Annotated in this window: 55 protein-coding genes, 3 tRNA genes, 1 pseudogene and 1 riboswitch (1 of these 60 only partly in view); of the genes and pseudogenes, 26 read left to right on the forward strand and 33 right to left on the reverse strand. The window is 43.2% G+C overall.

All coding sequences use genetic code 11. From position 1 onward, the window contains the following. The 10 genes from AC30SF_RS08165 to ampD form a co-directional block, all read right to left on the reverse strand. Positions 1-1,158, reverse strand: partial view of a heme lyase CcmF/NrfE family subunit gene (locus AC30SF_RS08165; protein ID WP_295976735.1) — the 5' portion only. 801 nt of this gene lie to the left of the window's left edge; the window shows 1,158 of its 1,959 coding nt (coding positions 1-1,158); its start codon is at positions 1,156-1,158; its stop codon lies off the left edge, out of view. Further along, positions 1,158-1,676: a cytochrome c maturation protein CcmE gene (ccmE, locus tag AC30SF_RS08170; RefSeq protein WP_489608126.1), complete on the reverse strand. Its 519-nt coding sequence runs from the start codon at positions 1,674-1,676 to the stop codon at positions 1,158-1,160. The genes AC30SF_RS08165 and ccmE overlap by 1 nt, the downstream gene beginning before the upstream one ends. After that, positions 1,673-1,879: a heme exporter protein CcmD gene (gene ccmD / locus AC30SF_RS08175; protein ID WP_489608127.1), complete on the reverse strand. Its 207-nt coding sequence runs from the start codon at positions 1,877-1,879 to the stop codon at positions 1,673-1,675. The genes ccmE and ccmD overlap by 4 nt, the downstream gene beginning before the upstream one ends. A 19-nt stretch (positions 1,880-1,898) precedes the next feature. Then, on the reverse strand, positions 1,899-2,636 hold the full coding sequence (locus AC30SF_RS08180; RefSeq protein WP_290521105.1) for a heme ABC transporter permease: 738 nt from the start codon (positions 2,634-2,636) through the stop codon (positions 1,899-1,901). 10 nt (positions 2,637-2,646) lie between these two features. Beyond that, complete coding sequence (gene ccmB / locus AC30SF_RS08185; RefSeq protein ID WP_021615847.1) at positions 2,647-3,312, reverse strand: heme exporter protein CcmB; 666 nt, start codon at positions 3,310-3,312, stop codon at positions 2,647-2,649. A gap of 4 nt (positions 3,313-3,316) precedes the next feature. Next, positions 3,317-3,952: a cytochrome c biogenesis heme-transporting ATPase CcmA gene (gene ccmA, locus AC30SF_RS08190; RefSeq protein WP_033002511.1), complete on the reverse strand. Its 636-nt coding sequence runs from the start codon at positions 3,950-3,952 to the stop codon at positions 3,317-3,319. Positions 3,953-4,144: 192 nt separating this feature from the next. Further along, entirely contained in the window at positions 4,145-5,341 is a 1,197-nt protein-coding gene (locus AC30SF_RS08195) for a Bcr/CflA family multidrug efflux MFS transporter (RefSeq protein ID WP_489608128.1), read from the reverse strand. Between the two features lies 1 nt (position 5,342). Then, positions 5,343-6,047 (reverse strand): 16S rRNA pseudouridine(516) synthase RsuA, encoded by a 705-nt coding sequence (rsuA, locus tag AC30SF_RS08200; RefSeq protein WP_489608129.1) that lies wholly within the window; start codon positions 6,045-6,047, stop codon positions 5,343-5,345. Between the two features lie 174 nt (positions 6,048-6,221). Beyond that, positions 6,222-6,767 (reverse strand): carboxymuconolactone decarboxylase family protein, encoded by a 546-nt coding sequence (locus AC30SF_RS08205; RefSeq protein ID WP_033002478.1) that lies wholly within the window; start codon positions 6,765-6,767, stop codon positions 6,222-6,224. A 600-nt stretch (positions 6,768-7,367) separates the two neighbouring features. Then, complete coding sequence (gene ampD / locus AC30SF_RS08210; protein WP_489608130.1) at positions 7,368-7,922, reverse strand: 1,6-anhydro-N-acetylmuramyl-L-alanine amidase AmpD; 555 nt, start codon at positions 7,920-7,922, stop codon at positions 7,368-7,370. 123 nt (positions 7,923-8,045) lie between these two features. Between ampD and AC30SF_RS08215 the strand changes: the two genes are divergently transcribed. The 8 genes from AC30SF_RS08215 to AC30SF_RS08250 all read left to right on the forward strand — a co-directional run bounded on the left by AC30SF_RS08215 (position 8,046) and on the right by AC30SF_RS08250 (position 14,725). Next, positions 8,046-8,495 (forward strand): pilin, encoded by a 450-nt coding sequence (locus AC30SF_RS08215; RefSeq protein ID WP_489608131.1) that lies wholly within the window; start codon positions 8,046-8,048, stop codon positions 8,493-8,495. Between the two features lie 18 nt (positions 8,496-8,513). Further along, on the forward strand, positions 8,514-9,923 hold the full coding sequence (locus tag AC30SF_RS08220; protein ID WP_489608132.1) for a GspE/PulE family protein: 1,410 nt from the start codon (positions 8,514-8,516) through the stop codon (positions 9,921-9,923). After that, positions 9,916-11,154 carry a type II secretion system F family protein gene (locus tag AC30SF_RS08225; protein ID WP_489608133.1) on the forward strand — a complete coding sequence of 413 codons (1,239 nt, stop codon included), beginning with the start codon at positions 9,916-9,918 and terminating at the stop codon, positions 11,152-11,154. The genes AC30SF_RS08220 and AC30SF_RS08225 overlap by 8 nt, the downstream gene beginning before the upstream one ends. Further along, positions 11,151-11,843 (forward strand): prepilin peptidase, encoded by a 693-nt coding sequence (locus AC30SF_RS08230; protein ID WP_489608134.1) that lies wholly within the window; start codon positions 11,151-11,153, stop codon positions 11,841-11,843. The genes AC30SF_RS08225 and AC30SF_RS08230 overlap by 4 nt, the downstream gene beginning before the upstream one ends. A 52-nt stretch (positions 11,844-11,895) precedes the next feature. Beyond that, the gene (gene coaE / locus AC30SF_RS08235; RefSeq protein WP_489608135.1) at positions 11,896-12,516 is read left to right on the forward strand and encodes a dephospho-CoA kinase; all 621 of its coding nucleotides are present in this window, start codon (positions 11,896-11,898) and stop codon (positions 12,514-12,516) included. After that, a complete protein-coding gene (gene yacG, locus AC30SF_RS08240) occupies positions 12,509-12,721 on the forward strand; it encodes a DNA gyrase inhibitor YacG (protein ID WP_295976744.1) in 213 nt (70 codons plus the stop codon). The genes coaE and yacG overlap by 8 nt, the downstream gene beginning before the upstream one ends. Further along, on the forward strand, positions 12,721-12,984 hold the full coding sequence (locus AC30SF_RS08245) for a GNAT family N-acetyltransferase (RefSeq protein ID WP_489608136.1): 264 nt from the start codon (positions 12,721-12,723) through the stop codon (positions 12,982-12,984). The genes yacG and AC30SF_RS08245 overlap by 1 nt, the downstream gene beginning before the upstream one ends. Positions 12,985-13,131: 147 nt before the next feature. Next, positions 13,132-13,248, forward strand: a riboswitch (glycine riboswitch). 103 nt (positions 13,249-13,351) lie between these two features. Beyond that, positions 13,352-14,725 (forward strand): alanine/glycine:cation symporter family protein, encoded by a 1,374-nt coding sequence (locus AC30SF_RS08250; RefSeq protein WP_376921767.1) that lies wholly within the window; start codon positions 13,352-13,354, stop codon positions 14,723-14,725. A gap of 554 nt (positions 14,726-15,279) precedes the next feature. Here AC30SF_RS08250 and AC30SF_RS08255 read toward each other — a convergent pair. The 5 genes and pseudogenes from AC30SF_RS08255 to nanQ all read right to left on the reverse strand — a co-directional run. Continuing rightward, a pseudogene (locus tag AC30SF_RS08255) lies at positions 15,280-15,438 on the reverse strand (IS200/IS605 family transposase); the annotation flags it as partial. 308 nt (positions 15,439-15,746) lie between these two features. After that, the gene (locus AC30SF_RS08260) at positions 15,747-15,956 is read right to left on the reverse strand and encodes a YnbE family lipoprotein (RefSeq protein WP_021615833.1); all 210 of its coding nucleotides are present in this window, start codon (positions 15,954-15,956) and stop codon (positions 15,747-15,749) included. Next, complete coding sequence (locus tag AC30SF_RS08265) at positions 15,953-18,688, reverse strand: YdbH family protein (RefSeq protein WP_489608137.1); 2,736 nt, start codon at positions 18,686-18,688, stop codon at positions 15,953-15,955. The genes AC30SF_RS08260 and AC30SF_RS08265 overlap by 4 nt, the downstream gene beginning before the upstream one ends. A 1-nt stretch (position 18,689) precedes the next feature. After that, positions 18,690-19,982: a dicarboxylate/amino acid:cation symporter gene (locus AC30SF_RS08270; protein ID WP_489608138.1), complete on the reverse strand. Its 1,293-nt coding sequence runs from the start codon at positions 19,980-19,982 to the stop codon at positions 18,690-18,692. Positions 19,983-20,188: 206 nt separating this feature from the next. Beyond that, the gene (nanQ, locus tag AC30SF_RS08275; protein ID WP_489608139.1) at positions 20,189-20,659 is read right to left on the reverse strand and encodes an N-acetylneuraminate anomerase; all 471 of its coding nucleotides are present in this window, start codon (positions 20,657-20,659) and stop codon (positions 20,189-20,191) included. A 271-nt stretch (positions 20,660-20,930) separates the two neighbouring features. Here nanQ and pnp point away from each other — a divergent pair, with 271 nt between their 5' ends. From pnp to AC30SF_RS08290, 3 genes are all read left to right on the forward strand, one after another. Then, a complete protein-coding gene (pnp, locus tag AC30SF_RS08280; RefSeq protein WP_489608140.1) occupies positions 20,931-23,060 on the forward strand; it encodes a polyribonucleotide nucleotidyltransferase in 2,130 nt (709 codons plus the stop codon). 89 nt (positions 23,061-23,149) lie between these two features. After that, a complete protein-coding gene (gene nlpI / locus AC30SF_RS08285; RefSeq protein ID WP_314170634.1) occupies positions 23,150-24,055 on the forward strand; it encodes a lipoprotein NlpI in 906 nt (301 codons plus the stop codon). A 108-nt stretch (positions 24,056-24,163) separates the two neighbouring features. Then, a complete protein-coding gene (locus AC30SF_RS08290) occupies positions 24,164-25,966 on the forward strand; it encodes a DEAD/DEAH box helicase (RefSeq protein ID WP_489608141.1) in 1,803 nt (600 codons plus the stop codon). 73 nt (positions 25,967-26,039) lie between these two features. Here AC30SF_RS08290 and menB read toward each other — a convergent pair whose 3' ends face one another. The 5 genes from menB to AC30SF_RS08315 form a co-directional block, all read right to left on the reverse strand. Beyond that, positions 26,040-26,897, reverse strand: a complete 858-nt coding sequence (gene menB / locus AC30SF_RS08295; protein ID WP_489608142.1) for a 1,4-dihydroxy-2-naphthoyl-CoA synthase — start codon at positions 26,895-26,897, stop codon at positions 26,040-26,042. Between the two features lie 786 nt (positions 26,898-27,683). Further along, positions 27,684-27,953 (reverse strand): 30S ribosomal protein S15, encoded by a 270-nt coding sequence (rpsO, locus tag AC30SF_RS08300; RefSeq protein WP_021615823.1) that lies wholly within the window; start codon positions 27,951-27,953, stop codon positions 27,684-27,686. 78 nt (positions 27,954-28,031) lie between these two features. Continuing rightward, positions 28,032-28,796: a 2-succinyl-6-hydroxy-2,4-cyclohexadiene-1-carboxylate synthase gene (gene menH, locus AC30SF_RS08305; RefSeq protein WP_489608143.1), complete on the reverse strand. Its 765-nt coding sequence runs from the start codon at positions 28,794-28,796 to the stop codon at positions 28,032-28,034. Positions 28,797-28,847: 51 nt separating this feature from the next. Further along, entirely contained in the window at positions 28,848-30,554 is a 1,707-nt protein-coding gene (gene menD / locus AC30SF_RS08310) for a 2-succinyl-5-enolpyruvyl-6-hydroxy-3-cyclohexene-1-carboxylic-acid synthase (protein ID WP_489608144.1), read from the reverse strand. Then, on the reverse strand, positions 30,545-31,852 hold the full coding sequence (locus AC30SF_RS08315; RefSeq protein WP_489608145.1) for an isochorismate synthase: 1,308 nt from the start codon (positions 31,850-31,852) through the stop codon (positions 30,545-30,547). The genes menD and AC30SF_RS08315 overlap by 10 nt, the downstream gene beginning before the upstream one ends. 117 nt (positions 31,853-31,969) lie before the next feature. Between AC30SF_RS08315 and AC30SF_RS08320 the strand changes: the two genes are divergently transcribed. Next, complete coding sequence (locus AC30SF_RS08320) at positions 31,970-33,184, forward strand: pyridoxal phosphate-dependent aminotransferase (protein WP_489608146.1); 1,215 nt, start codon at positions 31,970-31,972, stop codon at positions 33,182-33,184. A gap of 423 nt (positions 33,185-33,607) precedes the next feature. Here the strand turns inward: AC30SF_RS08320 and AC30SF_RS08325 are convergent, their stop codons facing one another. Continuing rightward, positions 33,608-34,006 carry a DoxX family protein gene (locus tag AC30SF_RS08325; RefSeq protein ID WP_489608147.1) on the reverse strand — a complete coding sequence of 133 codons (399 nt, stop codon included), beginning with the start codon at positions 34,004-34,006 and terminating at the stop codon, positions 33,608-33,610. Between the two features lie 104 nt (positions 34,007-34,110). Continuing rightward, complete coding sequence (locus tag AC30SF_RS08330; protein ID WP_489608148.1) at positions 34,111-35,901, reverse strand: protein-disulfide reductase DsbD; 1,791 nt, start codon at positions 35,899-35,901, stop codon at positions 34,111-34,113. Between the two features lie 151 nt (positions 35,902-36,052). On the opposite strand from AC30SF_RS08330, the gene AC30SF_RS08335 reads away from it, so the two are divergent. From AC30SF_RS08335 to arcA, 4 genes are all read left to right on the forward strand, one after another. Beyond that, the gene (locus tag AC30SF_RS08335) at positions 36,053-36,613 is read left to right on the forward strand and encodes an LOG family protein (RefSeq protein ID WP_489608149.1); all 561 of its coding nucleotides are present in this window, start codon (positions 36,053-36,055) and stop codon (positions 36,611-36,613) included. A gap of 206 nt (positions 36,614-36,819) precedes the next feature. After that, positions 36,820-37,086, forward strand: a complete 267-nt coding sequence (locus tag AC30SF_RS08340; RefSeq protein WP_209364289.1) for a type B 50S ribosomal protein L31 — start codon at positions 36,820-36,822, stop codon at positions 37,084-37,086. Positions 37,087-37,096: 10 nt separating this feature from the next. Continuing rightward, the gene (gene ykgO, locus AC30SF_RS08345) at positions 37,097-37,237 is read left to right on the forward strand and encodes a type B 50S ribosomal protein L36 (protein ID WP_006719061.1); all 141 of its coding nucleotides are present in this window, start codon (positions 37,097-37,099) and stop codon (positions 37,235-37,237) included. Positions 37,238-37,503: 266 nt separating this feature from the next. Then, positions 37,504-38,208: a two-component system response regulator ArcA gene (arcA, locus tag AC30SF_RS08350; RefSeq protein WP_021615813.1), complete on the forward strand. Its 705-nt coding sequence runs from the start codon at positions 37,504-37,506 to the stop codon at positions 38,206-38,208. Positions 38,209-38,239: 31 nt separating this feature from the next. Here the strand turns inward: arcA and AC30SF_RS08355 are convergent, their stop codons facing one another. The 3 genes from AC30SF_RS08355 to epmB form a co-directional block, all read right to left on the reverse strand. Next, positions 38,240-38,620: an MliC family protein gene (locus AC30SF_RS08355; protein WP_209364287.1), complete on the reverse strand. Its 381-nt coding sequence runs from the start codon at positions 38,618-38,620 to the stop codon at positions 38,240-38,242. Between the two features lie 65 nt (positions 38,621-38,685). Then, complete coding sequence (locus tag AC30SF_RS08360) at positions 38,686-39,882, reverse strand: LysM-like peptidoglycan-binding domain-containing protein (RefSeq protein ID WP_489608150.1); 1,197 nt, start codon at positions 39,880-39,882, stop codon at positions 38,686-38,688. Between the two features lie 165 nt (positions 39,883-40,047). Then, positions 40,048-41,067, reverse strand: a complete 1,020-nt coding sequence (gene epmB / locus AC30SF_RS08365; protein WP_489608151.1) for an EF-P beta-lysylation protein EpmB — start codon at positions 41,065-41,067, stop codon at positions 40,048-40,050. A 30-nt stretch (positions 41,068-41,097) separates the two neighbouring features. Here epmB and efp point away from each other — a divergent pair, with 30 nt between their 5' ends. Next, positions 41,098-41,664 carry an elongation factor P gene (gene efp, locus AC30SF_RS08370; RefSeq protein WP_005544066.1) on the forward strand — a complete coding sequence of 189 codons (567 nt, stop codon included), beginning with the start codon at positions 41,098-41,100 and terminating at the stop codon, positions 41,662-41,664. Between the two features lie 194 nt (positions 41,665-41,858). On the opposite strand, the gene AC30SF_RS08375 is transcribed toward efp, so the two are convergent. Continuing rightward, the gene (locus tag AC30SF_RS08375; protein ID WP_290521149.1) at positions 41,859-42,671 is read right to left on the reverse strand and encodes a 5'-nucleotidase, lipoprotein e(P4) family; all 813 of its coding nucleotides are present in this window, start codon (positions 42,669-42,671) and stop codon (positions 41,859-41,861) included. A 111-nt stretch (positions 42,672-42,782) separates the two neighbouring features. Here AC30SF_RS08375 and AC30SF_RS08380 point away from each other — a divergent pair, with 111 nt between their 5' ends. The 5 genes from AC30SF_RS08380 (at position 42,783) to AC30SF_RS08400 (ending at position 46,915) form a co-directional block, all read left to right on the forward strand. After that, a complete protein-coding gene (locus tag AC30SF_RS08380) occupies positions 42,783-44,645 on the forward strand; it encodes a monovalent cation:proton antiporter-2 (CPA2) family protein (RefSeq protein WP_489608152.1) in 1,863 nt (620 codons plus the stop codon). Between the two features lie 172 nt (positions 44,646-44,817). After that, positions 44,818-44,893: transfer RNA gene (locus AC30SF_RS08385), tRNA-Lys, on the forward strand. Between the two features lie 31 nt (positions 44,894-44,924). Then, positions 44,925-45,001, forward strand: a tRNA-Lys gene (locus AC30SF_RS08390). Between the two features lie 199 nt (positions 45,002-45,200). Beyond that, the gene (locus tag AC30SF_RS08395) at positions 45,201-45,731 is read left to right on the forward strand and encodes a DUF1190 domain-containing protein (RefSeq protein ID WP_295976785.1); all 531 of its coding nucleotides are present in this window, start codon (positions 45,201-45,203) and stop codon (positions 45,729-45,731) included. Positions 45,732-45,733: 2 nt separating this feature from the next. Then, positions 45,734-46,915: a glutathionylspermidine synthase family protein gene (locus AC30SF_RS08400; RefSeq protein WP_489608153.1), complete on the forward strand. Its 1,182-nt coding sequence runs from the start codon at positions 45,734-45,736 to the stop codon at positions 46,913-46,915. Positions 46,916-47,087: 172 nt separating this feature from the next. Here AC30SF_RS08400 and AC30SF_RS08405 read toward each other — a convergent pair. Further along, positions 47,088-47,177, reverse strand: a tRNA-Ser gene (locus AC30SF_RS08405). Positions 47,178-47,333: 156 nt separating this feature from the next. Here AC30SF_RS08405 and dauA point away from each other — a divergent pair. Together dauA and AC30SF_RS08415 are read left to right on the forward strand one after the other, a co-directional pair. Beyond that, positions 47,334-49,079: a C4-dicarboxylic acid transporter DauA gene (gene dauA, locus AC30SF_RS08410; protein ID WP_489608154.1), complete on the forward strand. Its 1,746-nt coding sequence runs from the start codon at positions 47,334-47,336 to the stop codon at positions 49,077-49,079. A 32-nt stretch (positions 49,080-49,111) separates the two neighbouring features. Continuing rightward, positions 49,112-49,747: a bifunctional 4-hydroxy-2-oxoglutarate aldolase/2-dehydro-3-deoxy-phosphogluconate aldolase gene (locus AC30SF_RS08415; RefSeq protein WP_489608155.1), complete on the forward strand. Its 636-nt coding sequence runs from the start codon at positions 49,112-49,114 to the stop codon at positions 49,745-49,747. 129 nt (positions 49,748-49,876) lie between these two features. Here the strand turns inward: AC30SF_RS08415 and AC30SF_RS08420 are convergent, their stop codons facing one another. From AC30SF_RS08420 to folB, 3 genes are read right to left on the reverse strand one after another with little or no spacing between them, the layout of a single operon-like run. Then, positions 49,877-50,023, reverse strand: a complete 147-nt coding sequence (locus AC30SF_RS08420) for a hypothetical protein (RefSeq protein WP_198009763.1) — start codon at positions 50,021-50,023, stop codon at positions 49,877-49,879. Beyond that, complete coding sequence (gene mltF, locus AC30SF_RS08425; RefSeq protein WP_489608321.1) at positions 49,992-51,464, reverse strand: membrane-bound lytic murein transglycosylase MltF; 1,473 nt, start codon at positions 51,462-51,464, stop codon at positions 49,992-49,994. Before mltF ends, AC30SF_RS08420 begins: the two co-directional genes overlap by 32 nt. Positions 51,465-51,489: 25 nt before the next feature. Beyond that, entirely contained in the window at positions 51,490-51,843 is a 354-nt protein-coding gene (gene folB / locus AC30SF_RS08430) for a dihydroneopterin aldolase (protein WP_021615802.1), read from the reverse strand. A 99-nt stretch (positions 51,844-51,942) separates the two neighbouring features. Here folB and plsY point away from each other — a divergent pair, with 99 nt between their 5' ends. Beyond that, complete coding sequence (plsY, locus tag AC30SF_RS08435) at positions 51,943-52,539, forward strand: glycerol-3-phosphate 1-O-acyltransferase PlsY (protein WP_209364268.1); 597 nt, start codon at positions 51,943-51,945, stop codon at positions 52,537-52,539. Positions 52,540-52,605: 66 nt separating this feature from the next. After that, the gene (locus tag AC30SF_RS08440) at positions 52,606-53,523 is read left to right on the forward strand and encodes a DMT family transporter (RefSeq protein ID WP_489608156.1); all 918 of its coding nucleotides are present in this window, start codon (positions 52,606-52,608) and stop codon (positions 53,521-53,523) included. Between the two features lie 147 nt (positions 53,524-53,670). Here AC30SF_RS08440 and tuf read toward each other — a convergent pair whose 3' ends face one another. From tuf to rpsG, 3 genes are all read right to left on the reverse strand, one after another. Then, complete coding sequence (tuf, locus tag AC30SF_RS08445; protein WP_109092123.1) at positions 53,671-54,855, reverse strand: elongation factor Tu; 1,185 nt, start codon at positions 54,853-54,855, stop codon at positions 53,671-53,673. Positions 54,856-54,919: 64 nt separating this feature from the next. Then, on the reverse strand, positions 54,920-57,022 hold the full coding sequence (fusA, locus tag AC30SF_RS08450) for an elongation factor G (protein ID WP_314956581.1): 2,103 nt from the start codon (positions 57,020-57,022) through the stop codon (positions 54,920-54,922). 84 nt (positions 57,023-57,106) lie between these two features. Beyond that, positions 57,107-57,577 (reverse strand): 30S ribosomal protein S7, encoded by a 471-nt coding sequence (gene rpsG, locus AC30SF_RS08455; protein ID WP_005555497.1) that lies wholly within the window; start codon positions 57,575-57,577, stop codon positions 57,107-57,109. Positions 57,578-57,671: the final 94 nt, after the last annotated feature.

Here is a 57,671-nt window from a genome sequence, read left to right on the forward strand (position 1 = left end):
AATAGAAATAGAGCCTAAGCCTAACTGTTTGTGTACAAGAGGCAACAATGTTCCCAACAATACGACACAAAGTGCGGTCATTAATAAAATATTATTTAACAACAACAAGCTTTCACGGGAGTAACGCTCTGCATTGTCACGTGAACGAATTTGACTTCCTTTGTAAGCATATAAGGTCAGTGAACCACCAATCACCACGATTAAATAGGCCAACACATATAACCCACGCGTCGGATCAGAGGCAAAGGCGTGAACAGAGACCAAAATGCCAGAACGCACCAAGAACGTGCCAAGCAAACATAAAGAGAAGGCTAAAATCGCCAGCAATACCGTCCATGCTTTAAAGGATCCGCGTTTTTCCGTAACCGCCAAAGAATGCAAGAGTGCTGTACCCGCTAACCACGGCATGAACGAGGCATTTTCTACCGGATCCCAGAACCACCAGCCGCCCCAACCGAGTTCATAATATGCCCACCAAGAACCAAGCACGATACCAAGTGTTAAGAACACCCAAGCTGCCATCGTCCAAGGACGAGACCACCGTGCCCATGCCGTATCTAATTTACCGGTCATTAAAGAGGCAATGGAGAAAGCAAACGCCACAGAAAACCCAACATAGCCCATGTATAATAATGGCGGGTGGAAGATTAAACCGATATCTTGCAATAATGGATTTAACTCTTTGCCGTCCACCGGAAAGTCAGGGAATGTCCGGGTAAATGGATTAGACGTAAACAACACAAAAAGCAGGAAGCCAATACTGATAATCCCCATGATGCCCAGTACACGGGCAACGGCCTCTTGTGGTAAACGTTTACTAAACAAGGCAACCGCGGCACTCCACAAAGATAACAACCAAATCCACAACAGCAAGGAACCTTCATGCGATCCCCAGACTGCAGATAAACGGTAATAAATCGGCAATGTCGTATTCGAGTTGTTAACGACATATTGAACGCTGAAATCATTGATGGCGAATACATAAAATAGCGCGCCAAAAGACACGCTTAAGATGAGAAATAAACCGTACGTCATCGGACGAGCCAATGCCATGAACTGCACATTGCCTTTTTCAGCGCCCCACAGTGGAAAAATCGCTAACAACACCGCGATGGCTAAACTCAACGCAAGCGCATAATTTCCTAATTCTGCAATCATTACCGACCTTCTTGTCCTTTCGCTTGACGATCACGTTCACTCTCGCCTTTCAGATCAGAAATCCCCATAGGTTTATGGACTTTTTGCATTTGTTTTTCCAAATCCGGCGGCACATAGTTTTCATCATGTTTCGCTAATACTTCGCTGGCAACCAATAAGGTTGGCTCTTTTAAGATGCCTTGCGCCACAATACCCTGCCCTTCACGGAATAAATCGGGAAGAATTCCTTCGTATTCAACACTGATAGATGGGCCAATATCATTTAAATCAAACCGCACTTTTAAACTTTTCGGATCACGTTCTACCGTACCGGCCACCACCATGCCGCCGACACGAATACGCTGCCCTACTTCCGGTTTTAAATCGACATCATCATTTTTACCGTAAATTACCTCTGACGGTGTATAGAATAGGTCGATATTTTGGCGCAAGGCATATAACACTAATGTTGTTGCAACCGCCACACCTGCTAACACTAAAATCAGAATAGACAAGCGGGATTTACGTCTTGGATTCATAACGCTTCTCCTTTTTGCTGCATTTTTTGTAAGCGTGCTTCACGTTGTTGTTCATATTTAACGGATTTTAACACCGCACTTTTCCCCATTAGGCTTTGAATCACTAATGCCATAATCAGCAACACACTCAATCCATAAGACAGCCACACATAAAATCCGTAGCCGCCCATGTTAAGTAAATCACTCCAACTTTGAAAGAACATACTCTCTCCCCCCAATAAATTAACTCTTTTCTGCCAATGCCTTAACCCAAGGACGTTTGCTATCCTCTTTTAACAGCTCCGTACGATAACGCACTAAAGTTAGCCAAATAGATAACGTTAGAAAACCAAAGATACATAAAATCAACGGAATCAACATCGGTGTCGCAATGGACGGACGTTCCAATTTCGTAATACTTGCGCCTTGATGCAGGGTATTCCACCATTCCACCGAGAAATGAATAATTGGCAAATTCACGACACCCACGACACATAGCACGCTCGCTGCTTTTGCCCCCACATTACGATCTTGGAAAGCAGAATAAATCGCTAATACGCCTAAATATAAGAAAAATAAAATCAATTCGGCAGTTAAGCGCGCATCCCACACCCACCAAGTTCCCCACATGGGTTTTCCCCAGATCGCCCCGGTAATCAAGGCTAAAAGGGTAAATAATGCACCAATCGGTGCCATCGCAATCATGGCTAACTGCGCTTGTTTAATCTGCCATACTAATGCCACTAATGCCGCCACCGCCATAGAACCATAAACGCCCATAGACCAAATAGCCATCGGTACATGCACGTACATAATACGAAAGCTATTGCCTTGTTGATAATCCGCTGGCGCAAATGCAATCCCCCAAACAATGCCAACCGTTAATAAAAGTGCGGTTAAAATTGCGAAGAAAGGGCTAAATTTGCCACATAAATGATATTGTGTTTCCGGTTTTGCATAAGGATGTAACCATTTCCACATAAATAATCCCCTATTGATCCAAACTGATGCGTAATGCCGCAGCAATAGCGAATGGCGATAATGTCATTACGCCGGCTAAAATGGCACCTAAAATAGCTAATTGTCCGTTATAAGGCAGGCTCAATCCTGCGGCATCCAACACGGAAGCAGAAAAAATAAGCACAGGAATAAATAGCGGTACAACCAACAAACTGAGTAACACACCGCCTTTACGCAAACCGACCGTTAACGCGACACCAATAGCACCAAGACAACTCAATACCGGTGTGCCTAATAATAATGTCAGCACCAACGCCCACCAAATTGGTATTTCCAATGACAACAATAATGCGGCGATAGGTGACAACAAAATCAGCGGCAACCCTGTCAATAACCAATGTGCCAAGACTTTAGCAAGTGCGGTTAAAACCAAAGGTTGCGAGGTGAGCATTAACTGCTCTAAAGAACCATCGATATAATCATCACGAAAGAGGCGTTCAAAGGACAACAAAGCGGATAACAACGCCGCCACCCATGCCACGCCCGGTGCGATGCGTGACAATAATTCCGGATCCGGTCCGATCACCAAAGGGAACAACGTAATTACAATCAGGAAAAACCACAACGGATTAAGAATCTCCGCCTGTTTGCGCATGGCTATTTGTAATTCGCGTTTAATAATATGCCAAAAGATCATGACGTTACTCTGTACACTTAAACTGTTCTAAATTGATTTTTTTCAAATGCGCACTCGGCACTTCCTGATGACTGGTTAAGATCACGATACCGCCATTTTGCGCGTGTTGTTCAAAAAGTGCGGTCAACACCGCCACGCCTTTTTTATCGATCGCATTAAATGGCTCATCTAAAATCCATAACGGTGCTTCTGATAACCACAAACGCGCCAACGCAATGCGTTTTTGCTGCCCGGCTGAAAGCTGTGCCGCGGGAATGTCTTCACGCCCCAGTAGTCCCACTGTTTGCAACACATCCCACAGTATTTCATCACCTTGGCGACAAGAGGTAATTTGTTGATAAAAACGCAAATTCTCCCACGCATTCAATTCCGGTTTAATGCCACTCTGATGTCCTAAATACAACAAATCAGAATGAAAAGCTTCGCGCTGTTTAGCAATTGCGTCAGAATTCCACCGCACTTCGCCTTCTAGAGGAGAGGCAAGCCCGGCAATAATGCGTAACAAACTGGTTTTCCCAATACCGTTGTGCCCTTCAATTTGCACAAAATCACCTGCCTGAATGTGTAAATTCACGCGATGAAAAAGGACTTTATCTCCCCGTTGGCAAGCGAGATTCTCAAGAATTAATTGATTGACCATAACAGATTGTTTCACAGACTTATTTTTGCGGGGCATTCTATCATAAGGAAATAAAATCGCAGGTTAAATCACATAACCATTTAGAGGTAGTTTAACCACTTTTTGACTTAGAACAAATTTCGTTCTTTGTTACAAATACGAATACCTCTCATAATGTGCGAAACCCTTGATATAACTGAGTTAATTCGTGGGTTATTCCCGATGTTTAACCGTTAACGTCACGTAGCAAACGACCGCAATCACAGAACAAAGCACCATGGCGAATAACATTGGCGCCGCCGAATTGGTCGGCAATAAAGACACCAAAGATCCCATGCAGGCGCCAATGCCAAACCGTACGCTCCCGACCATAGAATTCGCCGATCCTGCCGAATTGGGGAATTTTTCTAAAATAGAGGCCATCGCATTAGAGGAAATCAATGGATTTTGTCCCACAAACACGGCTACGCCCAGCGCCATTGACCAAAAACCCAAATCTAATAACGCCACAAGCAACAACCAGATGCCCGCCAAACCTTGTATCCCAAGCCCCAAGCGGAACATGGTCTCCGCCCCCCATTTAGCCACTAAACGCCCATTTAAGAATGAACTAAAGGTCATCACGCCAATGTTCAACATAAAGAAATAACCAAAATTTTCAGGTTTGATGCCATAAATCCCGATATACACAATCGATCCTGCCGTTAAAAACGCAAATAAGCCGGCAAAGGCAAAGGACGTTGAGAACATATAACCCAACACCGGTTTTTGTTTCCATAACGCCATAAAATTACGGGCAATAATATTTAAGCGTAACGGAATCCGATTTTCTTTATGATGCGTTTCCGGCACCACAAAAAAGACCAGCAAAATACTCAATAGTCCCATGAAAGCGGTCACATAAAAAATGGCGTGCCAATGGAAAAAATAGACAATATAACCGCCGACAACCGGTGCGATCAACGGCGCAATCATAAACACCAGCGTAATCGTCGACATCATTTTGGAAAGTGCATTCTTGTCAAACAAATCCCGCAACAATGCGCCTACCAACACCACCGGTGCCGCACCAAAAAAGCCCTGCATAAAACGAAGTGCGGTGAAATTTCCGATAGAATGGATTTGCGTTAAAATCAATGCCGCTATCGCAGAAACCGTTACGCCTAACAAAATAATCGGCTTGCGTCCGAAACTGTCACCGAACGGCCCCCAGAATAATTGCCCCAGCGCCAAACCATAAGCAAAAGCGGTTAGCGTATGTTGCACCTGATCGTTTGTGACCTGTAAATCCTGCGCAATATTCAAAAACGCCGGCAGGTACATATCCACACCCAATGGCGGCAACATGGACAAAATACCCAACGCCACCACAAAAATAAAATTCGTTTTGACTGTTTTATTTGAACTCAAACTAGGATTCTCCACCTAAGTATGCGATTTCTTCCTCTGTTAGAGGACGAAATTCTCCTTCGCCTAAATCATCATCTAGCACCAAATTACCGATTTTCCAACGATGCAACCCGACAACTTTATTCCCTAATGCAGCAAACATCCGCTTTACTTGATGATAACGTCCCTCGCTGATCGTCAAATTGACATTGTAATCATCCAAAATTTCTAACTCAGCCGGTTTGGTCGACTCCTTTTCCCCACGCAATAAAATACCCTCAGCACAAGCCTGCGCATAGTTCGCCTCAACGGGATCTGCCAAGGTCACTAAATAGGTTTTCGGGTAATGGTGTTTCGGTGAGGTAATACGGTGAGACCACTGTCCATCATCCGTCAACAGCACCAAACCTGTGGTATCCACATCCAACCGCCCGGCACTGTGCAAACGGGTAGATAAAGGATAATCAAAAAATTGATAAATCGTCGGATGATCGCCATCTTCATGGGAGCAAATGTAACCTTGTGGTTTGTGCAACATAATGTATTGCCCGTTTTCTACCCACGTCAAGCGCTCACCATCATAATAAATTTCATCATCAGGGCTCACTTTCGCCGCCCCGCTCTTTTCAATTTTACCGTTAATCGTGACCGCACTTTGGCGTAATACTTTTGCCGCCTGTGAACGGGTTAAACCGGTTGTTTCCGCTAAAAACTTATCTAAGCGCATAAAAATTCCTTGTTTATTTTCACCACTATTATAGCTTCAATTTCATTTCAGTGCCTGAGAAAACAAAATAAAAAAGACTAAGCACAATGCAGTACAGTGCTTAGTCTTTAAATAAAAATAAACCGAAGGTTAACGGCAAATCATCCGATTGCCCTCACATTAGCAGGGAGAAAATTACGCAAAGGCTTGTAATTCCGGATTAATTGGCGTATCCGCAAGGTTATTCACATAGTTACACAATGTTGCCAGACTTACCCCTAACACGACATCAATGGCGTTTTCTTGGGTATAACCTGCCGCATAAAATGCTTGTTGTTGCGCGGCTGTGAGTTTTGCTTTTTGTAAAATCACCGCCAAGGTAAAGCGCGCCAGTGCATCAAGCTTATCGTCTTGTTCAATGCGTGCTGTGGCGCGAATTTGATTCACCAGTGTTTCTTCAAGTTTCAACACTTTCAACGCAATTTTAGTATGTCCGGCGACGCAAAAGCCACAACCATTCACCACCGCCGCCGTGATTTGAACCACTTCACGTTCTGCCGCCGTTAAACTATTACGACCATTAATCGCGCCCACTGTGCGATAGGTTTCTAATGCCGTCGGCGCATTGGCTAACACGCCAATCAAATTCGGAATAAAGCCATTGGCATTTTGTACGGCTTTTAACGCCTCTTTCGCGGCTTCCGGCGCGCTTTCAATCGTATGAATAGGAAATGCTGACATAATAAACTCCTTACATAAATCACATAATGTCACCTTTGACATACTACAGGAGAGTGCAAGCATTAAAAAAGAAATAAAGGCTATGCCATAGATTCAAAAGTTATAAAGTGCGGTCAAAAATTCCTTGATTTTTTCACCTTAGTTCGACATTCCGCTTTACATCTTGAATAACCTTGTGGATAACTTGGTGAAAACAGGAAACAATCTGCGTTTAAATTTTGCTGATCTTAGATTTTGCCTAGTCATAGTCGCTGTTAATTAAATTTTTAGCGTCCAATGGGATGATGCGCTCATGACGCTATTCATGTTGCTTTTTTCGTCAATGCTACCGAAAAAATTCCCCTGTTCACCCATATTTTCACCAAGTTCAGCCAGTGATTCAGCCGCCTGTGAGTTATTCAGTATTTCTGTGGATAAAATTGTGTTTTCACCAAGGAATAACTCGAAATAACATTTCAAAACCGAAGTTACACTTTAAAAATTTTTAAATTTATCTTTATTTATCAATAAATTAACAACAAACCAGTCTCTATTCACAAATGCCACATCAATGCCATTTTTTGCTGTCTATTTATTGTTCAATACTAATCTTGTGTAAGACTAAAGCGCCTGTAAATATCTTGTCCAATCAAAATATTGTCCCGGATCGATTTTTCTCCCCGGGGAAACATCACAATGGCCGACAATACGTTCTTTGGTAATTAACGGATAAACCCGCATAATCTCCAGTGTTAAACGCTGTAAAGACGCGTATTGTTGCGTGGTAAACGGCTGCTCATTGCTTCCTTCCAATTCAATCCCGATGGCAAAATCATTACATTTCTCCCGTCCCTCAAAACAGGAAACGCCCGCGTGCCAAGCGCGATCATTAAAATTCACATACTGGGTTATCTCGCCTGCCCGATTAATCAAACAATGTGCCGACACCCGAAGTGTACTGATCTCGGTAAAATAAGGATGGCGATTGGGATCCAATTTGCCTTGAAAAAAATCATCAATATCACTGCTACCAAACTGCTCCGGCGGCAGGCTGATGTAATGAATAATCAATAAAGAAATATCTTGCGGATCAGGACGCAGATCAAAATGGGGGGATATTACTTTGCGCGTATTGGTCAACCAGCCGTTATCAATTTTGAGTGTTTTTTCTGTCATATGAATCTTATTTTTGCGATCAGAATCCCACAAAAGTGCGGTCAACTTTCGCTGTGTTTCTTCCTTTATCACAAAATACCAAAACAAAATAATCCCAAGTTTTATTTTACAAAGGTAGGTTTTATGAAAAGTCAGTCCGCATTTTTCTCCGTGAAATCCATGAAAAAAGGGTTTACATTAATTGAATTAATGATCGTTATCGCGATCGTGGCAATTTTAGCTACTATCGCCATTCCATCTTATCAAAACTACACCAAAAAAGCGGCAGTTTCCGAACTATTGCAAGCCTCTGCGCCGCTTCGAGCTGAAGTGGAGTTGTGCATTTATAACACCGGCAAAACAGAAGGTTGTAGTGGCGGACAAAATGGCATTCAACCCGACAACACAAATACCACACAAAAATATGTCAAATCCACGGCGGTTAAAAACGGTGCCATCACAGTGGTCGGAAAAAGCACATTAGACAATGTCACTTATACCTTAACGGCATCCGGCGGCACCTCAAATGGCGTAACATGGACGGCCTCTTGTGGCACTAACGCTGACATCTTCCCGGCAGGTTTTTGTTCATAATCACGGAGCGGTGGCTTAATGCAGCATTTGGTGGAATCTTCCTATACGATCCGTAGCCAACAAGGCGACCTCTTTACGATTACGCCCGAGTTATGGCAACAAAACCAACAGCAGCAAAGCGTTCTTTTGCGTTATTTGGCGCTACCATTAAAAGAAGAACCACAAAAATTATGGCTCGGGTTGGATTCCTTAACCAACCTTGCCGCTTGTGAAGCGTTTTCCTTTTTAACCGGGAAAAATATCGAGCCGGTACTCATTGAACCTGCTGTGTTAAAAAAGGCCTTGCAGGATTTAGTGCCACATCAAGAAAAACTCGATGAAAATCAACCGCTCTTTTATTCCGTCACGCCTCAGGAGCAACAAGAACAATTCTCCGATGAGCCAACGATTCAGTTGCTTAATCAAATTTTTGAAAACGCCACCACCAAAAAAGCCTCCGATATTCATTTAGAACCGCAAGCGGATTTTTTACAAGTCCGCTTTCGTATTGACGGCGTATTACAAGTGCAAAACACCATTGCGCAGGCGCTCGCCAACCGACTGATTTCCCGTCTGAAATTACTGGCAAAATTGGACATCAGCGAAACCCGCCTGCCGCAAGACGGACGGTTTCAGTTTAAAACGACATTTTCCGATATTTTGGATTTTCGCTTATCCACGCTCGCGACGCATTTTGGTGAAAAAGCCGTATTGCGTTTACAACAAAATCGCCCCGTGCAACTGGCCTTTAGCGAACTGGGCATGACGGAACAACAGCAACACACCTTTCGTCATGCGCTCAGCCAACCGCAAGGGCTGATTTTAGTCACCGGCCCCACGGGAAGTGGCAAAAGTATTTCGTTATATACGGCATTACAATGGCTCAACACTCCCGAGAAACACATTATGACCGCAGAAGATCCCATTGAAATTCAATTGCCAGGCATTATCCAAACTCAAGTGAATCCTCAAATCGGCTTGGATTTCAGTCGTTTGTTACGCACCTTTTTGCGTCAAGACCCCGACATTATTATGCTGGGTGAAATTCGTGACGAAGAAAGTGCCGCCATGGCCTTGCGGGCGGCGCAAACCGGGCATTTGGTGTTATCGACGTTACATACCAATGATGCCGTCTCGGCTATCTCACGCCTACAACAACTTGGCATTCAACAACACGAAATCGATAGCAGTTTATTATTGGTGATCGCCCAACGCTTGGTGCGTAAACGATGCCAAAAGTGCGGTGGAAATGCCACGCGTTTTTGCGATTGTCATCAAGGCTACCAAGGTCGAATCGGTGTTTATCAATTCCTTCAGCCTGATGTATCACAAACCTCAGGTTATCAATTGGATTTTCAGAATTTATATGCCAGCGCATTAGAAAAAGTGAAGTCGCAAGTGACGGATTTAGCAGAAGTACAACGGGTATTGGGGCAACCGAATGCGTAAACTGAAATTATTTAACTGGCACGGGGTTAACCGTCTACAGCAAAAGCAGAAAGGCACTATCGTGGCGGAAAGCTCCGTGATAGCGCAACAACAGCTAATGTCACGCGGTTTACAACACATTAAGCTGCAACAAAATTGGCAATTAAACAGTAAACCGAAAAACGCGGAAGTTTGTGCGTTGCTTTCTCAGTTGGCTACCTTATTACAAGCGGCGGTTCCGTTAAAAAATAGTCTGCAAATTTTGTTACAACATTGCACCAATATTGCGCTAAACGGTTGGTTGCGCCAACTTTTAAAGGATATTGAAAGCGGTTTGGCGTTTTCCCAAGCCTTAGAAAAACAACACTTAGGAAAACAACATACTTATTTAACCTACCAAGATCGCCAATTGATTAGAGTCGGTGAAATGACGGGCAAGTTACCCACCGTGTGCCATGAAATCGCGCAACACAAACAGCAGGCATTAGCGTTGCAACGCAAGATTCGAAAAATTCTGCTTTACCCGCTGTTAGTGCTTGGCATATCACTGATTTTAACCGCACTTTTACTGCTGTTTATCGTGCCGCAATTCGCCGCGATGTATGACAATAGCAGCGCGCAACTCCCAACTTTCACCCAGGTGCTACTTATACTGTCGCAAGGATTACAGGATTATTGGCTGCATCTGTTGATTTTTATGGCATTGATTACCCTATTTATCCGCGCCCGCCTGAAACACTCCCCTTGGTTTAATCGGCAAAAAATTCGATTCATCAATGCCACACCGGTGCTAAATCGTATCGTGCAACTTTCTCGTTTGGTGGGATTTAGTCGCAGTTTATTTTTAATGTTACAGGCGGGCGTGCCGCTGAATCAGGCTTTGCAGTCGTTTTTACCACAAAATCCAAGTTGGCAAAGATCGCCAAACGTGCAAGGCGATTGGCTGTTAATCGAAGAAGTGCAATCCATTTTACACTGGCTACAACAAGGTTATGCCTTCTCCGCCAGTGTGAGTAGCCAGATTTTTCCGTTGGCGGCACAACAAATGTTACAGGTGGGCGAACAAAGTGGTCAGCTCCCTAAAATGTTGCAATTTATTGCCAACGATCATCAACAACAATTGGACTATCAGATCGATCTGCTGTCACAAATGCTGGAGCCGCTGTTGATGGTCATTATCGGTGGGCTGATCGGCTTAATTATGCTCGGGATGTATTTGCCGATTTTCAATATGGGCGCGTTGGTGCAATGATAGGCGTGGCATTTGTATTGGCAGGTTGGTTTGTTGGGCGCGTGATTTATGGCTATGTACATCACTTTGCCTTCCGTTTAAGTCAAGAAATTCATGCAGCCTATGTTGAAATTTACCCTGAAAATCCACCGCACTTTGCGCCGGAGAAATCCATATTGACGCCCATTCAAACCAAGATTTCCCAACCTTATTACTGCCTCTTTTTCGCCTTATTATTTGCCCTTTGCAATTGGCTAAACGAAGACATCTTCACGGCAATATGTTGGGCGTGTTTTTGTAGTTTATTATTCGCCATCTCGGTGGTGGATGGGTATTACCGCTTAATTTCTCCCGCCCTATGCCAAAACCTGTTTGCCCTCGGATTAGGCGCAGCCTATTGGCAAATTACGCCCCTTACACTGGAACAAAGCCTGCAAAGTGCGGTCATTTTTTTCGGTGTTTTTTCTCTTATCTACTACGGCGCCAAAGGGTATTACAAACAAGAAGCCTTCGGGCGTGGCGATTGCTGGCTTGCCTTGGGATTAGGCGCGTTTTTCTCTTATGAGCAATTACCCGCCTTTTTATTACTTGCTTGCCTCTTGGGCTTGGTTTATGCACTTTACGGCAAGCTAAACCAACGTCACTTAACCGCCATTCCTTTCGGCCCGTTTCTTTGCTTGTCCGGCGTACTCTGTCGGTTGCTTAATTGAGACTATGCTCGTATGATCTGCCCATTCTCAATAGGCTTTTCAGGAAATCAATATGACTTATGTGGTAGGTCTCACAGGGGGAATCGGTAGCGGCAAAAGCACCATCGCCAAATTATTCGCCGAACTCGGTGTACCGGTTATTGACGCCGATATCGTGGCGCGTCAGGTAGTAGAAAAAGGCTCGCCTTTGTTACAACAAATCGTGGCACACTTTGGCACGGAAATGCTGTTAGAAAACGGCGAACTCAATCGCGCCGCCTTGCGGGAAAAGGTGTTTAATCACGAAACCGAAAAGCAATGGCTGAATCAATTATTACACCCCGCCATTCGCACCGAAATGCTTAACCAACTGGCACAACAACGTGCGCCTTATTGCATTTTTATGGTGCCTCTATTAATAGAAAATAAACTGACCGCACTTTGCCAACGGGTGTTGGTAGTGGATGTGAGCGAACAAACCCAACTGACGCGGGCAAGTCAACGCGATAACAATCAATTGGCGTTAATCAAAAATATCATGCAATCGCAAGTCAGCCGCTCGGAACGTCTACAACACGCCGATGATGTCATCAATAACGATGCGGATTTAAGCGAAAGCCTGCCACAGTTAAAGCGAAAAGTGTTAGACTTGCACCATCATTATTTACAACTTGCGGAGAAATTTAATGACTGACGAGACCTTTAGCGTACCTTGCCCGATTTGTCATAAACAGGTTGAATGGTCGGAACAAAGCCTCTACCGACCATTTTGTAGTAAACGCTGCCAGTTAATTGATTTGGGCGAATGGGCGGCGGAAGAAAAAGCGATTCCTTGTGATACCGCCGATTTTGCCGAAAACGGTTTATTCAATGAAGACAGTGATTGGGTGAAACACTAATGCAAATTCAACATGAAGAAAATCACGCTCAAGGCGCCTTTTTTATTTTAGATGATCAACAACGCGTTGCGGAGTTAACCTATTATTTTATCGATGAAAAAACGATTAATGCCAATCATACTTATGTGTCCGAAACCTTGCGCGGACAAGGTGTGGCGGATAAGTTATATCAAGCGTTGGTCGCTTTTATTCAAGAAAATCAACTGAAATTAGTGCCAAGTTGCAGTTATATTGCAAAAAAATGGCAGCGGGATAACCCGTAAGATTGAGATTTTGACATTATCTTGCTAAAATCCACCGCACTTTATGTGCAAACATAAATTGTTCGGATGAAGGTAGCTGGAGAGCGGGGAATTGACCCTGCGCCGACGAGGTAAACTCTTTCAGGCGCGATGGCAGGGACTGTTACTGGACGAACCCTTGGAGAGATCCGTGTGCAACATTTAGCACTCACGGACGCCGAAGGCGCAAAGAAGCCTTAAAACAAGGCTTTTCAAACGCTCAGGCAAAAGGACAGGGGCAGAAGATTTCGGTGGGTATAACGCAATTTCATTGTGTTATTTTCTATTTTATCTATCCGTAAAATTCTTTTCGCCTCCTTGTAATCAGGTTATTTACGAGGAATTTCCAATGTCATTAGAAGACGTTTTATCTGCAATCAACACTTTCGTCTGGGGCCCTCCCCTCCTGATTTTATTAGCCGGTACGGGATTATATTTAACGCTGCGGCTGGGTTTTATTCAAATCACACAGTTACCGCGCGCATTGCGTTATTTATTCAAGCGAGATTCCGGTCTTCAGCAAAAAGGGGATGTGTCCTCTTTTGCGGCTTTGTGTACCGCCCTTGCCGCTACCATTGGTACGGGAAATATCGTGGGCGTTGCCACCGCCGTGCAAGCCGGTGGTCCGGGTGCGATTTTCTGGATGTGGTTAGTCGCATTGCTCGGCATGGCAACCAAATATGCGGAATGTTTATTGGCGGTGAAATATCGCGTGCGTGACAAAAACGGCTTTATGGCGGGCGGTCCGATGTATTACATCGAACGCGGTCTCGGCTTAGGCTGGTTAGCCAAATTATTTGCCATCTTCGGTGTATTGGTGGCTTTTTTCGGCATCGGTACTTTCCCGCAAGTGAATGCGATTACGCAAGCCATGAACGACACCTTCAGCGTGCCGATCGAAATCACCGCCGCCATCATTACCTTGCTTGTTGGGCTCATCATTCTTGGCGGAGTAAAACGCATTGCGTTGGTGTCCTCTTACATCGTGCCGTTTATGGCGGTATTTTATGTGGCGACCTCTGTCATCATCATTGTGTTAAATTTAGATAAAATTCCGACCGCACTTGGCTTGATTTTACGTAGCGCCTTTAACCCTGAAGCCGCATTGGGCGGTGCGCTGGGTTTCACGGTCATGAAAGCGATTCAATCAGGTGTGGCGAGGGGGATTTTCTCCAATGAATCCGGCTTGGGAAGCGCCCCCATCGCTGCTGCTGCCGCGCAAACTAAAGAGCCGGTGCGCCAAGGGCTAATTTCCATGACAGGGACATTCCTTGATACCATCATCGTCTGCACCATGACGGGGATCGTATTAGTACTCACCGGCGCATGGCAAGCACCGGGCATGGCGGGCGCTGCGGTGACGAACTACGCTTTCTCACAAGGGTTAGGCTCCTCTATCGGCGCGACCATTGTCACCGTCGGTTTATTGTTCTTCGCCTTTACCACGATTCTAGGCTGGTGTTATTACGGTGAACGTTGTTTTGTGTATTTAGTCGGCATCAAAGGCATTAAGCTCTATCGTTTAGCCTTTATTATTTTGGTCGGCTGCGGTTCGTTTATTCATTTAAACTTAATTTGGATTTTAGCGGACATTGTGAACGGCTTGATGGCGATTCCTAACTTAATCGCCTTAATTGGGTTGCGAAACGTGATTATTGAAGAAACCAAAGATTACTTTGCGCGTTTGAATACCCATAAATCCGATCTTGACGGTATGGCGTAAAAATAACAATCCACACGTAAAACGTGCGGTTTTTAGGCTCCCCTATAAGGATCTATACTTCACAAGCCCCTCAAGGAGCTTGTGAAAACCGGTAACCGTGTTTATTTTCATATCTCTATTTTAGTGAATTGTAGCGTGCAACTTGTTGCACGAAATCGTGAATGCCAGAAAGAGTTAAATAACGTTCCGTGCGTGATTCGGTCGTGCATCAAGATGCACGCTACGCACAAAATCGTGAATTACGCATCGAGGTTAATGCTTTAATCATTCGTGCAACAAGTTGCACGCTACGAGGGGTAAATAATCTTCCTATATGTTGAATTTTGGTTGTCAGCCTTGTTCATTATATAGCGAGGATTTTTTTCTGTTCATCACTTAAGCTATTTGGCTCCATACGCATAGCGTATGGTTTTTATAGCCAGACTTTGGCTGGCTATAAATAACAATCCGCACGTAAAACGTGCGGTTTTTAGGCTCCCCTATAAGGGCCTATACTTCACAAGCCCCTCAAGGGGCTTGTGAAAACTGACAACCGTGTCTAATGACTTCCTTGACTACCCCTTAAAGGGGTCAATATGTTCTTTCGTTGATAAATTATCTTGAACCATATCTTCTTTTTCTTGATTCCTTATATAGATCTTCACAACTTTTGTATTTAAGCCCACGATGCTGACAAAAAATCCTTTCACTCGGAAATGTCTATTTTCATATCTCTATTTTAGTGAATTGTAGCGTGCAACTTGTTGCACGAAATCGTGAATGCCCGAAAGGGTTAAATAACGTTCCGTGCGTGATTCGGTCGTGCATCAAGATGCACGCTACGAGGGGTAAATAATCCTCCTATATGTTGAATTTTGGTTGTCAGCCTTGTTCATTATATAGCGAGGATTTTTTTTCTGTTCATCGCTTAAGCTATTTGTCTCCATACGCATAGCGTATGGTTTTTATAGCCAGACTTTGCCTGGCTATAATAAAAAAAGCGGGGCTGAAAGCCCCGTTTTTTATGATACCTTGCGGTGTCTTATTTAGACTTGCGTTTAGCCGCCTCTGTCGCCGCTTTAGTTTTTTCATCCATTTTGACGCTGATATTATGATCCACCACCACATTCATATTAATGGTGATGCCCTCTTTAGGGGTTTCTAATTGAATGGTCGGTTTACAACCGGAAAGCAGGAGAGAAACGGCAAGCAAGCTCCAAAAGTGCGGTGATTTTTTCAAATGTTTTTTCATTGTTCTAAGTGTCGATAAAGTTGATATTGTAAATTTTGTTCAAATTGCGAGCCGTAGTCAACCATATCCCAGAGCTCAAACATATTCTCTTGATGGGTGTAATTCAAGGTAATCGGATGATGAGGCCGTCGGGTTGGATTGAGCCCCGTAATTGTGGCACGCAATGTCATGTTTCCGTCAGGTGTCAAATTCAAATTAGCGTGAGATTTTTCCAATTCCATTTCTTTTAATAAATCCACCAACATACGTTCTGTTAAACCGCCTTTTTTCAAACTACTCACCATATTATCGTGAAGTTTAATCTTCAATTTTCCGGCTTGTTCAAGACGTCCGTTACAAATTAAACAGGCATTATGCCCTAACCAGAACGGCAAGGAGGCATTAACCCGTCCGCTGACGCTCACTTGGTTATATTGTGCTAATTCCATCACTTGCGCCAAATCAATGTTGTCAAAACGTAGCACGGCTATTTTGCGTTGCGGGAAACTCAAACTGGGCACGCTAAGCAAACCGTCAAACACGCCGACCTTCACTTTTTGCAAAGTTAGTGGTTGCTTGGCGGAGTTAGGGTAAGTACCAAATACATCAAAAGCCGCTTCACGTATGGCAAGCGCACCCACGCGGATATTTTTCGCTGCGACCTGAATCGGTTTTGTGCGTGCGGTTCGCAGGGCAAGTTTTTGATAATTTATTGGAAAACGAATCGTTAATGCTTGAATTTCTCCATCGGGGAAGGTAATCCCAACATTGCGCAAATTAAATTCGCCCTGTAACGCCACGCCATCCTCGTTAATCACAAAATCACTGCCCCCTTGAATGCTGCCATGGCGAATAATCCATGACCATTGTTGTGGGAATAAGGATTGGAACACTTTCGCCGATTGCTCTTGCCAGCGAATGTTGCCATTTAGTGCCTGATTTTCATAACGGGCGGTAACGTCAATCGGGCCAAGCGCACCGGCTTTTAAATCCCCTGCCAAATTGAAATTATCGATACTTTTCCCATCAATCCCCACACCAAATACCGGACGAACAAAGCGTCCGCCATACGCAAATTCAATCCACTCCGTTTGGGCCTGGAGTAGCCCGCGAAGATGCGCTGCTTCATAATCCCAACGTAGGCGATCTTTCAATTCCAATGTCAAAGGTGCCATTTTCACTCCACTGGTATGCACATTGCCGGAATGGGCAGAAAGTTGATTTAATTCAATATGATCAGCTTCCCAAAAGCCCACACCTTTTATGTTCACCGGCGTATTCAAAGAGGTCCAGTGCGCCTCACCGTCAATCGTCCAATCCCAACGGTTCGCTGCACGCATTTCTGCTGCGCGTAAATTTTGCTTTTCATCACGCAAATCAAACACGGTTTTAATTCCGGCAATAAACTCATGCGCCTGTCCATCAAGCTTTAAATTTAACTGCTTAAACTGTGGGGTGAATCCTTGTAAAGTGGCTTGCAGACGCCCCTCTAAACCATAACGTCCCACTTGTATGTTATCCAACGGCAGGCGTGCATGGATTTTGGTATCAGGTTGTACGTTATCCATTTTGAACACGGAACCGGGGCGGAACAGCAGTGTAGGTGCCTCAAAAACACCGCTAATATGGTAGTCTAAATTGGTTTGTGCCACGGTGTTGTTATAGCGTAAGTCACCACGCGTTTTGAGATCAAAGTTCAGTTGGTTTTTATCCGCACCGCCACCAATTTCACCTTTTTTACCCGATATCACAATTTCGCCTTTGCCGAGTTCACCAAAGGTTTGCACGATCACATCCACATCGGTTTCCAAGGGTAACCAACCCTCTTGCGGTTTACGTAAGGCTAAACCGAAGAAGCCTTTGATCGGCTGATAACCGTCAAACGTCCAATAAAATGTTCCCCAGTTAATGGCTAAACCATCGGCAGTAAACGTAAAAGGCACGTCTAATAAGGGTTTATCACGGCTTAAATCCTGTGCGTTGATTTGTCCTTTCTCACCGTTCCAGCTCAATTGAAGCGCGCCTTTGTTCACACTAAAATCGGCATTTTGCCAATCCACGCGTAGTTCGCCTTGCTGCGGTAATTGAGACAATTCCTCTTGTAACTGAGTAGAAAAATGCAAATGATAGGTTTGTCCGTTAAGCGGTTGGTAATCGGTTTGTCCCTGCCATTGGAACGAATGGTTTAGGCGAGCGAGCGTCGATTGATGATGTAAAATCACATGATCATCATGAGTCTTCGCATTGGCAGTTAATTGCAAACGATGACCGTCATAATTTGCGGTTGCTGCAATATCAGCATCCAACAGCGCACGTAGCCTAGGTGGTATATCCAGTGCCTGGCTATTCTCCAATCGAAAATGCTGAACATTTACCTCTACAGACGGGAGAACGGAAAAAAGTGCGGTCAAATTTGGCGATGTTTTTGTCTCATCAGAGGAAGGCAACCGATTGAGGCAGTCATAATCCACCCCGGCATGCGCCACGTCAAGTTGACGAAGCTCCCACCAATGAAGGCGCACATCACTGAATGTCGCCAAAGTACATTGCCCTGCCCGAATATCCAGTTCGGGCAGTTGCAAACCGGTGAGGTGTAAATGCCATCGTTCAGGCAGTTGCAAGGCATAATCTGGTGCGAGAAAGCGGTTAACCCATGTTTCGACTTGTTTTGGCGTGATCCACCACGGTAATGCGCAAATGATCGCCACCGTTAATCCCATCAATCCAAGTAAGCAACCGCACCATCGCTTCATATTATTTACCGTTCATCGCTAACGCTAATTTTTCTTTATCCAAGGCATTTTCCCAGCGCGCCACAACAATGGTCGCACAGGCGTTACCCACCAAATTCGTTAGCGCACGGCATTCGGACATAAAACGATCAATCCCCAAAATTAACGCCATGCCCTCAACCGGCAGCCCCGGAACCACGGAAAGTGTGGCGGCTAATGTAATAAAACCGGCACCGGTTACACCGGCAGCGCCTTTTGAACTTAACATCGCAACAAACAACAAGGTAAATTGCTCGCTAATGGAAAGATCCGTATTGGTGGCTTGCGCAATAAATAATGCGGCCATTGTCATATAGATATTTGTACCGTCCAAATTAAAAGAATAACCGGTCGGCACCACTAATCCCACCACCGATTTTTTACAACCGGCCGCCTCCATTTTTTGCATTAAGGTCGGTAACGCGGCTTCTGAGGAGGACGTTCCTAAGACTAACCACAATTCTTGCTTAATATAGCGCACCATTTTCAAAATAGAGAAACCGTTATAACGTGCGACCGCGCCTAAGATAAAAATAATAAATAACAAGGACGTAATGTAAAACGTCACAATTAAAAGCATCAAATGGCTAATGGAACTTAACCCGTATTTTCCCACGGTGAACGCCATCGCGCCCAATGCGCCTAAAGGGGCGACTTTCATCAAAATTGACACCACCTTAAACATCGGCGCTGTCGCCAGTCGTAGGAGTTCCGTAATAGGCTGTGCTTTGTCGCCCACCGAAGCCAATGCTACCCCAAACAACACGGAAATAAACAAGACTTGCAGAATATTACCCTCTACTAATGGGCTTAATACGGTGGTAGGAATGATGTTCATTAAGAAAGCCGTTAGCGTGCTATCCTGCGCTTTCGCAACGTATTCTGACACTTTTTCGGAAGTTAACGACGCCGGATCAATATTTAATCCTGCGCCGGGTTCAATAATATTAGCCACAACCATTCCAATCACAAGCGCCAATGTCGAAAAGGTCACAAAATACAGCATCGCCTTTCCGGCAACCCGCCCAACCGCCTTCATGTCGTTCATACCGGCAATACCGGTAACAACAGTCAGAAAAATCACCGGTGCGATAATCATTTTAATCAACTTAATAAATGCTTCACCTAACGGTTTTAAACCGGCACCGAAATCAGGGAAAAAATTCCCTAATAAAATACCGATAATAATCGCAATAATAACTTGCACGTATAAGCTTTGATAGAACTTCGGTTTACTCGGTGGCATCGCCTGAGATGGGGTATCAACGCTTAACATAGACTATCCTCGTTTTGTGAAAGTGATGGGCGCATTTTGCCCGCAAAAAAGCAGGTAATTTATCTGCTAATTAAATTAAACACAATCTTTATTTGTTTACGTTACGATGATTTACGCATTTCACTGTTTTTCATTGAAAAACGTCAAAATCGGCGATAAAAAATGCGCTTAACATTAAGCGCATTCTAATGATGAATTGTCGTCCTTTACTGGATTAACTCAACCGGCACTTTAACCACTAACTTTTTAATTTTGGCAGATTGTCCGTTCACGTTACAACAAGGTTTATGGGGTTCATAAGGATAGAACACCGCAAACATATTCGGCACTAAAGTAATCGTGCTTTTGTTATCGATGTCTTGAGTGAGTTGGTAATCATCATCTTCGTGATAGGCTTCGTATTTATTTAAGTCGGGATAGGTTGCGCTGACCTCAATATTTTCCACGCCACGAATCAGGACTTGAATATCCAAATAGTTATGGTGTAATTCTGCTTTTTTGCTGGCAGCGTCAGCCAGTTCAGGTTCCATCACGTTCATATAAATGCGATCGGTGATGTCATGACGGCCAACCTCTAATTTTTCTAAATCCAACCCTTTTAAATACTCACAGGTTTCGGTAATGACTTTTGGTAAGCCGAGTTTAAAATCGGCACGGGTTAAATCTCCGATTAACATGTTTCCTCCTTTTTTATTTTGAAAACTGGAGTGATTTTATCATCAACCTTATTTTTCAGATAGTCATAAATGGGAATTGCGTAAATAAAGTTACCCATCAAGGCAAAAGCTCTGTATAATGCCTACGTTTTATTTTCTAAATTAGCGTGCGGCTAACAAAAATGATTTTGTGGCGTAGCCGGTAAAAGTGCGGTGGTTTTTGAGATTATTTTTGCTAGTCGCAAATTGGAAAATAAAACATTGTGATTACTCATTTAAAAAGGAAAACATAGTGAATCCAATTGTTAAACAATTTAAATACGGTCAACATACCGTGACCTTAGAAACCGGCGCCATTGCTCGCCAAGCCACTGCTGCTGTGATGGCAAGTATGGACGACACCACTGTATTCGTTACCGTGGTGGCCAAAAAAGAGGTGAAAGAAGGTCAAGATTTCTTCCCATTAACCGTTAACTATCAAGAACGTACTTATGCTGCCGGCCGTATTCCGGGCGGTTTCTTCAAACGTGAAGGTCGTCCGTCTGAAGGCGAAACCTTAATTGCCCGTTTAATCGACCGACCAATTCGTCCGTTATTCCCGGAAGGCTTCTTCAATGAAATCCAAGTGATTGCCACCGTGGTTTCAGTTAATCCGCAAATCAGCCCGGATTTAGTCGCCATGATTGGTGCGTCTGCGGCGTTAACCTTATCCGGTGTGCCATTTAATGGCCCGATTGGTGCGGCGCGTGTCGGTTTCATCAACGATCAATTCGTATTAAACCCAACCATCAACGAACAAAAACAAAGCCGTTTGGATTTAGTGGTTGCAGGTACTGATAAAGCCGTATTAATGGTGGAATCTGAAGCGGATATTTTAACCGAAGAACAAATGTTGGCTGCGGTGGTTTATGGTCACCAGCAACAACAAGTGGTGATTGAAGCCATTAAAGAATTGGTTGCTGAAGCCGGTAAACCACGTTGGGATTGGGTTGCACCTGAACCAAACACTGATTTAATCAATAAAGTGAAAGCGTTAGCTGAAGCTCGTTTAGGCGATGCGTATCGTATCACTGAAAAACAAGCGCGTTATGAGCAAATTGATGCGATTAAAGCTGACGTTGTTGCACAAATTACTGCTGAAGATGAAGAAGTCAGCGAAGGCAAAATTATTGATATTTTCACCGCACTTGAAAGCCAAATCGTGCGTGGACGTATTCTTGCCGGTGAACCACGTATTGATGGACGTACCGTTGATACTGTGCGTGCATTAGATATTTGCACCGGTGTGTTACCGCGTACTCATGGTTCGGCAATCTTTACCCGTGGTGAAACCCAAGCATTAGCTGTTGCCACTTTAGGGACTGAACGCGATGCGCAAATCATTGATGAATTAACCGGTGAGCGTTCTGATCACTTCTTATTCCACTATAACTTCCCTCCGTATTCCGTGGGTGAAACCGGTATGATTGGTTCACCAAAACGTCGTGAAATTGGTCACGGTCGTTTGGCGAAACGCGGTGTGGCAGCAGTGATGCCAACCTTAGCAGAATTCCCGTATGTAGTACGTGTAGTATCAGAAATCACCGAATCCAACGGTTCTTCTTCCATGGCTTCCGTGTGTGGCGCTTCTCTTGCGTTAATGGATGCCGGTGTGCCGATTAAAGCGGCTGTCGCAGGTATTGCGATGGGCTTGGTGAAAGAAAATGACAAATTTGTCGTGCTTTCCGATATTCTTGGTGATGAAGACCACTTAGGTGATATGGACTTTAAAGTGGCCGGTACGCGTCAAGGTGTGACCGCACTTCAAATGGATATCAAAATTGAAGGTATCACTGCCGAAATTATGCAAATTGCATTAAATCAAGCAAAAAGTGCACGTATGCATATTCTTGGTGTCATGGAACAAGCCATTCCAGCGCCGCGTGCCGATATTTCTGATTTTGCGCCGCGTATCTACACCATGAAAATTGATCCGAAGAAAATCAAAGATGTGATCGGTAAAGGTGGTGCGGTGATTCGTGCATTGACTGAAGAAACCGGTACTTCCATTGATATTGATGATGACGGTACAGTGAAAATCGCTGCGGTGGATAAGAATGCCGTACAAGATGTGATGGCACGTATCGAAGACATCACTGCTGAAGTCGAAGCGGGTGCCATTTACAAAGGTAAAGTGACTCGTTTAGCCGATTTCGGTGCATTCGTTTCTATCGTAGGTAACAAAGAAGGCTTGGTTCACATTTCTCAAATTGCGGAAGAACGTGTGGAAAAAGTCAGCGACTATCTACAAGTAGGACAAGAAGTCATGGTTAAAGTCGTCGAAATCGATCGTCAAGGTCGTATTCGTTTAACCATGAAAGAGCTTGCTCCGAAAGCAGAAACTGCTCAACACGTATCCGATGATATTGTAGAGCAGGCATAATTTAAATTTTTTCAAAATGTTACGGTACATTACGTGCCGTAACATTTGTTTTTCAACAAGCAATACTCTGCTTTAAGGCTTATAAAGAAATGACGCAACGTAATGGGTTGTCTAATTTCGCGATTTTCCTAACTATTTTATTTTCAGTCTTTGTATTATCAGGCTGTGTCGGCTTGAGCAATACCTTTGTGTCTAAAAATAAAGTCGTGTTAGCCGAGCAAAATCCAAGCCAGCATTTTGAACAGGAAGTCATGATTGTTCGAATTAGTCAGGTGTTGCTCGTTGGAAAAATGAGTAATGAAGAACGTGCTTCTCTCCATTTTGAACGGGGCGTGCTTTACGATAGTTTGGGGCTTTGGGCTTTAGCGCGTTATGACTTTACTCAAGCACTTGCATTGCAACCAAAAATGGCGGCAGTGTATAACTATCTAGGGCTTTATTTATTACTGGATGAAGACTATGACGGCGCATTAGAGGCCTTTAATACGGTTTTCAGCCTCGATCCTGACTATGAATATACCTTCCTTAATCGAGCATTAGACTTCTATTATGTGGAACGGTATAACCTCGCCGAACAGGATTTCTTGGCATTTTATCAACGTAATAAATCGGATCCTTACCGCGTCTTGTGGCTGTATTTGAATGAATTAAAATTCAAGCCAGCTGAGGCGCAAAAAAATCTGGCTCAACGTGCCGTTGGGCTTTCTCAGGATTATTGGGGTACCTACATTGTCCAGTATTATTTGGGCAAATTGTCAGTTCAGGAACTACAGGCTAAAGCGCAGCAGTTTGCAACAAAAACCGCGACGCAATACGCAGAGATTCTGACTGAAACCTACTTTTATCTAGCAAAACAAAAACTCAATATGGGACAGATTGATGAGGCTGAGACCTTGTTCAAACTGGCTGTTGCAAATCAGGTGTATAACTTTGTGGAGTATCGTTTTGCGGTGTTTGAGCTATCGAAATTAGGACAACAGGCTCAAGCAGAATAACGGTGAGCACGGCTCAACCGGCGATGCGTTGTAAGACGCAAAACGACACATTGTGATTAACCTGAAAGCGTCTATTGAGCTTTCCTTTTATACATTCGAGTATTTTTAATGACTGAAACTAAAATGACTTTCAAGGATTTAGGCTTGCCTGAATTCATCCTTAATGCTGTTTCCGATCTTGGTTTTGAAACACCTTCGCCAATTCAACAAATTTGTATACCGCACTTATTAGAAGGCCGTGATGTACTGGGCATGGCACAAACCGGGAGTGGGAAAACCGCCGCCTTTTCTTTGCCAATTTTGGCGAAAATCGATCCGACTGAAAAACACCCTCAATTATTAGTGATGGCGCCGACCCGTGAATTAGCTATTCAAGTTGCCGATGCATGTGAGCAATTTGTGAAATATGCCAAAGGTATTAACATTGTGACTTTATATGGTGGTCAACGTTATGACATCCAATTACGTGCGTTAAAACAAGGTGCACAAGTTGTGGTGGGCACACCAGGTCGTATTTTGGATCACCTACGTCGTGGCACCTTAAGCCTTGCTGAGCTTAAAGCGATCGTGTTAGACGAAGCGGATGAAATGTTGCGCATGGGCTTTATTGATGATGTGGAAACCGTGATGGCGGAGTTACCGGAACATCACCAAACCGCACTTTTCTCTGCCACCATGCCGGAGCCGATTCGTCGAATTACCAAGCGCTTTATGAAAGATCCGCAAGAAGTCAAAATTAAAGCAACCCAACAAAGTGCGCCAGATATTGCGCAAAGTTGTTGGTATGTTCATGGCTTCCGCAAAAATGATGCCTTGTTGCGTTTCTTGGAAGTGGAAGATTTTGATGCGGCGATTATTTTCACCCGTACCAAAACCGGCACGTTAGACGTGACCGAATTATTAGAAAAACACGGTTTCCGTGCAGCGGCATTGAATGGCGATATGACACAACAATTACGTGAACAAACCTTAGATCGTTTGCGTAGTGGCAGTTTAGACATCGTAGTGGCGACAGACGTGGCGGCGCGTGGTATCGATATTGAACGTATTAGCCTTGTGGTCAACTACGACATTCCGCTTGATGCAGAATCTTATGTGCATCGTATTGGTCGTACCGGCCGTGCAGGACGTTCTGGTCGTGCGTTATTATTCGTGGAACCGCGTGAGCGTCGTTTGTTGCGCAATGTTGAGCACCTTATCAAGAAAAATATTGAAGAGGTGGAATTGCCTAACCATGAAGTGTTACAAGCTTGTCGTCGTAAAAAATTCAAAGATAAAATTACCACACAGTTGGAACATCATGATTTAGAGCTTTACCGTGAATTGTTGGAAGATATGTTTACTGCCGACCAATCACAAGAAGACATTGCCGCCGCTATGATGATGTTGTTACAAGGCAAACAAAAACTGATTCTTCCGCCGGATCCGGTGGTAGATAAAAAAGCCCGTCGTGATCGTAATGAGCGTGGTGACCGTCGTGAGAATCCTCGTTCAGCAGAACGTCGTGGTGAACGTAAAGGCTATGGCAATCCACAACCAATGGATTTATATCGTATTGAAGTGGGCCGCGGAGATGGCGTGGAAGTTCGTCATATTGTTGGCGCGATTGCCAATGAAGGCGATATTAATAGTCGCTACATCGGCCACATCAAGTTGTATGATGATTATTCCACAATTGAATTGCCACAAGGTATGCCGAAAGAATTGTTACAACAATTTGCGAAAACGCGTGTGTTGAATAAACAAATGCGTATGTCTTTTATCGGCGAAGCCAAAGGCGAGCGTGGCGGCGATAATTTTGGCGGAAAACGCCGTGGCGGACGTTTTGAAGAAAAAGGCTTCAAAGGCGAACGTAAATTTAAAGAAAAATCTCACCGCACTTTTAAAGAGAAACGTGAGTTTAGAAAATAAAGAAGAAGACCGCACATAAAGTGCGGTCGTTTTTTTAGATAAATTAACAGTCTATGTTAAGAAAGCGCGTTTACTATGGATTACGCTTGAACTTACTAAAATCAGGCGCACGTTTTTCATTAAATGCGTTGCGACCTTCTTGCCCTTCTTCCGTCATGTAGAACAACATGGTGGCATTACCGGCAAGTTCTTGAAGACCGGCTTGTCCGTCGCAGTCCGCATTGAGTGCCGCTTTCAAGCAACGTAAAGCGATCGGGCTGTTGCGGAGCATTTCGCGACACCAACGCACGGTTTCTTTTTCTAACTCAGCGTAAGGCACTACCGTGTTCACTAAGCCCATCTCTAAGGCTTCTTGGGCATTATATTGACGGCATAAGAACCAAATTTCACGCGCTTTTTTCTGACCGACAATACGCGCCATGTAGCTTGCGCCCCAGCCGCCATCAAAGGAACCCACTTTCGGGCCGGTTTGACCATAAATCGCGTTGTCTGCGGAAATGGTGAGATCGCATAACATATGCAATACATGACCGCCGCCAATGGCATAACCTGCCACCATCGCCACGACCGGTTTCGGGCAGCTACGAATATCCCGTTGGAAATCCAAGACGTTAAGATGATGTACACCGCTGTCGTCTTTGTAGCCGCCGTAATCGCCACGTACTTTTTGATCACCACCGGAACAGAAAGCTTTTTCGCCTTCACCGGTCAACACGATGACACCGATTTTTTCATCAAAACGGGCATCGGCAAACGCGGTGATCATTTCTTTCACAGTTTGTGGACGAAATGCGTTGCGCACTTCAGGACGATTAATGGTGATTTTGGCAATGCCGTCAGTGGATTTGTGATAACGAATGTCAGTGTAACCCGCACTGTGATCAACCCACTCAACCGGCGCATATAAAACATCATCTTTTGGATTTTGCATGAAAAATTCCTTTATTGAGGTTAAAAAGTGCGGTCATTATAGCGGAAGTTTTCTGAATCTGAAAATGCTCCGCACGGTGATCAACAATGCGAACCATGCACAATAAAAAAGCTGACTTTTCACAAGGAGAAATCAGAATCGTAGCGTGCAACTTGTTGCACGGATAAAAATGCTCGTGAGGAAAATCATTCGTGGCACGCTACGCACGAAATCGTGAATATCCGAAAGGGTTAAATAACGTTCCGTGTGTGGTTTCGCCGTGCATCAAGATGCACGCTACAATATGAAATCACGCCCCCGTAGCGTGCAACTTGTTGCACGAATAAAAATACTCGTGAGGAAAATCATTCGTGGCACGCTACGCACGAAATCATGAATCCCAAAAGGGTTAAATAATGTTCCGCGCGTGGTTTGGTCGTGCATCAAGAGCTACGCACGAAATCGTGAATCCCAAAAGGGTTAAATAACGTTCCGTGTGTGGTTTGGTCGTGCATCAAGATGCACGCTACAATATGAAATCATGCCCCCGTAGCGTGCAACTTGTTGCACGAATAAAAATGCTCGTGAGGAAAATCATTCGTGGCACGCCACGTACGAAATCGTGAATCCCCAGAAGGGTTAAATAACGTTCCTTGCGTGGTTTGGTCGTGCATCAATATGCACAATACGCACTGAAAATGCTCCGCACAGCGATCAACAACACGAACCATGCACAATAAAAAAGCTGACTTCCCACGAAGAGAAATCAGCTTTTGACATCACTTATTCAGTTATTTAATGCGTAGATTAGCGACGTAAACCTAAACGAGCGATTAAGCTGCTGTAAAGTTCAAGATTAGTACGTTTTAAGTAATCTAAAAGTTTACGACGACGGGAAACCATGCGTAATAAACCGCGGCGACCGTGGTGGTCTTTTTTGTGTTCAGCAAAGTGTGCTTGTAAGTGGTTGATTTGTGCGGTTAATAAAGCGATTTGAACTTCGGAAGAACCGGTGTCTTTACCATCGCGACCAAATTCAGCAACGATTTTTGCTTTTTGTTCAGTACTTAGAGACATAATAACTCCTAATATGAAGTGGTTAATGATACATCGTTCGCCGATCTCTAATTCAGCGACGACAAAGGAATGCAGATTTTAGCCATTGCGTGGCGAAAAAGCAACGAATTTATCTTGTAATAACGTATTTAATTGGGTTGCAAATGCCGTTGGGTTTTCTTGATGCGCATTATGTCCTGCCTTTGCAATCAGTGTCAGGTTCAACTGATTGTCTAACGCCATTTGTTTGAATTTATGATCCCGTTCGCCACAGAAATACTCGATCGGATAAGGACTTTTTTTGACGTAAGGGCGTAAATCCGGTTGTTTAGCAAGGGAGGTCGCCAACAGCATTTGGGCGATATTATCGCCGCAGTTGGCTTGGCGTTTTTCGATCAACGCTTTGCGTTGGTCTTCCGTTAAATGGGCGAAGATAGGTTGTTGATACCAATCATTCAGTACGGAAGTCGCGGTTTCATGACGAAAACGTTGCGCCCAAAACATATCATTTTCCCACCGCACTTTTTTGTCTGCCTCATTTGTCAATCCAAGATTTCCGCCTTCAATAATCAGTCCTTGTAGGTTGTATTTGTCCTGTTGACTGCAGAGAGCGTAATACAGCGCAATTCTGCCACCGAGGGAATAGCCCACTAAAAAATACGGGTGATTTCCTACCGCACTTTGGATGCGTTGTGCCGCATAAGCGCAGGCGTCATCAAAATCCCGTACAGGGTGATTTTTTGCGCTGCCGTGGAAAGGCAAATCCAAGGCAACGCAATGAAAGTGCGGTAGATTTTCCGTGAGTTTTTGCCAGTCGGCTTGGGTGCCGAGTAAGCCGTGTAAAAAAATGAGGTAAGGTTTCATCACATGAAAAAAGCAAACTGGCGTGTGCGAGTTTGCTTTTGATCTTTCCGTTTATTCACCGACAACCGCATAGCTGATTTGGTCGATGAGGCGTTTGTAAATGGTGCTGCCGTCATTCGGTGCGACTTTAATTTCGATGATAGTGGCTTCACGACGTGAGTAGGCTTGTTTCAACACGGCACTTAAATCCGCCCAGGTATAAGGACGGGCATATTTTAAATCAAACATCGATGCCACTTGGGAAAACTCGGTGTGGTGTGGCATACGATAGAACTTGTCTTTGACTTCTGCATCCACCGGCAACATATCAAAAATCGCCCCACCGTTGTTGTTGATAATAAACAAAATGGTCGGTTGGGTAAGTTTTTTGAACAATGCCAACGAGTTTAAATCATAAAGCGCAGAGGTATCGCCCACTAAGGCGACGACCGGTTGGTTAGCACCGATACCAATGCCGGCAATAGTGGCAAGTAAACCGTCAATTCCACTCGCCCCACGATTGGTGTGAATCGGGTAGCCTTCCGGCAATTTGGTGAGCGCATCCACTAAACGCACAAATAAGCTATTGCCAAGGAAAAGAATACCATTATTCGGCAGTAAACGTTCGATATGGTGAGCTAAGGCAGCTTCATTTAAATTACCGCCCACTTGTTGCTCAATAAAGGTGGCGCAGAATTTGGATAACGCCAATGCTTCTAATAACCACGGTTTTTGTCTTAACGGCGGATGAGCGCGTAACCAATGATGAATTTTGGCAACAAAACGGGTGTGGGAATGATGGTAAGGATCCACCGCTTGTGGATTTTCATCCACAATCCAATATTCGTTTTTAAATTCGGCTAAAAACTGGTTAATGCGTTTGCTAATAAAACGGTTGCCAAGCTGAATGACAATATCTGCCTGCAACATTTTTTGTTTCACCGTTTGATTCGCCAGCCAAATATCCGCATAAGGCAAACTGGCTTCCACACCAGATTGAATATCGGTCAGTAACACCCAGCCCATGGTATTTGCCCAAGAAGCAATGCCCATGGCTTGTTCTGCCGGCATTCTGCCCGCCACAATAATTCCGCGTTTGGTGCGCCATTGATCCCAGTGTTCGTGAATTAACACTTCTTGATGTGGCGCAGGGTAGGTTGTCCAACTTTTATTTTGGCTTAGCCAACGTTGAACGGGCGCTAACCAAGGATGAACATCAATTTCTTCTGCATTGGTATCATATAAAGGTTCGGCAAAAGGCACATTGATGTGAATCACGCCCGATTCTTCCGCTTGTTTATGGCAGGAATGCTCAATTTTTGAAATCAACCAACTTGCTGCATAATCTTGGCTTGGACGCGGAAGGTTCAAATTGGCAAGGGGATAATCGGCAAACATATTTTCTTGCAAAATCGCCTGATTTGCACCGCACTCTAACAATTCTGGTGGACGATCCGCAGTCAGCACAATCAGATTGACATGACTTTGACGGGCCTCAATGATTGCCGGATATAAATTGGCGGCAGCGGTGCCGGAAGTGACAATAACGGCAACGGGTTTTTTGGTGGATTTTGCGATGCCAAGAGCAAAGAAACCTAAACCGCGTTCATCAAAATGCGTATGGCAAAGGCCACGATTGGCATTTTGTAAACGTACAGCTTCCAATGTCAGTGGGGTCGAACGCGAACCGGGCGCGATACAAAAGTGGGTTACGCCTTGACGCACAAGGGTTTCCAAGATCACTTTTGACCAACAACGATTAAAGACGCTTACTGACATTTTTGCTCTCCGTTTTCAGATTTCGTTATTTTTAATAATGAGATTAATCCCGCGGCTTTGCGCTCGATTTCTTGCCATTCTAGCAAGGGAACTGAGCCCTCAACAATACCGGCACCGGCAAACACATGAATTTTGTCTGCTTCAACAAAGGCTGAACGAATCGCTACACAAAACTCGGCTTGTTGTTGATTAAAAAAGCCTAATGTGCCCGCGTACCAACTGCGATCGTAATGTTCAATTTGCTGTAACAATGCTTTGGCTTTTTGTTGCGGCAAACCGGCGACGGCAGCCGTTGGATGAATGGCTTGCAAACAGTTTAAGTCGGTACAGTTATCGGTTAAAAGTGCGGTGATTTCTCGGCGTAAATGTTGTACTTGACGAAGTTGTTTGATGCCAAGATGGCCAATTTCAATGTGTTTCGTAAAGGGCGCTAAATTGGCACAAATCCCATCCGCCACCAATTGGTTTTCATGGATGTTTTTCTGGTCAGCAAGTAACCAATCAGCTTGTTTGCGATTGCTTTCATGGTTTTCGCTCATGGGCGCGGTGCCTGCGAGAGCCTCTGTTTTTAAATGACGCTCATGACGCGCATACAACCGTTCTGGTGAAGAGCCAAGGAAACTGGTTTTATCATCTTGCGCGAAAAGAAAGTGGTAGCAGCCTTTATTGTAAATTTCACTTTGCGCTAAAAAATCCTTGGCATTGAGCGGTTGATTGAGGGCAAAGGTGCTTTTGTTGGCTAACACCAATTTGGTGACCGTTTTTTCATGAATTTGCGCCAGAGCCTTTTCTACCCAATTTGCCCATTGCGCCGGATTCGCTTGCTGGTCAATCAAATCCGCTTGGCTTTGAAGCGGTAAAAGTGCGGTCGTTTTTTCAACTGTTTTTAAAACCTGTAATGCTTTGTCTTTACTTTGGATAAGATCATTTTGGTCAATAAAAACCATGACGTGAATTTGATTATCACGCTGTTCTAACACTAACTGTGGCAGAAAAAAGGTGGTTTGCCCGTAAAATTGAATGCCGCCGAAAAGAGGCAAATTGTGTTGATTCACGAAATTTTGCGCTGCATCTAAGTGTTGAAATATACGAATGGCGCCAAGCGTGGCAAAGCATTGTGTTGTTTGTTGTAATTGAAAATAAAATTGCGGATAGTGCGGTTGTGCTTTTAGCCAACCTAATAAATCAACCGCGCATTCGGCTTGTGCTGAACAAACCGCAATGTGATGAGGGTGATTTAATTGTAATGCATTAATTTGACTGATTAATTGCGTTTTAATTGATTGCAAACTATCCATTTTGAAAAAGCATTGTCTTTAACGGGAAAATAAGTTAAAAATGAACCGCAATTCTACCGCACTTTACGGGAATTTTTCACAAAATATTTCATTTCTTAATTACTCAAGGTCAAAACTATGGAACGCTTTCCCAAATCAGATAAATTAGAGCACGTTTGTTACGATATTCGCGGACCCGTGCACAAAGAGGCACTACGCCTTGAAGAAGAAGGGCATAAAATTTTAAAACTGAATATCGGTAACCCCGCGCCTTTTGGTTTTGAAGCGCCTGATGAAATTCTCGTTGATGTCTTACGCAATCTTCCTTCTGCCCAAGGTTATTGTGACTCCAAAGGGCTTTATTCTGCCCGCAAAGCCATTGTGCAATATTATCAATCGAAAGATATTCGTAGCGTCACGGTAAACGATGTTTACATCGGAAATGGCGTGTCAGAGTTGATTACAATGGCGATGCAGGCACTGTTGAATGACGGTGATGAAGTGTTAATTCCTATGCCGGATTACCCATTATGGACCGCCGCGGCAACATTGGCGGGCGGTAAAGCGGTACATTATTTGTGTGATGAACAGGCAGATTGGTTCCCGGATGTAGAAGACATTAAAAGCAAAGTTACGTCACGCACGAAAGCCATTGTGATTATTAATCCGAATAACCCGACGGGGGCGGTTTACAGTAAAGAATTGCTGTTAGACATCGTTGAAGTGGCACGTCAGAATAATTTAATTATTTTTGCCGATGAGATTTACGACAAAATTTTATACGATGGTGCGGTACACCACCATATCGCCGCGTTAGCGCCTGATTTATTAACGGTCACGTTTAACGGTTTATCTAAAGCCTATCGTGTTGCCGGTTTCCGCCAAGGTTGGATGATTTTAAATGGACCAAAAAAACACGCCAAAGGGTACATCGAAGGTTTAGATATGTTGGCGTCTATGCGTTTGTGTGCCAACGTGCCAATGCAACATGCGATTCAGACCGCACTTGGTGGCTATCAAAGCATTAACGAATTCATTTTGCCGGGCGGACGCTTGTTAGAACAACGTAATAAAGCCTATGAATTGCTCAACCAAATTCCTGGAATTAGTTGTACGAAGCCGATGGGGGCGCTGTATATGTTCCCGAAAATCGACATTAAAAAATTTAATATGTATGACGATGAAAAAATGGTGTTTGATTTATTGGCACAGGAAAAAGTCTTGTTGGTGCATGGTCGCGGTTTTAACTGGCATTCACCGGATCACTTCCGCATTGTGACATTGCCGTATGTTCATCAAATTGAAGAAGCCTTAGGCAAATTTGCGCGGTTCTTGTCGTATTATCATCAGTAATGATTTCCCGAAGAAAAAGCCCCGAATGGATATTCGGGGCTTTTTGTTTGGCATAAAGTGCGGTCATTTTTGAAATCGTAGCGTGCAACGTGTTGCACGAAATCGTGAATGACCGAAAGGGGTAAATCACGTTCCGTGTGTGGTGTGGTCGTGCATCAAGATGCACGCTACATACGAAATCGTGAATTACGCATCGAAGTTAATCATTCGTGCAACAAGTTGCACACTACGCACAAAATCGTGGATTACGCCGAGGTTAATCATTCGTGCAACAAGTTGCACGCTACGCATGAAATCGTGAATTACGCATCGAAGTTAATCATTCGTGCAACAAGTTGCACGCTACGCACGACATCGTGAATTACACATCGAGGTTAATAACAATCCGCACATAAAACGTGCGGGTTGTTATTTATCAATGTCTTATTTTTTCACTGTTTTATTGTCTAATGCGAAAGCGCCTGCACCGGCAAAAACAAAATAGAAGAAGATAAAACAATATAATACCGAGGCTTCACCGCCATTCATTAGCGGGAAAAGCACACCTTTCGGTGCGTGGAACATAAAATACGCCACGGCCATTTGACCACTCAAAATAAAGGCTGAAAGGCGGGTCAATAAGCCTAAGATAAATAAAATACCAAAGACCAATTCAATCACGCCACCCACGCCCATTAACGAGGCAAGTTCTACAGAACCGTTTCCACCGGTCATGGACATCGGGAATTCCCAAAATTTCGCGGTGCCATGTAAAACAAAAGCATAGCCCAAAACAATGCGTAATAAACCTAAAACATAATGACGATATTTGTCTAAAAACATAAATTTTCCTTCTATAAATTGGAGTGTGTTAGTGAGGTGGCATATGCTAACACAACGAAAAAGGAAAAAAATACTTCAAACAGAAAAGGATTCTTTCCAATTCGTTAATAATTTATGCTTTTCGCGGCATTTAACGTTGCCATAAAGGCTTCTGCAGGTAAAAAACCGGTAATTCGTTGCGCTTGAATTTCTTCGCCTTGTTGATTAAAGAAAATAATCGTAGGTAAGCCCGTTACTGCAAGCGCTTTCATTAAAGTGCGGTTAGATTCGCTGTTATTTGTCATATCTACTCTTAACAACAAAACATCACTCAACGCGGTTTGCACCTGTGGATCCGCAAAGGTTTTATGTTCAAATTCCTTACAGGCAACGCACCAATCGGCATATAAATCCAACATGGCAATTTTATTCGGATGCTGTTTTAACACCGCTTGCAATTCGTCATAAGTGGAAATTTGTTGAAAAACGAGCGTATGTTTAACCGCACTTTGGGCATTCGCGGCTTGTGAGGTCGCCACATTATCTTGCCACACCCAATTTTGTAACGGTTGTGCCGAAACCATGGCGGCAACAAAGAACACAATACGGAAGAATAAACCAATGCCGTTTGAACGCATTTGTGTCGCCAACCAAATGAAGAAACTCACGCCGAGTAATGCCCATAAACGCGGTTCCCACATGCTTGGAATAATGCGCGAAATCAGGAAAATTGGTAACGCTAACATGACAAAACCAAAGGCGGTTTTCACGTTTTCCATCCAAGCCCCGGATTTCGGTAGGATTTTATTACCGAATACGGTAATTAATATAAGCGGCAAGCCCATACCTAACGCTAATAAATAAAGGGTCAATGCGCCGATGACAAAATCGCCGGATTGCGCCACATAAAGCAATGCACCGGATAAGGGCGCGGAGGTGCAAGGAGATGCCACTAAGCCGGCAATCGCCCCCATGACAAACACCCCAAAAAAAGCGCCGCTTTTTTGTTGTTGGCTAAATTGCGTAAGTTTAGTTTGCAAAGACGAAGGCAACTGCAACGTAAATAAGCCAAACATGGACAACGCCAGCAATACAAAGACAATGGAAAGTCCAATCAGGACATAAGGACTTTGTAGGGCAATTTGGAATGGCAGACCAATCAGCACAACCACCAAACCGAGCAAGGTATAAGTTAATGCCATGCCTTGCACATACACAAAACTAAGCGCAAGTGCGCGCCAGTTGCCGGTCTCTTCTTTCCGACCGCCGATGACAATGGCAGAAAGCAACGGCAACATCGGTAGTACGCAAGGCGTAAAGGCCAATCCGATACCTAAGACAAAAAACCACAACATGGCGTATTTACTTTGCGACAGACTCTCTGCCAGTTGATTTTGTTGTGATGAAAAAACGTTGGCATTTTCCACCGCACTTTGCGATGTCTGATGTGTCTCTACACTATTTTGCATCTCATGGCTGGCAGAAACATTTGACGAAAGATCACTGAGTTGAAATTGTTTGGTTTCCGGCGGATAGCAAAACCCTTTCGCACAACCTTGATAAGTTACTTCCAGTAGATCCTGTGGTTGAGGATCTTTTAACGGCAACGTCAAATTAAGGTCATGTTTGAAAATGGTGACTAATCCAAAGTAAGGATCTTCATATTGTTCTGCAGAAGAAAGAAATTGCGGTGCATTTTCAACGGGCTTGCCATTCACTGAAAATGCCAATTTATCTTGATATAAATAGTAATTTTCCGCAATTTGCCACTGCATCGAAACGCCAGTGTCAGACCGTTGCACATCCAGCTGGAAAGCCTGATCCACCGGTAAGAATTTAGTCTTATTATTAAATAAATCTGCTTGTGCGGCCATGGCAGTCAAGCAACAGACTAAGAAAATAAACAGTTTTTTCATCATAAAATCGCACGTTATCCTAAATAAAAATGGGGTTCATTCTAGCATTACAACAAGAATTTTGTTGTAAAATATTCTCTCTAAAATCAATTACTACAAACGGTAAAATAGATTGTTAGGATCGACATCAAGCAAAAAATAGGATGAAAAAATGCACATTACAGTTTATTGCGGCGCAAGTTTAGGTAATCAGCCCGAATACCAACAAGCAACGATTGCCATGGGGCAATGGATTGCACAAAAACAACACACCTTGGTTTATGGTGGTGGGAAAATCGGTTTGATGGGATTGTTGGCCGATACAGTATTAGCCCACGGTGGCAAGGTCATCGGCATTATGCCCGCTTTTTTACAAGCGCGAGAGCCGATACACACCGGTTGCACGGAGCTTATGGTGGTGGATTCGATGGCTGAAAGAAAAGCAAACATGCTCAAATTAGCCGATGCCTGTATTGCCTTACCCGGTGGCGCCGGTACATTAGAAGAAATCACTGAAGTTTATTCTTGGGCAAGAATTGGAAAAAATCCCCATCCTTGCATTTTATTCAATAAAAATGGCTTCTATGATCCTTTAAAAGCGCTGTACCAACGTATGGTCGAAACCGGTTTTCTCTCTGAAGACGCATTCCAAAAATTGTTGTTTAGTGAGGATTTTGCAGAAATTGAACAATTTATTGCTGACTATCAATCGCCTGAATTTCGTCATTATTAAGTGCGGTCAAAAAAATTTCCATTTTTCGATAAAAATTAAGTGATTGAAAATTTCTGATGAAAAGCTCGAATTTTAGCTAAATTGATACAGTACATCTCAGTTTTTGCCTCTTATTTTTTTATTAAAAATAAGTTTGCGTGAAAAAATGTTTTGGTGTAGGATAGCGCACATTGTTATTTTTCACTAAAAAATAAGGTTTTAAGCAAATGAAAAAAGGTATCCATCCTGAAAATTATCGCACTGTGCTTTTTTATGACTCCAACGCCAAACAAGGCTTTTTAATTCGTTCTTGTGCACGTACCACCACGACCATGAAATGGGAAGACGGCAACGAATATCCGGTGTTTATGTGCGATACGTCCTCCGCATCACACCCATTTTACACAGGTAAAACAAGACAAATTGCCAGCGAAGGCCGTGCTAGCGAATTTGCTAGTCGTTACGGCAAATTCGGTTCATTAAAATCAAAATAAGGACGCTAAAATGCAAGTATTATCTTCATTAAAAACCGCTAAAACACGTCATCCTGGTTGTAAAGTTGTGCGTCGTCATGGCGTGGTGTATGTGATTTGTAAAGAAAATCCTCGTTTCAAAGCACGCCAAGGCGGGAAAAAGAAACGTTAAAAAATCATTATTATTTTGTGTGTAAATATTGAGCAAATGCTCACTTTATCCTCCGAGGGTATTCAGGCTATCGGAGGATTTTTTATTTTAGTAGAAAGCCGATTAAGCCTTGCCAATTTCATGACGTAGATCATAGAATTAAACGCTAATACTGATTATGTTGTATTTTTCATTGTTACGATAATGTTGCAACTATAAAATAAAATTAGATTTATTTTTCATCGCCTCATGATAAAACTCTCATTAGGCAAATAAAGGATTTGCCCATGCAAACACCACAAATTTTAATTGTTGAAGACGAAACGATTACCCGAAATACATTAAAAAGTATTTTTCAAGCGGAAGGGTATGATGTTTTTGAAGCCTCTGATGGGCTTCAGATGCACCAAATTTTAGAAACGGAAATCATTCATTTGGTGATTATGGATATTAATCTGCCGGGGAAAAACGGATTAATGTTGGCGCGTGAATTACGTGAAAATGCCGATATTGCCTTAATGTTTTTAACGGGGCGTGATAATGAAGTGGATAAAATTCTCGGGTTAGAAATCGGTGCTGATGATTACATCACTAAGCCATTCAATCCGCGTGAACTCACTATTCGTGCGCGTAATCTATTGCAACGCACCATGCAAGAAAATCAACGTGCGCATCATGTTGAACAGTATAAATTTAACGGTTGGACGTTGGATTTAAATAGTCGTACCTTGATTACACCGGAAGGTGAAGAACGTAAACTGCCTCGCAGTGAATTTCGCGCCATGTTACATTTCTGCGAAAATCCGGGCAAAATTCAGACGCGTGAAGAGTTATTGAAAAAAATGACCGGTCGTGAACTCAAACCGCAAGATCGGACTGTCGATGTGACGATTCGCCGTATTCGTAAGCATTTCGAGGATCATCACGACACACCGGAAATTATCGCCACCATCCATGGTGAAGGTTACCGTTTTTGTGGAACCTTAGAATAAAATGCAAATTGCGCTGGCGATAATAAGATAATCAGCGAGGCACGCACTGTTCCGCCAGCACTTCCCCAAGGCTAGTCTTAAGTGTATTAGTCTCTTTACGTTCCAGCCAAACCCAATGAATATTGGAATAATTTCTGCCGTTCTCAGCGATACTTGGCGTAAGTTTTTGCGTCACACCATCAAATGTCACAGCAATTGATGTTTGAGTGCCTTTTTTATTCTTTCGGGAATGTTTAGTCACACGAACGACTTTATTATCTTTACATAAATACTCTACTGCCGTTCCCTTTTGAGTCGATTTTTGTAATGCCGTTGGCGTCGGTTTTTTATCTGTTTTCGTGGCAACTACCGGTTTTGTTACGCATCCGATTAATCCCAAAATAGTCAATAACATCAAGCCCGCTTTTAGCATGATCTTCTCCTTTTAAAAAGCAGATAGGCATAATGCCATGACTATGCCTATCAAGTTTTATGGATCTATTTCTTAAAAGTATAGCTACCGTCTGCCTGTCGAATAAAACGTCCGCCATTAGATAAACGTAACTCCGTCACACGACCTTGCGCATTCAATAATACCTGAACTTGATCGCCCGGTTTGAAGCTACTGAGCACATTGCCCGCCCCGCTTGCTTTCGTCATGGCATTAACATCGGCAATTTGTAAATTGTTATCACGGAACACCTGCATGAGTGATACGCCTTGAGGCACAACAAGATTCTTGCCGGTAACCGCTGTTGCAGCTGACGGACGCACTGCCGATTTTGCCTCGACAACTTCAATAGCACGTTTCGGTGCCTGTGGTTTGACTTGCGGTTTATTTTGAACGACTGGTTGCGGCTTAGCCGGTGCTTTTTCTTCGCGAACACTTTCCGTTTCAACCTTTTTCGCTACATGTTGAGCAGCATGAGGTTTAACTGCCTCAGTACGCACAGGGGGTTCCGCTTTTGGCGTATTGGTTTCAACACCTTTGTTCTCCGCAACCGCTGCCTCACTGTTTGTATTTGTTGTAATATTCGGCTGGGTAATTTCTAATGAACTTGGCGATGAGGCGGTCTGTGCATCTAACACGGTCGCTTCATTTTCCTGCGTTTGATCTAACTGCTGGAACTGAATGGGAATATTATTGCTATTTTGTTGTTCGAAAGATTGCACGGTTTCAGAACTTGGCTTCATTAAAAGGATAAAAAGAAGCAGAAGCAACAATATGCAAAGTGCGACAAAAATACGACGATGTTTTTGTGGCAATATGCTCAAAATCTTCCAATTTTCAGGTGAAGCTAATGTTGCTTTAGGCGCAGAAGCCGCTTGAGAAGCCGTTGCTTTGACACTATTTTCTTCGGTCACCGAGGATTCTGTTGTAGCAGATAATACCTCTTCGGCCACTATCGGATCTGCCGCCACATGATGTTCTTCCGGTGCAGTTGAGGGAACAAAGGCTTCCTCTCTCGTATTCGGTGCGGTGGAAAAATCCCGTAATGTGGGTTCTTTACGTTCTACTGCGGTTTGAGGCTTTTTATTAAAAAGTGTTTTTGCTCTTTCCAGTAAAGATGGCTCGTTGCCGATGGCTTTCTTCGGTGTAATAGGTTCCATTTTGTTTAATCCTAAATCTAATTCATTTTGAGCCGAATCGGCTAAGTTATTTTGATTTCCAAGGTTTCTTTGTTCAGAATCCACGATATACCTCTAATTAAATAACACAATAACCCGTAAAGTGCGGTTATTTTTGAGCGTGTTTTTCATCTTATGAAAAACCACCTAACCGAATCTGTTACGTCATAATTTATCCATAAAAAATCTTGCCTATTTTAAAGCATCTTTTACTTTTTTGATACCGTCTTCTCAAGACGAATATAAAGTTTTATTCGGTTCGCCGCCGATTTCACGGGCAAGTTTCGGCACCAAATAGCCGGAGCTGATGCGTTGTAGCTCTTTATAAATTTTCAAAGCTTGTGTGTCATCAAGATAAAAATGCGTTGCGCCTTCGACTTTATCTAACAAATGCAAATAATAAGGCAAAATGCCCACTGAAAATAAGCGGTCACTCAATACTTTCAGAATTAGTGCGTCATCATTCACATTTTTGAGTAACACCGATTGGTTTAATAAAACGACGCCGCAATCCTTTAATTTCGTCATGGCATGGGCAAAATCCTCATCAATTTCATTGGCATGATTGACGTGAGTGACCAAAATTTTTTGCAACCGAGTTTGCGCTAAAAGGCGACAAAATTCATCAGTTATCCGTTGCGGAATGACGACCGGTAAACGGGAATGAATACGCAGACGCTTTAAGTGCGGTATGTTTTCTAAGTGTTTTATCAGCCATTCGAGCTCATGATCTTTTGCCATCAGCGGATCGCCACCGGAAAAAATCACTTCCTCAATTTCAGGGCGTTCCGCAATATATTGCAACGCTTTTTGCCAATTTTGCTTGGTGCCTTTGTTGTCTTCATAAGGAAAATGACGGCGAAAACAATAGCGACAATTTACCGCGCAACCGCCTTTTACCATAAATAACAAGCGATTATGGTATTTGTGCAAAATGTTGGGGACGACGTTTTTATCTTCTTGTTCTTCCAATGGATCTTTGCTGAATCCTTCGGCTTGTAAAAATTCATCCGCAGAAGACATGACTTGTAAAAACAGAGGATCCTTTGGATTGCCCTTTTCCATCTTTTCTACAAAAGGCAGCGGCACGCGCATGGCAAATAATTTGCGCGCTTCTATGTCTTGTTTGAAGGGTTCGAGAGGGAGCTCGAGGTGTTGTAATAACATTTGCGGATCGGAAATCCCGTTTGCCAAATGCGTTAACCAACTTTGTTCTTCTCTAATCGGGATGTTTTGATGTAGAATAGCCACTTTAAAAAAACAATCTTTTTTGAGGATAATATGGCTACATATACTACCAGTGATTTCAAACCAGGTCTAAAATTTATGCAAGACGGCGAGCCTTGCGTGATCGTTGAAAATGAGTTCGTTAAACCCGGCAAAGGTCAAGCGTTCACCCGCACCCGTATTCGTAAATTAATTTCCGGCAAAGTATTGGATGTGAACTTCAAATCCGGTACTTCTGTTGAAGCTGCTGATGTAATGGATTTAAACTTAACTTATTCTTATAAAGACGATGCGTTCTGGTATTTCATGCACCCGGAAACATTTGAACAATATTCTGCAGATGCAAAAGCGGTAGGCGATGCAGAAAAATGGTTGTTAGACCAAGCAGATTGTATCGTGACATTATGGAATGGTGCACCAATTACGGTAACACCACCAAACTTCGTTGAATTAGAAATCGTTGACACCGATCCAGGTCTTAAAGGTGATACCGCAGGTACTGGTGGTAAACCGGCAACATTAAGCACCGGTGCTGTGGTGAAAGTACCATTATTCGTACAAATCGGTGAAGTGATTCGCGTTGATACCCGTTCCGGCGAATACGTTTCTCGCGTAAAATAATTCGCAATTAATCTGACGTAATTGCACAATATTACAACAATGCAAAACGGAGAAAATGCCATTCGCCTTTTCTCCGTTTCCATTTTATGCGGTGTTCTCCGTAACATTCTCCCCTAAAAAATACGATAAAAAACACCGCACTTGAGATTCACATCAAGTGCGGTGATTTTTTTCAACGTTTTTCCACAAAGAAATTATTTACCGCTCCATGCTTTAATTGCGTCTAAACGGGTTTTCACTTTGCTTTGGGAATCGCCTTTGAAATAATCTTTGGCTAAACCACCTTCCCAACCACCGTAGTTCGGGTTAGGAAGCACAATGTAGCTTTTACCAAATTTCGCTTGGTTTTTCGCCACAAAATCACGACGTTCTGCATTTAACTTGCCATGTGTTTCATCACCGAAGTCATCTAAGTTATCACCGACATACAGTACAATTTCATAACCTTGGCTTTCAATTTCAGCAAAACGGGCAGATTTAGCAGACTTATCTTTTTTGAGGTAAAGAGAAGATTCATCAACACCGGTAAAACCTAAACGTTTCATGTCATCAATGGTGCCGGCTTTTTCATTTTTGTCTTTACGATTGGACACATAGAACATTTTACCTTTGTGTGCATTCACGTAATTGTTAAATTCCACCGCACCTGCAATAGCGCCAGATTCTCTGGCATCAACCCAGCGTGTCCAATCTTTGCCATCAAACGGTTTGTTGTTTTTAACTTGCCAACCGGCGTATGCGCTGTTATCAATCATGGTTTCGTCTAAATCCACGACAACGGCTTTTTTCTTGCCTTTTTTCACTTTTGCCTGATCAAAGGCAACTTTAGCGGTGTTAAATGCTTGATAAGCCAACGCATTATATTCACCGGATTCTTGCATCCAGTTAATTCCCAATACAGCTTGTTGCTGTAATTGCGCGTCTCCTTTTGACGTATTTTGTGCACAACCCACTAATACAAAGGCTGACATTGCAGCAACTACAGTCAGTTTTAGTGTATTTTTCATTATTTTTTCCTCTTGATTTATGTGATAAATGCCTAAAAATTATAGCAAGCATCATGTATAATTAATAGCACTCTCTTACCCATTCTCTTTCTTTTTTCATAAGGTTTTACAATGACTGAATTATCCAATCCTGAGCTCGTCAAAACGGTCGTTTTATTAGCCACCAGTGTCACAATCGTACCGCTTTTTAAACGTATTGGATTGGGAAGCGTACTCGGTTATTTAGTCGCCGGCTGTTTAATCGGACCATCCGGTTTTGGGCTGTTTCAAGATCCTTCCAATATTGTTCACATGGCCGAGCTAGGCGTGGTAATGTTCCTATTTATCATCGGTTTAGAAATGCACCCTGAACGCTTGTGGGCAATGCGTAAAGCGATTTTTGGACGAGGGTTGCTGCAAGTCGCTGTTTCCGGTGTATTGTTAACATTAATCGGAATTAACCTGTTAAACCTGAGTTTTCCTGTTGCCTTTATTGCGGCAATGGGTTTTACACTTTCTTCCACCGCAATCGTCATGCAAGTTTTAGAAGAACGGGGGATTAGTTCCACGCCAAAAGGTCAACGCGTGGTTTCTACGTTATTATTTGAAGATCTTTCCATCGTTCCTCTCTTGGCATTTGTCGCCTTTCTTTCACCAGAAAGCAATAATTCCGCCCATTCTACCAACTGGGCAGGCATTGGCGTCGCGTTGGCTGCCGTATTGGGTTTAGTCGCTGCCGGTAAATGGCTGATGAATCCGATTTTCCGAATGATTTCTAAAGCGCATATTCGAGAAATGATGACTGCCGCAGCATTATTAGTGGTGCTTGGTGCGGCATTAGCCATGGAAATTAGCGGATTATCCATGGCGATGGGCGCATTTGTCGCCGGTGTGATGTTATCGGAATCCGCTTTCCGACATCAATTAGAAGCGGACATTGAACCATTCCGTGGATTATTACTGGGCTTATTTTTCATGGGCGTCGGGATGTCATTAGATTTCGCTTTAGTTTGGCATAATGCATTATGGTTGCTTGGCATTGTTTTTCTTTATATTTTAGGTAAGGCAATCAGTGTGTATGGTGTGGCTCGCCTCACGTTATTAAATCATAACGAAGCCATTGGCCGCATGGCAATCATGGCGCATGGTGGGGAATTTGCCTTCGTTTTATTTTCCGCAGCCACCACTGCCGGCGTGTTATCTGCCGACTTAAATGCCACCTTTACGGCAGCCGTGATCATTTCTATGCTGTTCTCACCGCTAATTGTGTTATTGCTCCGCCGATTATCAAAACCGAATACGCCGGTGAATACCAATAACGATCAGGTAGATAGCATCGATTTAATTGAAAGTGTCGAAAATAACGTTGTGGTGTTGGGATTCGGGCGTTTTAGTCAAATTGTGTGTCAAACATTATTGGCAAGAGGCATCCAAGTTACCGTGATTGACGCGAATATTGATCGTATTCGCTCTGCCGCAAAATTTGGTTTTAAAGTGTACTATGGTGATGGTTCCCGCTTAGATGTTTTGCGTGCCTGTGGCCTAGAAAAAGCCTCTTGTTTAATCTTGGGGATTAGTGATACCCATAGTATCGAATTGATTGTCGAGCAGATTAAGCAAGAATATCCGTTATTGCCGGTGCTGGCGAGAACTTACGATCGGCAAAGTGCGGTCAATTTAATGAAACTTAATATTGATTTTCAAATTCGTGAGACTTTTGAATCTGCCTTACTTTTAGGACGTGAAGCGCTAATACGTTTAGGGGTTGCGCAAGTTGAAGCAGATGAAGTGGTGACAGCCATTCGTCAATTAGACCAAGAGCGTTTAAATGAGGAAGTATTACATGGCTTCTCAGCGGAATTGGTTAAAAAATATTGGACGCCAAAACCGTTTGTTCGTCCGACACAACACGCGGAAGCGTTAAATGAAGGGGCAGCCGATATTCTTTCTCAAAAGGAAGAAACCGGTTCAGAAGAACTCAACGGCGGAAAATAAAAATGAGAAATGAGAAATGAGGGTTGGAAGAAATGAAATCGCAATACCCTCATATCGCAGCACTTTTTAGCCAAAAGCCATATAAAGTGCGAGAAAATCGAATAAAAATAAATTTTTTATTGATTTTTAAAATAAAATCAGTATCATAGGTCTCCGTTCTAACACACGAGATGGGTCGTTAGCTCAGTCGGTAGAGCAGCGGACTTTTAATCCGTTGGTCGAAGGTTCGAATCCTTCACGACCCACCACTTCGCCATTAGAAAAGCTGTATATCCTAACGGGTCGTTAGCTTAGTCCGGTAGAGCAGTGGACTCTTAATCCATTGGTCATAGGTTCGAATCCTATACGACCCACCACCTTTCTCTACTTTATTCTCCTATACCTATCAAATATAACGAACTCCTAGCTCACAAGCGGACTTTTTAATTTTCCTCTCTTCTTATCGTTGACGACAACACTGTGTTATCATTTTGCTTTCTGAAGTAACGGGTTTTGATAAAATGAGCATTCCCTGTTATAGAGAATAAAAGACAACTTAACGGTATAACGTTTATGATGAAAAAGAAAAATCAAATTTTAGTGACATTATCTGTGGTAGCGCTGTTGGGCGGCTGCTCGGAAGATGAAGTACAACGCGATGTGTACAACAGTCTGGACGATTGCATTGCGGACTGGATTAGACCGGAATTATGCGAACAGGATAAATCTCAAAGCGCAAACACGAACCCTGTGGCAAATAACAATGGCAGTGTGGCGAGTAGCGAAAATAATACGGTTGCCGGCGACAATAATGCTACGTCAACCACCACCGCCAGCGGCGATGAAGGCCCTTCTATCGGCAGTGCCATTGCCGGTGCGGCGGCAGGTTATATGATCGCCAAAGCCATGAGTGGTTTTCTAGGCCCGAGTTATAATCCCAATAATCGCGCCGTTTCGACACCAACCGGGCAAATTATTCGACCGCAAGGCAATCATTCTGTGGGGAAACCGGTGTTAGTTAAGGGCGGTACCGGTAGCGCGAATAGCAAACCTGTTTCACGCGGTGGGTTTAGTAGCAGTAACACCAGTAAAAGTGGCGGTGGTTAATCATGAAACGTATCTCCGGTATTCCAACCCGCCCCGATATGGTGCAACAGCTGCTTGAGGTGGGCTTTGATTATTACAATCTGTCTTCTACCGATGGCTCGCATTATTGGTCGGACAATGTTGCCTACGAATTTACGTTGGCAGAAATCGACAAAATTGAAGATGCCACTAACGAATTGCATGCCATGTGCATGGATTTTGTCGCCGATGAAGTAAAACAAGGCGATTATGAGCACTATCGTTTCACCGATTTACAAAAAAATCTGATCGAACAATCTTGGCGTGAAAACGCACCGCACTTATATGGCCGTTTTGATTTCGGCTATGACGGCGACAATCTCAAAATGTTTGAATATAACGCCGATACGCCGACCTCTTTGCTGGAAGCTGCAGTGGTGCAATGGCAGTGGCTGGAGCAAGCGGAAGGTTTACCAAATCGTGACCAATTCAACTGGATTCATGAAGAATTGATTACCCGTTTTTCTGTGTTGCAACAGCAAAGCGGTAAAACCGGTTTCCATTTTGCCGCGATGGCGGATGCCGGACGGGAAGATTGGGGCAATTTGGATTATCTTGCGGATGTAGCCTATAACGCCGGTTGGCATATTCACCGCTTGACCATTGAAGACATCGGCTACGATAACGACACGCAACAATTTGTCGATCTCAATAACCAACCCATTGAAACGCTATTCAAATTGTATCCGTTAGAATGGATGACGACGACGGAATACGCACCGCACATGTTAAACAGTGCAACGCAATTTTTTGAACCGGCATGGAAATTGTTACTGAGCAATAAAGCCCTGCTCGCTAAACTGTGGCAAAAACACCCGAACCATCCGTATTTATTGCCGACTTATTTTAATCGACATGACATAACGGATCGTAAATCTATTTGGGTGAAAAAACCGTTATTAGGCCGCGAAGGTGCCAACGTGTTTTATTATGAAAAAAATAACGGCTTGGAATTTGCCGCCAAAGGCAGTGAACATTCAAATTTCTACGCCAATGCAGGCTATATTTATCAGCAGAAATTTGAGTTACCGAATTTTGATGGGATGTATCCGGTCATCGGTTCTTGGGTGGTGGGCGATGTGGCATGTGGCATGGGCTTGCGTGAAGACTTCACCGCCGTTACCGGCAATGACAGCCATTTTATCCCCCATTATTTCATAGAATAAATTAACCCTTTATCTACTCCCTCAAAAGCCCCAAAGCACGAGGGAGTTATATGGGGAGTTAAAAACGACAACAAAGACAAACATTCACGAACAAAAACGACAAATAGAAAAATGATAATATGCTGTTTTTGCTATGATTTTTGACAAGAAAGACGTTATTTGACAAGTGAAGTGGCGGTGAGAGGGGGATTCGAACCCCCGATGCAGTTTCCCACATACACGCTTTCCAGGCGTGCTCCTTCAACCACTCGGACATCTCACCGTGATTAGGACGTGCGAACTATAAGGATTTCATTGAGTTTCGTCAAGTATTTTTGTAATTTTGTCGTTCATAAGATAAAAATTTCACCAATAATCGGGTAAAATAAGCGTCCATTCAGGATTATCCCACTCAATTTTTTATCCGCTATTATTCATTATGTTAAAAAAATGGTTTCTTACTAAAAATGCCTTTCTGTCAGTTAAACCTTTCAGCGCATTAAAAGACAGTTTCAGAAACGGCTATACTTCCCGTCATTTGACCAAAGATATTATTGCCGGGTTAACCGTTGGCATTATCGCCATTCCGCTTTCCATGGCACTTGCCATTGCCAGTGGCGTACCACCGCAGCACGGGTTATACACCGCCATTGTTGCGGGGATTATCATCGCATTAACGGGAGGTTCACGCTTTAATATTTCCGGCCCAACGGCCGCTTTTGTGGTGATTTTATTCCCTGTTACTCAGCAATTCGGTTTAAGCGGTCTGCTGATGGCTACATTGCTTTCCGGTGTCATTTTGGTATTGATGGCGTTGTTCCGCCTAGGGCGGCTTATCGAATACATTCCGCTGCCTGTCACGCTCGGCTTTACATCAGGCATCGGCATCGTGATTGCCACCCTACAAATTAAAGATTTCCTTGGTTTGAGCATTGAACAAATGCCGTCTCATTATCTTGAGAAAGTGCAAGTTATTTTGACCGCACTTCCAAGTATAAACTGGGCAGATACCGGCGTAGGGATAATTACGCTTATTGTTTTAACCCAATGGCATAAACTACGCTTGTCTATTCCCGGTCATTTGCCGGCGGTGATTCTCGCGACATTGCTCTCGTTATTGCTGACACACTTCGGTTATTCTGTCGCAACCATCGGTACTCAATTCCAATACACACTTTCCGATGGCACGACCGGCTACGGTATTCCGAATGTTTTACCTGAATTTTCCTTGCCATGGAATATTCCTGATCCACAAGGTAACTTAATTAACTGGAATTTTGACACCATTCAACGCCTATTGCCGGCGGCTTTTTCCATGGCGGTCTTGGGCGCAATCGAATCATTATTGTGTGCCGTCATTTTAGACAACATGACCGACACCAAACACCATTCCAATAACGAACTATTAGCGCAAGGTCTTGGCAACATCGCCTCTCCATTTTTTGGCGGAATCACAGCCACCGCAGCCATTGCTCGTTCTGCGGCAAACGTTAAATCCGGCGGCGTATCACCAATTTCAAGTGTTGTGCACGCTTTATTAGTGTTGTTTGCCTTATTGTTTTTTGCGCCTGCACTGTCTTATTTACCGCTATCTTCGATGGCCGCGCTCTTGTTGGTTGTAGCTTGGAACATGGCGGATTTACCAAAAATTATTCAGCTTATCCGTCGTTCCGGACGTAACGAAATTGCCGTATTACTGGTTTGCTTAATCCTCACGGTCTTATTCGACATGGTCATTGCCATTTCTGTGGGCGTGTTATTGGCCAGTCTGCTGTTTATCCGCACTATCGCCGAGATGACCAAATCCATTAGTATTGCTGTGCCGGAAGATTTAGATGATGTATTAATTTATCGTATTAGCGGACCGCTCTTTTTTGCTGCGGCGGATAACCTCTTCGCCGACTTGCATGACAAAACCGTTCACACCGATCACGAAATCAAACACATTGTTTTACAATGCGATGCGGTGACCGTACTGGATGCTGGGGGAATTCATGCACTCACCCGTTTCGTGCAACATATGTTGCCTCATCAACAGCTTTATATGTGTAATATGCAGTTCCAGCCACTACGCACGATTGTTAAATCCGGTTCATTGCCTGAAATCAAAAAAATTACGTTCACTGCTGATTTAACCGAAGCATTGAATAAAATTCGGGAATTTGAGGGAATTGAGGTGAAATAATTTGTGATATTTACGGGCAAAAAGGAGAAATTATGCTAAATCTCGCGACAATCACCACTCAACTTCAGCAACTTAAAGTCGTTCCGGTTATCGCATTGGATCATGCTGAAGCTATTTTTCCGTTGGCAGATATTCTGGCGCAAAATGGCTTGCCGGTAGCAGAAATTACGTTTCGTTCTCCAGCAGCCGAAGAGGCAATTAGCTTATTGCGCCAACAACGACCGGATTTTCTGATTGCCGCGGGGACGGTTTTAACCGCCGAACAGGTTTTTCAAGCGAAAAATGCCGGTGTAGATGTTGTCGTGACACCGGGATTTAATCCTCAAATTGTGCAATTATGCCGAGCGTTAAACTTGCCGATAATACCGGGTGTGAATAATCCAATGGCGATTGAAGCGGCATTAGCGTTGGGCATTGACACGGTAAAATTTTTTCCAGCAGAAGCTTCTGGCGGTGTGAAAATGATTCACGCGTTGCTAGGCCCTTATGCACAATTAAAAATGATGCCAACAGGGGGAATTGGATTGCAAAATATTCAAGATTATTTGGACATTCCAAATGTGGTGGCCTGCGGTGGATCTTGGTTTGTTGAAAAAAAACTAATTAATGCGAAAAATTGGTCGAAAATTAATCGATTAACCCAAGAAGTCGTTACGCTGATAAAATAATAAAGTGCGGTTAAAAAACATTGTAAATTTTCACCGCACTTAGAAAAAGTTAATGACATTCGCCCATCAGTATCAAACATCCTCCGTCTCCTCACATCGAATCTCTATGCAAGAACAGAGGGAAGTGAACTACATTTCTTGTACCACAAATTGCAAGGCATGACGGGCAAATAATTTGGCTTTGCGCTGCTTTAAATGTTTTAAGCGTAAAGCACGTGCTTGTTGTTGGTGGAAAAATTTCTTTTTACTCGGTTTTAAGTGTTTTCTCTTGTTCATGATCATTTTCCTCTGCAGGTGAACCTGTGCTTGAATTGTTATTTACGTCTTCGTTTTTATCACTTTGATTTTGTTGCACACGGTAATAATTCATAATGCTATTCATATAGCGACGAATATTTTCGACATATTGAACGGCTTCATAACCTCGAGCATAGCCATATTTTAGGTTGGTATAGTAACGCTTTTCCGCCAATAGCGGTAAGTTCTTTTTCACATCCAGCCAATTGTCTGCATTCCCTCCTAAACTTTTGGTTAAGCGACGTGCATCCAATAAATGCCCTAGACCCATATTATAAGCCGCTAAGGCAAACCAAATACGATCGTCATTGTTGATACTGTCGGGGATCTGTTCAATCAACCAATGTAAATATTCAGAACCGGCTTTGATGCTTTGTTCAGGATCGGTACGATCAGTGATTTTCATGCGTTCGGCAGTGTCTTTGGTCAGCATCATCATGCCACGTACGCCTGTGGGTGACGTAGCATCAGGGTTCCAGTGGGATTCTTGATAGGCGATAGCGGCCAATAAACGCCAATCTAAATTGCCTTTATGTTTCGTAAAGAGCGGTTCAAATTTCGGAAGAATCGCTTCAATAGAATTCAAATAGGATTTGGTATCCACGTAATCAAACTGGCGAAAATGATTAAAATATTTCTCTTCAATATTGGCAATTAATCCTGAATCAATCGCGGTATTCATGAAATCCAGCAAGGCTGATTGCAATTCGTTAGACGAATTATTGGATAAATACCAATGTACGCTCATTTCATCTGTTAAATCAAATGCCACCGCAATTTGCGGTTTGATTTGTTGGGTCGCGGAAATATCCAAAGAATTAGCAAGGGTGTACGCAATTTTACCTTCTGCCACTTGTAATAATAATTCCTCCTGTGTGAGTTTTTTATCTACCCGCCAACGGAGTTTCGGATGCTTAAGTTGGGCATCTTTTAAAATTTGCACTAATTCGGAACTTTCAGGAATCACCAATGTGTCATTAATTTGCGCCAAAGAACGAGGTCGATTTTCGCCTTTGCGATACGCCAGTTGCCAAGAGGCGGAATAATAAGAAGGGCCTAGCTGGAAATGCTCCGCCTTATCTGTTTGATAGAAAAGATTCGCCGCGGCAATATCAATTTTATGTTCATCTAACGCATCAAACAGCGTGTCAGTACTCTCCATTGACCGCATTTCAAGTTCTACGTTTAAATAGCTAGCAAAGGCTTTGCTTAATTCATATTCTAAGCCGGACTCCCCCTCTCCATTAATAAAATAAGAGATAGGGTGATTTATCGTGCCAACCACTAATTTGCCGCGTTCTTGAATTGCTTGATAAGGGTTTTCTTCCGAGTGCATGATATGTTGCCACGGAAACACCATATCAATCGCCCAAAGTAATAAGCATAAGCCTGCAACAATACGTAAAAATAAACCTTTCAAATGATATTTCTCTTGATCTTGTTTGTTATAAACGCCGTTCAATAATCACGCCAACGTTATTTGCTTGTGCTACCGCTTTCGGCTTGCTTAACTTAAGCCGAAGCCACGTTATTCTAAATCGTTGTTGTAATTGCTCTGCTACCTCATTAGCCACCCGTTCAATCAATAGAAAGGGTTTAGACGCTACATAATCAATAATAAATTCACTGATTTGCGCATAATTAAGCGTTAATTGTACATCATCCGCCGCTGCCGCTTGGCGAGTATCCCACGCCATTTCGACATCAAAAATCAGCTTTTGTTTGATTTGCTGTTCCCAGTCATATACGCCAATTTGTGCAAATACCGTCAAACCTTCAATAAAAATTAAATCTTGCATGGGTTTTCTATACCGTGAGTAACCAAAATTTTTGTGGGCTTATACTACCAACTTTGGGTACAATAGACGAACTCTTTTTACTACGCCATAGAAAATTCCATGAGCCTTTTTGCCTTATTTTATATGCTATTGAGCTACTTACTCGGCTCCATTTCCAGTGCAATTTTATTATGCCGACTTGCCGGCTTACCCGATCCTCGCACATCGGGCTCAAATAATCCGGGTGCAACAAATGTATTACGCATCGGTGGTCGCTGGGTGGCGTTAGCCGTATTACTTTGCGATATGTTAAAAGGAACATTGCCCGTTTGGTTGGGTTATTATCTTGGCTTAACCCAATTTGAATTGGGTATGGTGGCACTCGGTGCTTGCCTTGGTCATATCTTCCCCATTTTCTTCAAGTTTAAAGGTGGCAAAGGCGTTGCCACTGCCTTCGGTGCTATCGCGCCTATTGCTTGGGGCGTTCTCTTTTCCATGTTAGGCACATGGCTGGTAGTTTTCTTGATCAGCGGCTACTCTTCTCTCAGTGCTGTCATCACCGCACTATTCGTGCCGTTTTATGTTTGGTGGTTCAAACCCGAGTTCACTTTCCCTGTGGCATTAGTCTGCTGCCTACTCATCTATCGCCATCATGAAAACATCCAACGCCTTTGGCGCGGACAGGAAGATAAAATGTGGCGTAAATTAAAAAAATAATCTACCTAAAACACGGCAAAAAACGACCGCACTTCAAAATATGGCATAAGCAAAAGGAAGATAATCATGAAACAACAACCTATCGTGGGCTTTCTCTTCGCATTAATCACCGCAATAGCCTGGGGAACTTTGCCTATTGCGTTGAAACAAGTGCTCGCCAACATGAACACGCAGACCATTGTATGGTATCGATTTATCACAGCGAGCGTGATTTTATTTATTATCCTTTGGCATAAAAATAAACTACCGACAACTGCTAAGCTTGGCTATTATGGTTGGTTAGCTGTCATTGGTATTGTTGGTTTAGCTGGCAACTTCTTCTTATTCAATAACGCGTTGAATTATATTGAACCATCCATTGCGCAAATTTTTATCCCTTTATCTTCTTTCGGAATGTTAATCTGTGGTGTGTTTATTTTTAAAGAAAAGCTTGGCGTGCATCAAAAAATTGGCTTGGTCTTATTACTGATTGGATTAGGCTTATTTTTTAATGACCGTTTAGCTATTTTCACTGAACTAAACACCTACTCCACTGGAGTTTTTATCAGTATTAGTGCTGCTTTAGTTTGGGTCGTCTATGGCATGGCACAAAAATTAATGCTTCGTAAATTTAGCTCACAGCAAATTTTATTCATGATTTACTTGGGTTGCGTTTTTGTATTTATGCCCTTTGCTGAATTTTCTCAAGTCGAAAACCTTACACCATTTACATTTGGATGTTTTATTTATTGCTGCCTCAACACGCTCTTCGGTTATGGCGCCTATGCCGAAGCGCTCAACCGGTGGGAAGTATCGAAAGTTAGCGTAGTTATCACTTTGGTGCCGTTATTCACCATTTTATTTTCCCACTTAGCTCACTACATTGATCCCTCAGATTTTATTGCCCCTGAACTCAATACTATTAGCTATATTGGTGCATTAATTGTTGTTTGTGGTGCGGTTTTGTCGGCTATAGGACACAAGTTATTTGCTTATCGAGCATAAATTAATTATTCACTGAAATATAGATTTATCTTAAGCCTCCTCAAATTAAACTAATATTAAACCAACAAAAAAGGCTACGTTTAAAAAACGCAGCCTTTTATTTAACGATAACAATTTAATTCTTGAAAATTAAATTATTCCCTATAATTACTTGATAATTTTAGCTACCACGCCAGCGCCTACTGTACGGCCACCTTCACGGATAGCAAAACGTAAACCTTGGTCCATCGCGATTGGGTGGATTAGGGATACAGTCATTTTAATGTTGTCGCCAGGCATTACCATTTCCACGCCTTCCGGTAATTCGATAGTGCCGGTTACGTCAGTTGTACGGAAATAGAATTGTGGACGGTAACCTTTGAAGAATGGAGTATGACGACCACCTTCTTCTTTGGATAATACGTACACTTCAGATTCGAAATCAGTGTGTGGAGTGATTGAACCCGGTTTCGCTAATACTTGACCACGTTCGATTTCTTCACGTTTTGTACCACGTAATAATGCACCGATGTTTTCACCTGCACGACCTTCGTCAAGTAATTTACGGAACATTTCAACACCGGTTACGGTTGTTTTCGCAGTTGGTTTGATACCTACGATTTCAACTTCATCACCAGTACGGATGATACCACGCTCTACACGACCGGTTACTACTGTACCACGACCAGAAATAGAGAACACGTCTTCAATTGGAAGAAGGAACGGTTGGTCGATTGCACGCTCAGGTTCAGGAATGTAAGTATCCAATGCTTGAGCTAATTCAAGGATTTTTTCTTCCCATTCTGCTACGCCGTTTAACGCTTGTAATGCAGAACCACGAATGATTGGTGTATCATCACCCGGGAAGTCATATTGAGAAAGAAGTTCACGAACTTCCATTTCAACTAATTCTAATAACTCTTCGTCATCTACCATGTCGCATTTGTTTAAGAATACGATGATGTAAGGTACACCTACTTGGCGACCTAATAAGATGTGCTCACGAGTTTGTGGCATAGGACCATCAGTTGCTGCTACAACTAAGATAGCACCATCCATTTGTGCCGCACCGGTAATCATGTTTTTAACGTAGTCGGCGTGTCCCGGACAGTCAACGTGTGCATAGTGACGGGTTGGTGTGTCATATTCAACGTGGGACGTGTTGATGGTGATACCACGCGCTTTTTCTTCCGGCGCGTTATCGATTTGGTCAAATGCACGAGCTGCACCACCATAGTGTTTTGCTAATACGGTGGTGATTGCTGCTGTTAAAGTGGTTTTACCATGGTCAACGTGGCCGATTGTACCCACGTTAACGTGCGGTTTTGTACGTTCAAATTTTTCTTTAGACACGATTAAGTTTCCTCGATATATAAGCCCACAAGCCGAGATGGCTTGTGGCCTTAGTTAAACAAAATTATTTTTTACGAGCTTCAATAACTGCTTCAGCTACATTTTTCGGTGCTTCAGCGTATTTTAATGGTTCCATTGAGTAAGAAGCACGACCTTGAGTTTGGGAACGTAAGTCAGTTGCATAACCAAACATTTCAGAAAGCGGAACTTCAGCGTCGATTTTAACAACGAATTCATTTGCTTCTTGACCGTTCACCATTGCGCGACGACGGCTCAAGTCACCGATTACGTCACCTACATACTCAGGTGGAGTTTCTACTTCAACTTTCATGATTGGCTCAAGTAAAACTGGGTTTGCTTTTGCGAATGCCGCTTTAAATGCTAAAGACGCTGCAAGTTTAAACGCCAATTCAGAGGAGTCCACATCATGGTATGAACCGAAGTGTAAACGAACACCAATATCAACTACTGGATAACCTGCTAATGGACCAGATTTAAGTTGCTCTTGAATACCTTTGTCAACAGCAGGGATGTATTCACCAGGGATAACACCACCTTTAATTTCGTTAACAAATTCGTAACCCGGACCTTCCGGCTCTAATGGATATAAGTCGATAACAACGTGACCATATTGACCGCGACCACCAGATTGTTTTGCGTGTTTACCTTCTACATCGTTAACACGAGTACGAATTGTTTCACGGTAAGATACTTGTGGTTTACCAATGTTAGCTTCCACTTTGAATTCACGTTTCATACGGTCAACGATGATATCCAAGTGTAATTCACCCATACCGGAAATAATGGTTTCACCGGATTCTTCATCAGTATGAACACGGAATGACGGGTCTTCTTGTGCAAGACGGCCTAATGCAAGACCCATTTTTTCTTGGTCTGCTTTTGTTTTTGGTTCTACTGCAACAGAGATTACCGGCTCAGGGAATTCCATACGTTCAAGGATGATTGGTGCTTCGATTGCACATAATGTATCACCTGTTGTTACATCTTTTAAGCCGATTGCCGCAGCGATATCGCCCGCGCGAACTTCTTTAATTTCTTCACGTTTATTTGCGTGCATCTGTACGATACGACCAAAACGTTCACGTTTTTGACGTACAGAGTTTAATACGGTATCACCAGAATTAATTACACCGGAATACACACGGAAGAAGGTTAAGTTACCTACGAATGGGTCAGTTGCAATTTTGAACGCTAATGAAGAGAATGGCTCTTCATCGCTTGCATGACGCTCACCTTCAGTTTCGTCAGGGTTGATACCTTTGATTGCTGGAATATCTGTTGGTGCCGGTAAGTATTCAACAACCGCATCAAGCATAGCTTGAACACCTTTGTTTTTAAATGCTGAACCACAAGTTACCAAGATGATTTCGTTTGCTAATACGCGTTGACGAAGACCTGCTTTGATTTCTTCTTCGCTTAACTCTTCACCACCAAGATATTTTTCCATTAATTCTTCGGAAGCTTCTGCTGCTGCTTCAACAAGGTTTTGACGCCATTCTTCGCAAGCGGCTTGCATATCCGCAGGCACATCTTCATAAGTGAAAGTCATCCCTTGGTCAGCTTCATTCCAGTTAATTGATTTCATTTTGATCAAATCAACAACACCGGTAAAGTTTTCTTCTGAACCCACAGGTAATTGAAGAGGAACAGCATTTGCACCTAAACGGGTTTTTAATTGATCAACCACGCGTAGGAAGTTAGCACCAGTACGGTCCATTTTGTTTACGAACGCGATACGTGGAACTTGATATTTGTTTGCTTGACGCCATACAGTTTCAGACTGAGGTTGAACACCGCCAACCGCGCAGTAAACCATTACCGCACCATCAAGAACACGCATTGAACGTTCTACTTCAACAGTAAAGTCCACGTGTCCCGGAGTATCGATAACGTTGATACGGTGTTGTTGGAACTGTTGTGACATACCAGACCAGAATGCAGTTGTTGCCGCAGAGGTAATGGTAATACCACGTTCTTGTTCCTGTTCCATCCAGTCCATGGTTGCTGCACCATCGTGTACTTCACCAATTTTGTGACTTACACCGGTGTAGAATAAGATACGTTCAGTGGTAGTAGTTTTACCTGCATCAATATGCGCACTAATACCAATATTACGATATCTTTCGATAGGGGTTGTACGAGCCATTATTATAACCTTGTTTAATTTAATATCAGTTTATATAAGGGTAAGGCTTCATCTAAGATGAAGCCCTTAAATTTTAAAAGCGAATTACCAACGATAATGAGCAAATGCTTTATTAGCTTCAGCCATACGGTGAACATCTTCACGTTTCTTAACTGCCGCACCTTTATTTTCAGACGCATCAGATAATTCGTTCGCTAAGCGTAAAGCCATGGATTTATCACCGCGTTTACGTGCTGCTTCAACGATCCAACGCATACCTAATGCGTTACGACGAACCGGACGTACTTCAACCGGCACTTGGTAAGTAGAACCACCTACACGGCGGGATTTTACTTCCACAGTTGGACGTACGTTTTCTAATGCCGCTTCAAAAGCTTCTAAAGCTTCTTTACCGGTACGTTGAGCTAATGTGTCTAACGCGTTATAAACGATAGATTCTGCGATAGATTTTTTACCATCTACCATGATGACATTGATAAATTTAGCAAGTAATTCTGAACCGAACTTCGGATCCGGTAAAATCTTGCGTTGTTCAATACTACGACGACGTGGCATTGCGAATTTCTCCGTTTTATTATCTTCAGGATTACCCAAAACTCGTTTACAAGCCCCTCATTTTAATGAGAAATCTTGCTGTGCAAATGCACCT

The organism is Aggregatibacter valvarum (assembly GCF_980468985.1).

What these genes read in the sequence shown, in the direction of transcription:
- ccmE (WP_489608126.1), bottom strand. Translation starts at nt 1,676, where the DNA reads ATGAATCCAAGACGTAAATCCCGCTTGTCTATTCTGATTTTAGTGTTA.
- ccmD (WP_489608127.1), bottom strand. Translation starts at nt 1,879, where the DNA reads ATGTTCTTTCAAAGTTGGAGTGATTTACTTAACATGGGCGGCTACGGA.
- AC30SF_RS08180 (WP_290521105.1), bottom strand. Translation starts at nt 2,636, where the DNA reads ATGTGGAAATGGTTACATCCTTATGCAAAACCGGAAACACAATATCAT.
- ccmB (WP_021615847.1), bottom strand. Translation starts at nt 3,312, where the DNA reads ATGATCTTTTGGCATATTATTAAACGCGAATTACAAATAGCCATGCGC.
- ccmA (WP_033002511.1), bottom strand. Translation starts at nt 3,952, where the DNA reads ATGGTCAATCAATTAATTCTTGAGAATCTCGCTTGCCAACGGGGAGAT.
- rsuA (WP_489608129.1), bottom strand. Translation starts at nt 6,047, where the DNA reads ATGCGCTTAGATAAGTTTTTAGCGGAAACAACCGGTTTAACCCGTTCA.
- AC30SF_RS08205 (WP_033002478.1), bottom strand. Translation starts at nt 6,767, where the DNA reads ATGTCAGCATTTCCTATTCATACGATTGAAAGCGCGCCGGAAGCCGCG.
- ampD (WP_489608130.1), bottom strand. Translation starts at nt 7,922, where the DNA reads ATGACAGAAAAAACACTCAAAATTGATAACGGCTGGTTGACCAATACG.
- AC30SF_RS08215 (WP_489608131.1), top strand. Translation starts at nt 8,046, where the DNA reads ATGAAAAGTCAGTCCGCATTTTTCTCCGTGAAATCCATGAAAAAAGGG.
- AC30SF_RS08220 (WP_489608132.1), top strand. Translation starts at nt 8,514, where the DNA reads ATGCAGCATTTGGTGGAATCTTCCTATACGATCCGTAGCCAACAAGGC.
- AC30SF_RS08225 (WP_489608133.1), top strand. Translation starts at nt 9,916, where the DNA reads ATGCGTAAACTGAAATTATTTAACTGGCACGGGGTTAACCGTCTACAG.
- AC30SF_RS08230 (WP_489608134.1), top strand. Translation starts at nt 11,151, where the DNA reads ATGATAGGCGTGGCATTTGTATTGGCAGGTTGGTTTGTTGGGCGCGTG.
- coaE (WP_489608135.1), top strand. Translation starts at nt 11,896, where the DNA reads ATGACTTATGTGGTAGGTCTCACAGGGGGAATCGGTAGCGGCAAAAGC.
- yacG (WP_295976744.1), top strand. Translation starts at nt 12,509, where the DNA reads ATGACTGACGAGACCTTTAGCGTACCTTGCCCGATTTGTCATAAACAG.
- AC30SF_RS08245 (WP_489608136.1), top strand. Translation starts at nt 12,721, where the DNA reads ATGCAAATTCAACATGAAGAAAATCACGCTCAAGGCGCCTTTTTTATT.
- AC30SF_RS08250 (WP_376921767.1), top strand. Translation starts at nt 13,352, where the DNA reads ATGTCATTAGAAGACGTTTTATCTGCAATCAACACTTTCGTCTGGGGC.
- AC30SF_RS08260 (WP_021615833.1), bottom strand. Translation starts at nt 15,956, where the DNA reads ATGAAAAAACATTTGAAAAAATCACCGCACTTTTGGAGCTTGCTTGCC.
- AC30SF_RS08265 (WP_489608137.1), bottom strand. Translation starts at nt 18,688, where the DNA reads ATGAAGCGATGGTGCGGTTGCTTACTTGGATTGATGGGATTAACGGTG.
- AC30SF_RS08270 (WP_489608138.1), bottom strand. Translation starts at nt 19,982, where the DNA reads ATGTTAAGCGTTGATACCCCATCTCAGGCGATGCCACCGAGTAAACCG.
- nanQ (WP_489608139.1), bottom strand. Translation starts at nt 20,659, where the DNA reads ATGTTAATCGGAGATTTAACCCGTGCCGATTTTAAACTCGGCTTACCA.
- nlpI (WP_314170634.1), top strand. Translation starts at nt 23,150, where the DNA reads ATGACGCAACGTAATGGGTTGTCTAATTTCGCGATTTTCCTAACTATT.
- AC30SF_RS08290 (WP_489608141.1), top strand. Translation starts at nt 24,164, where the DNA reads ATGACTGAAACTAAAATGACTTTCAAGGATTTAGGCTTGCCTGAATTC.
- menB (WP_489608142.1), bottom strand. Translation starts at nt 26,897, where the DNA reads ATGCAAAATCCAAAAGATGATGTTTTATATGCGCCGGTTGAGTGGGTT.
- rpsO (WP_021615823.1), bottom strand. Translation starts at nt 27,953, where the DNA reads ATGTCTCTAAGTACTGAACAAAAAGCAAAAATCGTTGCTGAATTTGGT.
- menH (WP_489608143.1), bottom strand. Translation starts at nt 28,796, where the DNA reads ATGAAACCTTACCTCATTTTTTTACACGGCTTACTCGGCACCCAAGCC.
- menD (WP_489608144.1), bottom strand. Translation starts at nt 30,554, where the DNA reads ATGTCAGTAAGCGTCTTTAATCGTTGTTGGTCAAAAGTGATCTTGGAA.
- AC30SF_RS08315 (WP_489608145.1), bottom strand. Translation starts at nt 31,852, where the DNA reads ATGGATAGTTTGCAATCAATTAAAACGCAATTAATCAGTCAAATTAAT.
- AC30SF_RS08320 (WP_489608146.1), top strand. Translation starts at nt 31,970, where the DNA reads ATGGAACGCTTTCCCAAATCAGATAAATTAGAGCACGTTTGTTACGAT.
- AC30SF_RS08325 (WP_489608147.1), bottom strand. Translation starts at nt 34,006, where the DNA reads ATGTTTTTAGACAAATATCGTCATTATGTTTTAGGTTTATTACGCATT.
- AC30SF_RS08330 (WP_489608148.1), bottom strand. Translation starts at nt 35,901, where the DNA reads ATGAAAAAACTGTTTATTTTCTTAGTCTGTTGCTTGACTGCCATGGCC.
- AC30SF_RS08335 (WP_489608149.1), top strand. Translation starts at nt 36,053, where the DNA reads ATGCACATTACAGTTTATTGCGGCGCAAGTTTAGGTAATCAGCCCGAA.
- AC30SF_RS08340 (WP_209364289.1), top strand. Translation starts at nt 36,820, where the DNA reads ATGAAAAAAGGTATCCATCCTGAAAATTATCGCACTGTGCTTTTTTAT.
- ykgO (WP_006719061.1), top strand. Translation starts at nt 37,097, where the DNA reads ATGCAAGTATTATCTTCATTAAAAACCGCTAAAACACGTCATCCTGGT.
- arcA (WP_021615813.1), top strand. Translation starts at nt 37,504, where the DNA reads ATGCAAACACCACAAATTTTAATTGTTGAAGACGAAACGATTACCCGA.
- AC30SF_RS08355 (WP_209364287.1), bottom strand. Translation starts at nt 38,620, where the DNA reads ATGCTAAAAGCGGGCTTGATGTTATTGACTATTTTGGGATTAATCGGA.
- efp (WP_005544066.1), top strand. Translation starts at nt 41,098, where the DNA reads ATGGCTACATATACTACCAGTGATTTCAAACCAGGTCTAAAATTTATG.
- AC30SF_RS08375 (WP_290521149.1), bottom strand. Translation starts at nt 42,671, where the DNA reads ATGAAAAATACACTAAAACTGACTGTAGTTGCTGCAATGTCAGCCTTT.
- AC30SF_RS08380 (WP_489608152.1), top strand. Translation starts at nt 42,783, where the DNA reads ATGACTGAATTATCCAATCCTGAGCTCGTCAAAACGGTCGTTTTATTA.
- AC30SF_RS08395 (WP_295976785.1), top strand. Translation starts at nt 45,201, where the DNA reads ATGAAAAAGAAAAATCAAATTTTAGTGACATTATCTGTGGTAGCGCTG.
- AC30SF_RS08400 (WP_489608153.1), top strand. Translation starts at nt 45,734, where the DNA reads ATGAAACGTATCTCCGGTATTCCAACCCGCCCCGATATGGTGCAACAG.
- dauA (WP_489608154.1), top strand. Translation starts at nt 47,334, where the DNA reads ATGTTAAAAAAATGGTTTCTTACTAAAAATGCCTTTCTGTCAGTTAAA.
- AC30SF_RS08415 (WP_489608155.1), top strand. Translation starts at nt 49,112, where the DNA reads ATGCTAAATCTCGCGACAATCACCACTCAACTTCAGCAACTTAAAGTC.
- AC30SF_RS08420 (WP_198009763.1), bottom strand. Translation starts at nt 50,023, where the DNA reads ATGAACAAGAGAAAACACTTAAAACCGAGTAAAAAGAAATTTTTCCAC.
- folB (WP_021615802.1), bottom strand. Translation starts at nt 51,843, where the DNA reads ATGCAAGATTTAATTTTTATTGAAGGTTTGACGGTATTTGCACAAATT.
- plsY (WP_209364268.1), top strand. Translation starts at nt 51,943, where the DNA reads ATGAGCCTTTTTGCCTTATTTTATATGCTATTGAGCTACTTACTCGGC.
- AC30SF_RS08440 (WP_489608156.1), top strand. Translation starts at nt 52,606, where the DNA reads ATGAAACAACAACCTATCGTGGGCTTTCTCTTCGCATTAATCACCGCA.
- fusA (WP_314956581.1), bottom strand. Translation starts at nt 57,022, where the DNA reads ATGGCTCGTACAACCCCTATCGAAAGATATCGTAATATTGGTATTAGT.
- rpsG (WP_005555497.1), bottom strand. Translation starts at nt 57,577, where the DNA reads ATGCCACGTCGTCGTAGTATTGAACAACGCAAGATTTTACCGGATCCG.